Origin of the sequence: Bacillus basilensis, assembly GCF_050630465.1 — a bacterium.
Taxonomy (GTDB): domain Bacteria; phylum Bacillota; class Bacilli; order Bacillales; family Bacillaceae_G; genus Bacillus_A; species Bacillus_A basilensis.
This window is the reverse complement of sequence record NZ_JBNTQO010000023.1, coordinates 1-57671: the sequence shown is the minus strand read 5'-3', so window position 1 is coordinate 57671 and position 57671 is coordinate 1. Positions and strand designations below refer to the sequence as shown.

Genomic DNA, 57671 nt, shown 5'->3' with positions numbered 1-57671 from the left:
GTATCCACTAAATAGATTTTCAGAGATTCGTGCTCCTTTTTGTTCCTGTTTTTCTTCCGTTTTTGTATCTTCCGCTAGGGCCACCTGGGACCCTAACGGTAGTAAAAAGAATACAAGAATCATACAAATAGAGAAAAGTTTTTTCATTCCTTTTGCCCCCATTTATGAACATGAACTGGTTTTATACTTCCCACAATAGAATCTAAACTATTATGTCCATCCCAGTTCCATTCGTAATTTTTCCATTTTCCGTCCTTTTTGTCTTTTATCATTTTTAACTTTATTCCCATTTGGGCGTTTTCTACAGGATCAAAATACTTTACACGATAGTAATACTCACTTTCACTTTCTTTCAAATCATATCGATATAAGTCGTATCGTTCTTTCATTCCTTTGCTAGCATCAGGATGCATAACTTCATCTTTACCTAAATCATATTTCTTATATGACAAATCATTAATCTTATTTGAATCCATTTCAATATAAGCTCTTACATAATCCATCGCGGCTTTATCCGCTTCTTTTATATCACGTTGTTTCTGACTTTCTTGTTGATTCGCATTACTTTTTGTTTCATTTGAGCAACCCGCAACACCCGTTACCATTAACATTCCTGCTACACATAATCCAGATAACATACGTAATTTTTTCATCGTTCCACCCCTATATACAGATAATTCATAATACCCTTATCTGTATTGTAATAAGAATTACGCCAATTGTTGCGCTCGTTCTTCGTCAGTTTTTGTAGAGGAATCAAATGCAGTCTTTAATTCTTGGAAAACAGGATCGATTTCTACAACCGCTGTTCGGCCGAAAATATCCTGGAATAAGGCTTCGCCGCGTCGTAATTGACGTAGCATCAAGATATTTTCTTCTGTGACCGGTAGGTTATAGTAACGTAACATTTCTTCCGCTTCCTTATCGTATTTCAGCGCAAAACAGAACTTCATACCCACATTTGCAACCTCTTTATTTTCAGATTGATAATCGGATGCGTTTTGTGTTCCTAAATACAATCCGATATTGTGATAACGTCCTTCTCGAATGATTTTGTCAGAAGACGCCGCACCCTCTTTATTTTTCAAAATACTGGATGCCTCATCTTGTAGGTATACTTTGAAAATACTACGATCGGAATGCATTAAGGATTTACCAAATGCCGCTAATGCAATTAAGATACTACGAGATAATTTATCTGTAACACTTTCATTCTTTTCCTCTGATTTCGGAATGCGTAAATGTTGAATTTGTAATACCTGTAATGGACGTTCTAGGCTTAATACGCGATAATCTTGACCAGGTCTACCAAACAATAAGTTTCCTAGCTGGATGCCTTCTAAGGTTGCTAAACGATTTGTAAGAGCGTTTAATCGTTCTAATTCAGTTGGTAATAAGTTAGGTTCTTTCTTCATTTCCTCTAGTTCTTTACGAACCAAAGTTAAACATGCGTCTTCTTTTTTTGCTACTCGTTCAATCGCTTTATATAAATAGTCATATCGGATATCCTCTAATCCTACATCCGATAGAAACGTTAAAATTTCAAGTGCTAAACTCTTTGCATCTTCTATTGTTGCACTTATTCGGAATGGGTCTAAACAGCCCGCATCCTTTTTATCCTTCCCAAGCGTCCATACTTGCAAGGTATCCTCATTGAACCCTGGCAATAATTCGGGCCATCTTGTGCGGTCCCCCTTAGGATCGATGATAAATGCCCTTCCGCCACTCATAACAATCCAGAAAGCGAGTAAGTTCATTAGGAACGATTTCCCTTTCCCTGTTTGCCCCGCGAACATAACCGATAAACTTTCAAATGCTGTCACAATGTTATCTAATGCTTTCGCCGCTAGTTCGGGACGAACAAAAACAGGACGATTTAATTTCTTTGTCTTTCCAATGTAAAATCCTTGATTGTCACCAATTTGTGTTGTGGCCCCGAACATGCCCATTGCAAGTACACCTGGCTCCACAAACAATTTGAAATCCGTATTATAACGTTTAGAACCTGGTAAGAACTCATAGAAGTATGCTAACTGTTCTCCAAATGGATTGACCAATTCAATTTTCATTTTGCGATATTCTGTAATGAGCGTATTGACGCGTGATTTTAATGTTTTTTCATCTTCGGCATATACACAAAACAGTACACTTAGTTCATATCCAGGTGCTCCTGTTGTTTCAAATCGATCTTTTACAATTTTGACGCCTCTTGCTTTACGATCAATTGTTAAATCTGTTGTGCGACCACCTACCATTGCTTGTTGACGTTGATCGTTTAATTCCAATTCACTATTTGAGAGCTTTTGTGTGACCATCTGGTTTTCTAAGTGATACGCTCGAATACTCATTTCAACAGGAAACTTTAACGAATGCGATTGAATGCGATAAATCCACTCTCCACCAGGAAACGCCGATATTTCGGGCATATCTTTCACCGCAAGAAAAGCAACATGAGAGGTTTCAATTTCCCCTTCTTCATTTTGTCTTTCGAGTATAAGAGAACGTCCTGGGCTTTCATCAATCACCGTATCCGTTAATTGGATCATTTCTTGTAAATCTGGGCGGCGTACTTTTACCGCCTTTCCTTCTTCATTTTGCAACGTAACTGTAGAACCTACCTTCCAGTTTTGGTCCCGATTCAGTTCTTTCATGCCACGTTTAAAGTTATGATGGAATAAAAAGCGTGTTGTAGATGGTTTCGCACGTCTTGTATTATGAAAGGCCCCTCTAACCTGGCTAAATAACACGTCTTCTACTTCTAAATAATTTTCAATTTCCTCTTCTAAAATATCCGTCACATTCATACCCGATATATTTTGAGCTGTCTCTGCAAAGCCTTCTCTTATCTTCTTCATAAACTTCCATGTTTCTACGACAGGGTTACGAATTTGTCTTTCCTTCTGTTCCATGTTCAGTTGTACTAAAACGAAAAAGCGATATTCCATGTTCTCTTTCGCAATGGCCGCATTTCGTAAATATTCTTTTACTTTTTTGAAAAGAAAGCGTCCTGTAGGTGCCATTGGCCCTTTTAAAGTGGAAATATGTTCATCCAGAATTTCATCTGAATTTGTTGTACGAGGAATCACAAGTAAGTGGACATCATATTCTTGATGGGTAAAAAGAGCGAGTTGATTGCGATAATATATTTTTTTCGTGCTTTCGTCTTGATGATCGTATTCGAATCCGTCTACTTCATATACTGCGGATACTTTTCCATCTGTACTAAACGCTAAATTCTTTTCAACGTGCTTTAATGGTGATCTGTTCATCGTTTTCAACATCTTTCATTTCCTCCTTTTGGGGTAAAAATGTTAGGTTATAAGCGTGTATGTCTTTCTCTTCTTCACTAGATGAATGTACGATTGGTATATCTTTAACGTCATATTGCACACACACATGACCACGAATCACATGTTTTTTTAGTTTAGGCAAGGTCACTAATCGGCTAATTTGATGTTTACGTAAACGAAATGTAACCCAGGACCGAACAAAAGAGAAAAGTGATTTTCCATCTGTTTTATATTTATCCGCGCCCCATACGAGGAAAAGAGGAATCACACCATAATACATGAGCCAAACTTGATCGATCATATCTCCAAATATCCATTTAAAGGGAGGAAGGAAGCGGAAGGCTACAAGCCCCGCTTCTACCGCCGCAAAATAACCAAGTGCCCTCCATGTAACCGCACGCGGAAGACGGTACCCCATAATTTCGTACTGTCTTCGCATATAGTTCATATAGCTTCCGAAACAATAGACAATGATAGATTTTGATTCTTTTTCCTTCATGTAGCCCTCTTCCTTTCCATCCCTTACTTAGACGCCAAACAATCCGCCTAACCACGTTCCGATTGTTTTTAATGCATCTGGTTTGTTAATGAAGAATACAACTATCCCGCCGCCAACAATTAACGTGATCGCTTTTCCCCATGCGCGCTTTGCCGCTACAATCAAGATAACAATGATAAACGCACAATATAACGCGTATGTTCCTTGTGTCTTCATCATTTCGAAAAATCCTTCCAACCCAATTCCTAACACAAAGTGATTTATATTGAACATATACACATGCCCCTCTCTTATTTTGTTTTTAAGTCTGTTACGATCCATTGCCTTCCATCTTGTTTGACAAACAACGTATAACCTGTTTTCATTTTCGATTCAGAATGTGGATCAATCATAGAAACCTCTGTTTGTACCTCATATGTGCCTTTTGTTTTTCCTGGATAAATCTTCGAGGAAAGTACATTTTCAAATTTCATGGCTCCTTCTAATCCTTTAATATCTGTATTGGCCAAAACATACGCGAGCTCTTTTTGTGTTGCGGTAGTATAGGATTTAAAAAAGGTTGGCAAAAATTCTCGAATGTCTTCTTTTACAGTCATTTCATGAATTTCCTCTCGTTCTTTTCCTTCTTTTCCTTCTTTTTCTTCTGGTACTTCTGCTTTTTCATTCACCTTGACAATTTGAGGGAATCCACTAATCACAAAAGCCTTTCCATCTGATTGAACAGGAACCGACACTTGCTGGATCACTTCCTTATCCTCTGGTCCGCTATTATCTGCTTTCATGCGGCTTAATTTGTATCTCACTTTAAAAATTACATTTGCTTCTTTATCTGTGACCTCATCTACTTTTAATACAGTTGCGTATAGAAAATGGGAATCCCATTGTATACTTGCAAAATCCAAACCAACTTGTGGATCAAGTGTTTTCGGTACATAGAGCTGTAAGTGCTCTGAACGCTTCTTCTTGCCTTCATCCCCTCTTTGCCAAGTAAAGTATTCTTTTGCGAATCCGCGCGCAAACTCAATCGCTTCTGGACGTGTGGCAAGGTTTTGTTTTTGTGTGACTTCTTTTGGAATGGTGCTAGCCTTTGCTTGTGTATCTCCCTTTCCTTTTACTACGGTTGTGATGGATACAATCAGCATCCAACAAAACAGGAGCCAAAAGGCCCATTTTCCAATTAAGCGGCCTTTATAGGAAGGAATCTTTGTGGCTGTCCTTGCCTTCCCCTGTTTACTTTCAAATGTTTTTGCAAACCACTGTTTCACCTTTTGAACCATATTCATCCCCCTTTCAATTTCGGTACTGGCGTAAAGATCGTTCGTAGCAATCACAAGCGAATGAAGCCATGCCAACCGCGGTTGATTCATCTTTTATTTCATTTCTTGCATAATTGATAAAATTGTTGAATTTCGTTTGACTACCTGTGATATATGGGAATCTAGCATGAACCACATACCGTTTTCCTGTATCCTTTCCTACTTCAAAGGACGCCCCATCTGTAGCCCGAAACGCCCTTACAAACTCTAAACCTTCTAATTCATCCATCATGCACTCTCCCTTTCTCTTAAAACTGTGAGAAACTTTTGTGCTTTTTCTTTGAACATCCACCCTTTGTCTATCCTTGCTTGTTGGAACATGTCATAACAGCTGATTTCACGCTCAATTTCTAACCTGGCTTTGTCTTTTGTAAGTTCTACTCCATCACACTTCCATTCCAGTTCATCTGTATCTAATCCGATTTCTATTTCGATAATTTTTCCGTTTTCCATCAGATAAAATTTCTGCATATATACATCTGTTTGAGATAAACAAATCTCATGTACTTCCTCACAACCTATTCCCTCATAGATTTCCACTAGAAATTGAGCTTCAACTTCTCCCACATTTCCTCTTTCATAAGTGTTTTTATGTGTAAACATCGTTTATCTCCCCCTCATGATCGACTATCGGCCATCTTCCATATTCCCACTACCACCAGGAAGAGAAGTAACACGCCTTCCCATCCTTGCGTATAGTAAATTTCCACCACTTTACTTTTCACCGCTTCCCAGGCTTCTCGTGATTCTGGTACTCTTTCAAATAACCAATCTGAAAAGACAACTAACAGAAAAATACTGGCGCTTATCGATAAAATAAACCGAAACACATTCTTAGAACCTCACTTTCTCATTTTGATTTTGAATATTCAGATAAATATTCCCGAATGGGTCTTGCAATATATCTTGAAACAGTGTGATATAAACTGGAATTTCTGGACTGCTTACGCCTTTTAAGTAGCGAATCAATTCTTTTTCCCTACTTTCACTACCTGCAACAAATACCAGGCGCCATATCGGTATTTCATATCCCATACCAGCATGTGTCCGATAGTCTGCCTTTTTTCCTTCTTGCGTCATGAAATCGTTATAACGGATAATCTTTTTTTCTAATACTTCTTTTGATCCGTAAGAACGTTCCATTTCCATGAATACACCAATGTTTTTATCAATCGCTTCTTTTAATCCAATTACCGCAACCCCGTCTGGGCGTATGACGCGATTTTTTCCTTTTGCATATTGAAATGTAGCCCGCGGTTCGTTAATCCATTCCTTTAGTTCCAATCTTTCTTCTCTCTTCGATATTAATGTCATGGCACATTCAATCTTTGCTAACATTAAACTGTGATACACAAAGGATGCCGAACGTTGGGACCAACTACTTTTCCAATGTACACTCCCTCTTAATCCACAAACTGTTTCTACTCCCTTTGCCGCAAGCGTATATACGTTTTGCGGTCTTCCAGATTTACGAACCTGGTTTCTTGAAACAGGTATGGGTAGTAATTCATTTTTTAAATATTTTTCTTGTACCAAACGATTCAAACGGTAGTATACTGATTTTTTCTTATGGTTCGGATATACTTTTTCTGTTATATACTCCATATCAACATAGATGTGATTGTGTATATCCATGAGTAAGTTTTGGTCTTCTTCCAATAACAACATACTGCACATAGTCTCTACTCCTTTTCCCACATATCGAAAATGCTTTTTTCTCCTTTCATAACTGCTTCCATTTCATCCTCACTTTTTAATGGTTCAATGATCGGCGTTTCTTCTGGAAGTTCTATTTCTGATTCTTTTGTTTGTGTTTCTGGCGGTTTCACTTCTTGTTTTTCTTCTTTCACCTTTACCGCTTCGGTAGCTTGTTTTCGAAATGGGATAATTTGCGCTTGATGTGTGGGTTCAACTGGCTTTGTTTCGGAAACAGGTTCTTTCACTTCTTCATTGGAAGGTACTTTTTCTTCTAATTCATCTAGCCCCGATGTCACAACAGGTTCTTCTTTCGTTAAATTGACTTTTTCGGCTTGTTGATACTTGCCTTTTCCGTATAGGAACTCATCAATTTCCTTGTCGATTTCTAATCCTGCTTTCCCATTTTGTTGCTCTAAAGAATGAATCTTTGCTCTGGTCCATTCATTTGATGCATGAATTTCTTTTTCGTTTTTGTAATTGGCCGCTTTCCCATTTGGTAGATAGCGGTCTAATGGTGGAACACGTATGGTACACCACACATTTTTTGCTTCACCTCTGATATAATCTTGCGTTTGAATCGCTACAACTAAGTTAGGAAGGTTTTGTAAATACTCTGTACGGAATTGCTTTTGCATAATGCCCTCTAGCGTTTTCGCGGAATTATGACCTTGCCTACATACAAAGTAATTTCCGCCCGCCTCTGTTAACATGTCTGTTAACTCTCTGTCTAGCTGTCCCGAAACTTGCTGGGTAATCACCCATAATCCAAATCCATGCTTCCGATCCTTCGCAATGATTTTCGGAAGAACGGGTACTGGCACGTCATGTGCTTCATCTATAACTCCTAAATGTAGTTTGGAACCATGCGGCCGCTGTTGGGCGATGCGGTGATATTGATTACAAATGTAACCGACTGTAAGCAATGTATCTTCTTTTCCCATTCCCGCTAAATCGTAAAAGATAAGGTGTCCTTCATTCATCCACTTTCGAATTTCTAAGGAAAAGCCTGTTTGCCCGTACATACGCTTTAAATACAACGTATTACGGAAGATATCTAATCGGTTTAAAATCGCTTGTGTGCTGTCTTCTAACGCGCTTCCCACTTCATATTTCCAAAAGTGAGAGTAATATTTTTGTTCTGGCCCTTGTAAATTGGCTATTACGTTTGCTCGAAATAGTTCATCACTTATGAAGAGTGGGATACTTAAAATCGTATGAATTTGACTCTTATCACAAAGTAACGTCCCAATAATCGCTCTTAGTAATCGTTCTGTTTGTTGTGCTTGCCCTTGAATCATTAACTTAATCATTTCCATAATGGATTCAACCACTGTTTGGATATCTTCATTTGGAAAACGATGAAACAAATTCAAAGCTGGCGGGTGATCTGTATTTCGAAAACGGATAAAATGAACCTTACTCCAATCAACCTGTTTCCCATCCTTTTCCGCTTTTAAGAGTCGATTCATTGCTACATATGCCAAATCTTCCGTCGGATCAAATAGAGACAATCCGCCCGCTTCATTCGGATTTTCTAGCCACTTATCAATAACACTTTGCATCAATCTCATGGCAATGGTACTTTTACCAGACCCAACTTTCCCTGTAATGTAGCCATGATTTTTGAAGAAATCTTCTTGAATTTTTACTAATCGGTCCCTAATATAGGGATGCATTACATGACCAATTGAAATGCCTTCGGACAATAAATCATCTGGTATCATGTTTTCACCTTTATCTAGATACAAGATGTTTCGCTCTGTCTTGCTGTTTTTATCACCCGTTACATTCGGAAGATGGAACAAGTTTAACAGCTCTGATCCCGTCCAGATCATTTTTCCGTATACGGGATGTGGTACAGCTGGCATACTGCGTCTAAACCGTCTATATCTCAGCTCATTCACATCAGCCATAATACTTGCCACCATATGTCCTAAGTTCTTGATAACAGGTACACCAGGATAATAGTCACTTGCGAATGAAACAGATACTTGAAATGCGACTTCATTTTTGGCAAACCGCTTATTTAATGCGCGAATTTCTTCTTTTTCAAAGGCATCTAGCCCATGCTTTTTCTTCTTTCGAATGGCCTTTTCTGCTTTTCGAATCCCTTTTGTCAGCTGAGACCCGTTATCTGGTGTAAAAGCAACATCAACCCATGTCTTTTCTTCGATTGCACTTCCTAACATCGGTAATACATCACGTGTATAGCGTGCTAGTGATAACGTGGCATCTAGCCGCTTTCTCTTTAATACCATCCGTCCTCCTACCGCTTTCCTTGTTGGAAATGGCATTTCTTCCTTTGGGACGGTATAAATTTCACTGTGGGTATAGGCGCTTTGTATGGCTTGCACAACCTGTTTGATTTTATCTTCTGGACCACCTACATAAAAGCGAACACGCTCGTTTTCTCCCTCTGGACGATACATCGTCATGCGGTACCAATCGCGCCCTTTTAACAGGCGTTCTAAAGGTTTTCGGCCCGAACCATGTACATGCCGAATCATTTGCCCTAGTTTATCTGGTGTGACTTCATCATCTATGTGCGGAATGAATAATATGTATCGATACCGCTTCTTTTCTAGGTATAAATAGATGCCATGTAAGACAATTCGTATGACAATTCCTAACAGGATCAATAAGGCAAACCCACGAAACACACCGACTACAGTTGGCACCAGCTTCATCAATTCTGTGAGGATTTTTTCTTTAGAAAACCAGACAAATGCGACAGCCCCTATACCTAAAAGCATTTTCCAGTTCTTTTCTATAAAGTTTTCAATTTCTTTGTCGAGCTTGCTGTGCGCCACTTCTTCACTTCCTTTCTATCCTTGAAATGGCCTTATGCAAGGGCTACTAGTTTTTCACGATGCTTTTGTGTTCGTTCTTCAGCGGCTAGTTGAATCAAGATTTGAGGTTGCATGATCCCGTTTTGAGGTTTGTTAATTTGATCTAAGAGTGTTTTATAGTTGAAGAGTTCTTGTTTTACTTGTTCTTTCCAGAACGTTTCCCAGCATTCTTGACGATTTTGATACGCTTGTTTTCCCATCTTGCTTCCTCCTTTTAAGTGGGGAGGATATTCAGTGAAAGAATGTCCTCCTATGAATATTATGATTTGCGCGCTTTTTTGTAAGGGTCTAGCGTGACCAAGAGAGAAGAGAAAATCATGCTTTTTCCCATTCTTCCCGCCCATTCTTCTGTACGCTTATTTGTTGAAGGTGTATGTGTTATATGAGGAACTCAACCGATATAAAAACCGCGTTTACTTCGCATATGCTTAATTGGTTTCATAAGAAATCCTCCTGTATTGTTTTATCTTTATATATCGCTAAATAGAAATATTTTGTACATCTAAGAGGTTTCATTCATTATGAAGCTACTAAATCTAATTCTTCTAAATCTGTAGAAAGGATCGTAATTTCTTGTTGGTGCTCTTTGATCAGAACATGTTGGATATTTTTTCGCAACTGAAACCCATCTTCCACCAATGCAAGTAAATATGATTTCGTATATTTCCTATCATTGATTTGATAATGTACATCAAATATGCACATTTGATCCCGCCCTCCCTTATCAGTTGAGAGTTTTTTAAACTTCTTGATTCTTACGTTTTCTAAATGCGTAAACAGCTAGGATGCTACCAAGAACGACAAATGTAGCACCAATCCATTTCCAATATGGATTTTCAGCCTTGCCGCCTGTTGTTGGTAAATGACTTTCTACTTTCTTAGGTTGTTCTTTCATCGGTTGTGGTTGTTTTACAATATTTTGTGGTTTCTCTGGTGTTGGTACAGGTTTTTCAATGACCTGTGGTGGTTGTGGTTTCTCTGGTTGTGGTTTTGGTTGTTCTGGCTGTGGTTGTTCCGGTTTCTCTGGTTGTGGCGTTTCTGGTGTTGGTGGAACTTCTTTTTTCTGATCTGCTACAACATGTTTGATAATCTCACCATCTGTTTTAATTTCAAAAGAGAATGTTTCTTCATTGATTAAATATCCCTCTGGTGCGAATGTCTCTTTATATGTGTATTTACCAGCTGGTAATTTCTCAAACTTTGCAATGCCTTGTTCGTTTGTTTTTCCTTTCACGACTTCCTGGCCTTGCTCATTATAGATTGTAAACTCTGCACCTGGTAACTTATTGTTTCCATCGGCTACATCTACTTTTGTAATTTCTAAGCTACCTTCAATCTTTTTGTTTTTTACGGTGTGTTTAATAACTTCACCATCTGTTTTAATTTCAAAGGAGAATGTTTCTTCATGTGACACATAACCTTGTGGTGCAAGTGTTTCTTTGTATGTGTACTTTCCTGCTGGAAGTTTCTCAAACTTTGCAATGCCTTGTTCGTTTGTTTTTCCCTTCACGGCTTCCTGGCCTTGCTCGTTATAGATTGTAAACTCTGCGCCTGGTAGCTTGTTATTTCCATCGGCTATGTCTACTTTTGTAATTTCAATTGAGCCTTTAATCTTTGTATTCTTTACAACTAGCTCAATTGTTTTTCCGTTTTCAGTGATGCTAAACGGAATCGGGTCTTTTACCAGCACATAGCCCGCTGGTGATGTTTTTTCAATGAATTGGTACTTTCCAAATGGGATATTATCAATTTTGATTAACCCGTTTTTGTCTGTCTTATGCTCACTGATTTTCTTGCCTTTTTCATCAGCTAGGATAAAAACTGCACCTTCTAATTTTGTTTTTCCATCTTCATCTACTTTTACAAGCTGTACATTTCCTTTTACTTGATCGTTTTTCACTTCGAATGTAAGTGTTTGATTATGCTCTTTTACTTCAAATGGATACTTTGTTTGATTTAATAAGTAACCTTCTAATCCTTTCGTTTCCTGGAAGTAATACTTTCCAAACGGAAGAGAATTTACTTTCGCAATCCCTTCTTGATTTGTAGTTACTTTTGTAATTTCCTTTCCTTCTGGCGTAAATACTGTAAATTCAACACCTGGGAGAATCTTGCCTGTATCACTTACTTTTTTAATTTCAATATTGCCTTTGATTTGTACATTTTTCATTTCAACAACAGCAACTTCACCTGTTTTCACTTCAAAAGGCTTTGGCGTAGCATCTAGCACATATCCAATAGGCGCTTTCACTTCTTTTACAGTGTATGTGCCAAGTTCTAAATTACCCATTTCAGCGATACCGTTTTTGTCAGCTGTAATCGTTCCCATAACTTGTTGATTGCTGTTTGCGATTTCAAATACTGCGCCTGGTAGTGGCTTTTTGCTTTCATCCACTTTCATCACTTTTAAGGCGCCATTTGCTTTCCAGAATACTTGTAAGTCTGTGCTTACTTGTTCTGTACTGCGCTCTAATAATACAGTTGCATCTTGAATCGTACTTGTTCCTTTATATACGATTGCATGAACATTCGTTAGATTTGAAACGACTTTTAGAGATAGTTCACTACTCTTAGAGGATTTTGGTACTTGAATACGGAACTTTTCTCCTAGTTGGAATGTTTCTTTCACTTCACCTTGTTCTGTGACAATACGTGTGCCTTGTGGCGCATTGTTCATTTGTACTTGAAATGTACCTTTTTTCGCATTTGTTTGAATGTTATATGTTGTTGTTTCGAAATATTCACCGTTTAATTGTGCTTCTTGTTTATCTGTTGGAATAACATTCATCCAGACATCTTGTGTATCCTGGCTTTGATTTGCCGCATGAATGATGTTCTTTGCCGCTTTTTGAACAGCCGCATTTTTGAACTGTAATTCATCAACAGAAATCTGGCCAAGTGCATTCCAAAGAGCTAATTGGGTTGCGTAATGGGCTTCTTTCCAATTGGAAACTCCTAAATTTTCTGGTGTTTTCTGTGGGTACCCATTCATTAAGACACGATAGGATACATCATCTGTTTTGCCCGCTTCGGGTAAATCCTCTCCATTTGGGGATTTTAAACCGTATACCAGACAATACGCAATTTGACCACTAGCGTTCTTTAGAAGCTCTGTACGAACATCTTTCCCATACTGCGGACTATAGGTCCAATCCATCTGATACATTTCTCGATTGATTACCTCCGCACTGGCTGGATTCAGTGGAATCAAGAAGCTCATAATGAATAAAAGTACACTCGTAAAGAGTAGTAGTGTTTGATACGATCGTTTCAAAACCATTTTTTACAGCTCCTTTAGGATTATTCAGTTTTCAAAGGACAGAATATTTAGAATTTTATCTTTCTAAATATAGAACAATATACTTTAGTCATAATTATTTCGTCTTTTAGCCGAATTTCATTTACAATACACTTAGTAGGAATATGAACAAAATAGATGTAATTAATAACATGAGGTTAATTCAATCTGTGATGGGTATTGCACGATAATATGTTGGTCTGAAAAGTTTCTCGATCGGAACTTCAAGGAAATCTGCTATTTTTTTAGCTTTATTATCTTTGAGACTCCTTCTCCCAATTTCAACATCATATAATGTGCCGATTGGAATTTTAGCGCCTTTAGAAACTTCCTTAATACTTAAACCTTTGGATTCCCTATATTCTCGTACAATGGTTTTGTGTTCTGACGCTAGCATTTTTTCACCCTCCCTTCCCTTAATTACATTGTATTTGGCATTAAGCCGAAAGTCAACACTTAAAGTTCATATTTTTATCACTTTAAGTGATATTTTTTCTTATTTTGTTAAACATCTAAAAATGGAGTGATATAAAATGGAAATTACAGAGAATGTTTTAGGGAAAAACATAAAGAAATTAATAGCTATAAAAGGTGTAGATCGCAAACAAATGGCGAAAGATTTAGGAACAACTTACAGAACCGTTTCTAGTTGGATAACTGGTGAAAAGAAGCCTCGCCTCAATAAATTAGAAGAAATCGCAAGCTATCTAGGAGTAAACACTGCATCACTGTTACAAAGTGAAATTCCAGATGCCGAAATATTAAAAACAGTAAAAGGTGAAGATCCTGTTGAGCGTTTAGCACGACTTCTTCACGAAAAATACATGAGTGTACCAGATGAATATAAGCCCCAAATCGAGAGAGAATTATTGAAATACGCGACTAAATTAAAAATGGAAGTTGAACAAAAAGAATAAGAGAGCCTCAATAATGAGACTCTCTTATTCTTCATTTTCATAGCTTGCGCATAATTCTATAATTTCACTAAAAGTTTGTAAGTCTATTTCTTTTACAATTTCAATCAACTCATTTACACCTAATCCTTTTGTCCCCATAACTAACCCTCCGCTTTTAGTATTACATTGTGAAAAAACATACAATAGTTTCACAAAATCCTATCCAGGAATTTGTAAAACTGTTTATAAAATCACAAAAGACACCGCTTAAACGATGTCTTTTGAAAAATATAAATTAAATTTTAAATTAAGAATCAGCCTCCACCACCTGGATCGACCATCATTCTATAAAATTGTTTTTGATTTTCTAAGTTTTCTACTTTAGCGTAATATTGTTTCGCATCCACTTTACTTGGTGAACTATTTGCTATGGGTAATAACAGGAAAGTAACTACCATCAACGCATATAACTTTTTCACTTGGTTCTCTCCTCCCCTTAATCTCATATTATACTTTCTGCATATTCATTGTATATTCCTTCTGCAAATTTTACATATAAAAAATCGTTATTCGCTTTGAACATATCAATAGACTTTTTTATTAACTGTACATCTTTTTTAGCCATACCCATATAACATGTTTGAAGTGGTGTTAGTTCACCATTTTTCAGCCTTATTTGCTCCAATATGTATATTGCTTGTTGGAATTCCCCTAATTTAATCAAGTATAATGCATATTCTGCAAGATGAAGTTTTTCAAAATCAATTTTGTCTAAATCTTTCCACCAAACTATCCTAATGAAATTAATATCATTTAATGCAATGTTGTATTTCAAACTACTTTTCGCACCATTTAATACATACAATGCTTCTTGGAAGAAATATAAAGCTTTTTTGTAATCGGAAAACATAACATTTTCCCCACTTCTAATATTCAACAAAGCCTCCATAACAGGGAAAAAGTTCAAATCCTTAGATGTTCTTAGTTGTCTATTTTCTCTCTCAAACTCTAAATTTTTATCTTTCCTTAATACTGCATAACTCCAAAGTTCTTTTACCCAAAATCCATATAATTGTTTCAAGTAAACATTAGTCACAAACCTAATATTATCCTCAATCCTAATTTTATAACCTTCCATTAATCCAAAATCGCCCAAATCACATAAAATCAACATACTAAGTATGTCACAAAAAATTTCTATATCGTAATTCTTCTTATTATTTTTAGCTCGTGCCTTTTCAATATTTAAATACACTTCTCTAACATTCTTTCCATTTAAACGCTCAATATATAAATTAAAAACATTTGCTAATCGTTTCATTTCAAGATCATTGTTTTCTTTACACATCTCATAAATCTGTTCCATTAGTGTAGAATGATCGTTTAAATGAGCCAATGCAAACGCTACTTTTAAATTAATATTTAACCTATCATCTAAAGTCTTTAAATACTCTATAATTTTCTGTTCCTGTTTATCTTTATCGTTTGTAAAAACCACATTTGTAATTTTAGAAAAAGTATATACAGATAACTCTTTATCTTTATTAATCCAGTTTGAAACTGTAGATTTGGCAACTCCAATTTCTTTTGCTAAATCTGTATACGTCTTATTTTTAGATGATAAATAATTGTCGATTTCCTTAGATAACTTCTTCATATATTGTCACCTCTTCTCGCTTTAAGAATATTCAGAAATTTACATGTAAGTAAGAAAATTATACCATATTGGGCGAACCTCTGTTTTTCTCAATTGATTTCGTAATATTCCAAAAATTTTAGATATAGACATGTTTAGACATTTAAATTCATATTTTATAGTCAAATATGAACTTATAGTGTTGATATTATTCAAATAGAATTGTAAAATAAAAATAACTTACTCGTATCATTAATTTTCCAGAAAGTAAGCTGGATATAAATAAAAAAAATAAAACCCCACCGCATTGTTTTTAATTGGTTCCCGGTCGCCAAACTAGAATCCAATTAAAAACTCCAAGAGATAGGGGCTTTAATTCACACTATAGGTATATGTGTTTTTCTTTAGTATCAAACTTGATACTAAAATTATACCATAACGTATATCTATTGTGAATATAAAACCTCTGTTTTTCCTGTTTATTTGTGGTGGAAAAATAGGAGGTTTTTTTGTGCTACTAAATAACTTTTTGCTAAGTACAGCAAAACGTGAATTAAGCCCACACCTGGTTCATGTTCCTCAAGGTGCTATCAATAAAACAGTACAAAAAGTAATTAAGGCTATCGATACAATTCTTTTAGATACAGAAGGTAAAACCACTAAAAATTTCTTCATACAAACACCACGCCGCTATAAGGCATTAGAGGTTGTTTTATCTTACCTAGTACAAGAAGGCTACTCTCAAATGAGACAAAATCAAATCAGTGAAAAATCGGGTATTTCTGTGCCGATCATCAACTTTATTCTGAATTGGTTAGAGGACCTTGAAGTATGCCATCAAATCAAAACAAGACGTCATGGTAAGATTGCACCATCTATTTACATATTAAGCCTCAATACCAATTATTTGAAAATCATTGAATATTTTAAGCAAAAATGGGCGTTTTCAATTGATATTTTTTCTACATTTACAAAGTTTCTATCTAAAAGACTTAGTAAAAAACAGGAGAAATCTACAGAACAAGCCGAAAAACCAACTGTGCCTACATGCAAGGGAATAGATATATTGGATTCTGTTGCTCCTACAATTGAAGAAGTAGAAGAAAAACAGCCAATGAATGCCCCTGATTCGGGTGAAAAGTTAGAACTACGCTTCCGCGAAATGGATGAGTTTATGAGCGAAGATCAAAAGAAACTGTATATGTATATCATAAGTAAAGATACAAATATTACTGAAAAAGATGCTTATACAATCGCATTACGTATGCCGCCATGCGTAGATTGGGAAGCAAGAAAAACTTTTGAGGACTGTGTACAGCTGTTTGAAGTAAACAAATCGCAAGTAAGTACACCTGCACATTTCATAACAACATATACAAAACAATTAACTGCAAACAGAAAGCGTAGAGAGCAACAAGCAAAAGAACGCACAACAAATATGGCATTTGGAAAACCAATGAAGAGTCTCATACCATCAATGGATTTATTCAAAAAAATAATTGATCCGAACGCCTAAATCTCTTTTTTCAAAAAAATAATTGTTTTATAGCCTTGTTCAAAAAAATCTCCCCTAACAAGGCTTTTTGTCATGCCATTCTTTATTTTAATAGATTAAACATATTATCAACCTATTATATTTTCGTAAATTAAGGACGTTCTTCACAACAAATCCACTATGAATTTATACTCGAATTGAACCTGCTCTTAAATCAGTAATTAAATAAGAAGAATTTTCTAATCCCTTGTGAGAGTAGGGCTTATTGAGCAAAAATAAATCCTAATATATTTAATCATTTTAATTTTTTTTTAAACAAGATTTATTATAAAAAGTATCCCATATTGGGAACTATATTTTTCTAGATTTTTAAACATAAACCCCCAGATTAAACTAAATACCAAAATAGAACTCTTCTTGTCATTTAATATACAAATCTACGGAACACCGAATATCTGTAGACAGTATAAATACTAATATTCGTGATTTTCACCATAAATATATAGTACAGTGCTTTAAAAACAAACAATCATTTCTGTTCATTAGGAGCATTTCTGTAAAGAGAATAACCTCAGAATTAATTCAGAATAATATGAGATAAATCTACAGAATTAGTTGCGACAACATACTTAAGTTATTCTGAACTTATTCTTATCTTAAACTCATTGATAGAGCTAGGTTCCGCGGAATATTTGGAAACTTAGATTTACCTTGAAGCTCTCCTGGTAAAGGTATCTTGATTCAGCTATGAATCTGATTCCGTTGCCAGGCAGATTTTAAAAAAACTACGTAGGCGGGGCGGCGGCCATTCCCATTCCTCGCATATCGTCCTCATTCAACATCGGCCTATCATTCGCCTTCCACTCATTCCTGCACATCTATATATCCACCTATATCGCAATTCCACGCCCTGTCTAGCCACGTCCATATGTCTCCGCATAGCCCCGCAATGTCCTGGCCCTGGAATCCCACAAGCCCCAAAGAAAACACATCGAACTAGAATCCCCTATTGCTTGTTTGTATGATTTTCGTATATAATTGCGGTACACAATTTTTAGGACAAAGGAGTATATAAACATGACTTGGGAACTTTCTGTTGATGTTTTCCTTTCTGATCTGTTAAAACATGGCCGTAAATCTTCCACCGTTAAACAATACCGCTACGATCTCACACTTTTTACATCATGGATTCAGAAACGCGTCAAATCGCCCCCAGAATCGTTTTTTCGTTCTTTCGATACAAATGTATTAGACGAATACTTAAAAGCTCTTAAAAAGGAACGTGGAGCGTCAATTTCTAACATCAAGCGTGTGCGAGGCATTCTGATTAACTTTTTACAATTTCATGGTGTGGCCCAGGATTTAAAAAGTGATGTCTCCCCACCTGGACTAACTTCTAAACACTTTGCATCGGATCAAGAAATAAAAAAACTATTCCGCGTCATGCTTAGTTATAAAAGATTAACCGACTACCAAGCAACAGGAAGAAAATTTATTCTAGAACGTAATCTTTTATTGATTCATTTCATGTTAGATTACGGACTATCCATCCAGGACATATTCACGCTTTCTATGCATGATGTACACTTTGGGACAAATACGATTACCCCAGGAGGGCTACACGCCCACAAACGATCTATTACCCTTTCAAAAGAGCATGTAAAACTTGCCTTATCTTATTACAACAAGATTCCTAATCTTCTAAGACCACGCCCACAAACGGGCGATCCCTTTTTTGTGGCGTTTGATTTTGCCCCGCAAACATTCCGATGGGACTATGAAAAAGATCAACCCGCCGCTTTAACTCGAATCGCTGTACAACGCATGTTACAAAAAGAAGCAAAACGCGCTGAAATCCATATAACACCTACAATACTACGTAACCGTTTTATATTAAATGCACTACAGAGTGGCATGAAGCCCATTGAAATCAAAGTATTTTTAGGTTTAAAAAGCGTTGAGGCCCTACATAGATATGTTGAATTTTGGAATAAAAATCAACAAAATAACAAATAAAAAAGTACAAAACCTCTTAACAGATTTTGATGCTAAAAACTCAAAACTACCTGCATCAAACATATAAATTACACAATAAATAAAAGAGTCCTAATTTTTAGGACTCTTTTATTTATGAACATTACTATGTGGTGTTTTTCCATCTTCAACGGTAGGTAAATTATCAGTTTCGGCTTTTCGAACATTTTTCCTTATCATTTCCACTTTTTCAAAATAAGAATTTAGCTGTTCCTCTTCTGATGGACCAAAAGTATAAGGTCTATCTAGCATTCTTCTATAAACATCATAGAATTCAGATTCTCCACTTCTAAAAGCATTAAAATTTTTATCAACTTTAAATCCCCTGTGAAAAGCTAATAATATTGCCGTATGACTAGAAATGACTGTTAATAATATTTTTGCATACATATCATCTGATATATATTGCGTCAATATTGGTATAACAATTGATGATGGTATTGTCCAACATAAACAATAATAATGAAAATGCCTATATTTTTCAGCCTGATTTTTCCAAAATATCAAAGTTCCATTTATCCTAGAATAATGTTGAGTCAATAAATTTTTCGCTTCGTCTGAAAAATGAATTGATGTATCAAAAGAATCTCCCCCAGGATGCAGTTGAACTTTCTTTAATATTGCTATAAGAGTTGGAAAAAACGTAATTAAAGCAAACAACAAATAAATAATAAGAGCAATTAACCAAGCATTCACTTTCTCACCTACAATCCTACTAATGAAATATAATTTAAAATAAATTCTTTCTTTTTATATATTATTAATCCGATATTCTTCTTCATACTCCTTTAAAATTTCTTCTAAATACGTGATAAGTTCCCTTAAATCTTTATCTAAGTTGAACAAATAAGCAAACTCTTCCTCTGTTAATAGTTCTTCTTCACCTTCAGGAGAACTTGGTATAGAAATAAAATGAAAATAATTATTTCTTATTGCCCCATCTAAAAATTCTATTACTTTACTATCAACATCTTTATTTACTTGAATACCGATACTTCGAATGGAATCAGATAAGTTTATTAAACTATTTGCAATACTTTCTCCACTACGTTTATTTACCTTATACGCCAGTGAAGACCTCACATAAATATCAAATTGCAACAAAACTACATTAAGTTTGACTAAGATAGATCTCATTTTATCTATCTTATCGGGAATTTTTTCTGCTTTATCAATTTTAGCAGTATTTATAACAGTATCAAGGGCTATAAGATATGCAACCACGCCACCCACAAGGCTACCTACAACACCACTTAATAAACTTTTTAAATCTGCATTCCCAAAGAACACAGATATTATTATTCCTACAACAACCAAAGCAATTAGCAAACAAATATTCTTCCATACACGTTCTTTTTTCTTTATTAATCCATTTATTTGTTTCCCCATAACTACCACTACTTTCGTTTAATTTTTCGCCAACTCCTCAAATTTTCGAATTAATACTATAAAAATAACTTATCTTTCTAAGCTAGTCTTCAGCATACCTATTACTAGATTCTCCATTTCATATAAATTAATTATTCATTTTTCATTCGGCTTTTCAACTCGTATTTATCAAGAATCTCAATTATAAGTTTATCTATATCCTCATTTACAAATGGTTCTAAATACTTATTGTTATTCAAAGAAAACTTAATACCATATAACATTTCAATAACATTAATAATCTTTTGTTCATCTAAATGAAAGAAAGTAAAGTAATAGCGAATAAGGACCCAAAATAAAAAGAAAAAAACTAAAATAATAAATACAGACACAAAATAAGCTGTAGCTTGACCTAAATGAAAACCATTCTGTTGATACATCCAATTATTAAATGCTGTCCAAAGAGGAACTGAAAAAGCTATAAGTATAGTACTAGAGGATTTAAAAATAGTTGATAACTTTTTCTCTTTTTTTCTCTCAAGATACTTTTCAAATCTCTCAATATAGAAATCTAATGCTTGTACATTTTTAGTCTTATTTTTATTAGATTTACTTAAAATCTTTTTATTATATAAAAATTTCTTTAAAAGTAAATATTTAAAGTTATACCATTTATTACCTTCAAATTTAATTTTATACTCCTTTAAAATATATCTTTTAACATACATATGGATAAAAAACAAAGATGTAATACTTAACTCCATTAAAAAAACATAAATCATAAAAATAAAATCAAAAACTTCTTTAAATATCATACATAATATTAAAAAAGTTAGAAACAAACAAATCTGCACTATAGCAAAGCTATATATTCTTTTCCTAACAGCTTCAAACATAAAAAAAACACTCATACCATTCTTACAAAACTCAAGTAATTCTTTTTCAAACAATCCAAAAACCCCTTTTAAATTTAATATATAAATAAAATAATAATTAAACTAAAATATATTTAATCATCTCCCTATTTTAAACACTATTTTAACAAAATTCCTTAGTACCATCTTAAACAGTAAGAAACTAAAACATAATAAAAAGGTCTGCAACACATCGTTGCATGCCTTTTTTATAACGCTACGATGCGTTTCTTACTATTTAACATTAGAATAATTAAAGTAATTAAAGGAGGTACATATATGGACATTGGAAAAAAAATAAAGCATTTAAGATTAATAAATAACATGACACAAGAAGATGTAGCCAGCCAATTATTTATTTCAAGACAAGTTATATCGAAATGGGAACTAGGAAAAAGCCTTCCCGATCTAACCAATTTATTAGCCTTAAGCAACCTATTTAATGTTTCAATTGATTCTTTATTAAAGGAGGATTCAAATTTGCAAAATCAGATAATAAAGCAAAGCAATTATAAAAGATATTTATTAATAGTTTCTCTCTACATGTATTCTTTAATCACTATTGTTGTTATATTTTATTGTCTCATTGCCTTTTTACTTATACCAAAGGACATAAAAACAACAGATCTAAAGGTTATTAATTCCCACTTTTATCAAAAAAGCGATAAAAGAGAAATTCTATATATTTATAGTAAATTAACACCTTTCTTCTCCAATTATTCGGGAGATTATAGCATTGAAACAAAGGATCATGAATTAAACATTCATGCTCATCGAAATTCAATTCCTTTTAGAAATAAAGACGTTTTATTTTCAATCGAAAAAGATATAGCTCACGGGATAGATTGGCAAGAAAAAGATGTTTACATTGTAGACGAAAACAATAACAAAATACTTATATATAACCATAAAAATAAACAACTATATTATCAAACAAAAAATTAAAGTAGGTGATCAAAATTAAAAACATCTATAAATATACTTTTATAATAACTACATTTATTCTTAACATAATTAGTACTTTACTTATTGCAAATACCGGATTTGCACCAAACGTTATAGTATTTTCTATTAGCTTTTTACTTTTCACCATTTTATTTCAATCAATCACAATTCTATTCATTATCTATATGATTAAAAATGATGCATCTAAAAAAATCAAAATAATTTTATACGTTTTTTTAACACTAGATATATTTATCTTTTTATTTTTACTATACATAGCCTATATCGTAATAACTTAAACTCTATAAAAAAAATAACATACTAATAACAAGGGAATGCTTGTAGACTGATCTATACTGCATTCCCTTGTTGTATATATGCTATATTTCTGCTCTTTTTTCCTGATTAGAATCTTACAAAGAATAACAGCTACATTTAATTTTTAAACAAACCGAAAAAACCTTTCCGTTTTTGCTTCTGATTTTGCTTCTGCATATCTCTAATATTTTCAAGCAATAATTGATCTCTTTTTTCTAGCTTCTTCTCTATAAAAATTTCTAGTTCATTATTTTTACTTTCTACTTCCATTAATTTTTTCTCTGTATTAACTAAATGTTCTTTTGTCGTCACTAATTCATTTGTAATTTCCTCTAGTTTTTGAACAAGCGCTTGATTGAATTGATTTTGTAATTTTTGATTTTCTAATACTTCATCCAATTTCTTTTCTAATTCCGATTTTTCTTCTTTTGAAACAAACGAATCAAGTTCCCCATTCCGCCATGCTCTAACCTGATCATAAGACCATTTTTGCATCTGTATTTTTTCTTTAATTGCTATTAATTCTTCTATATTTCCCTTAGAATACCTACGATGCCCTCCCTGGCTTCGCTCCGTTTGTATATTAAATTCGTTAGACCATACTTTTAATAAATCGGGAGTCACCCCTAAACGATCCGCAACAATTTTCGGTGTATGCATTTCCGATTTTAGTTCCAATTTTCATTCCTCCCCCAAAAACGGAATACGTTTTTCATTCATAAAACACTATCAAATCAACATTCCAATCAAAATCGGAATGCACTTATAACTGATATAACGACCGATTTTAAAAACGATTTATTTTCGAAATACATTCCAATTTTAACACTGATAAGTATTACTTCTCGATAATAACATCAAAATCTTTTTTATTTATACAAGATTTTATGCAAAAAAAGAATAGCGGGGATCCTTCGGATCCCCGCTATATCAACCATGTATAAAATCATGCATATCAATTTTACTAGAAAAAAAGAAAGAACCCCATAAAAATAACGGTTCCTTCTTTATACTTGCTACCGATAATGATGCGTTATGTTAACCGAGCATGAATAGAACATTCATCATTTTTTCTCTTGTATTCACTTGTACTAGAATTAAACTAATCTTCAAACCAAAATAACACTTCAATAGGTGCTTTTAAAACTTTTGCAATATCGTAAGCCAATTTTAATGAAGGGTTATATTTTCCGTTTTCGAGATTACCAATTGTTTCTCTTCTAACCCCAACCTTATTAGCTAAATCTTCTTGAGACATATTTAGCTTTATCCTATATTCTTTCATCCGAGTGATCAATGTCATCCTGCATCCCTTTCTTTTCTCTACGTTCAAATATTTCTAAATTAATTACAAAAGTAACTAATGGTATTCCAACTGCAAGTACAACGAATAATCGAATTACATGTATATCTGCAAAAATAACAATACTTAAGATTAATAAAACACCTGATACTAATGCTACGAAAAATGCCTTTGTGGCTGCAATGCGAACATGTAAAATAAAAAGTTCATCTGGTATAACTTTTGCATATAAAAAGAAGGAAAAGAAAGCGAAAAAGTAATATGTAAATGAAGTTTCAGTTTCACCTAAAAATGAAAGAGGACCCAAAAACCCCAAAAATCCAATAAACCCCAAGTAAGCTAGTTTATTTTTCATATAAATTCTCCTTTGTGATATATTTCGCACTTTATGTTATAAATATATCACATAAAGTGCGAAATAAAAAGGAATTGAAACGGTATATCTTTGTTTCAAACCAATACTTTTAACTTCCGCTTTCGATAATTATGTAAACACAAAAGTCCTCCAGTTAAAAAATCCAGAGGACTTTTAATAGTTTTCTAAGTTATCTTCCAAATACACTCAATCCTAAATAAATCAAACTATAACTAATTAAAGCACTTGCAAGCATCAAACCTATTTTTAATAATTTGTCTTTTATATTAGGCTTTACTTCACTTACAGGTTTTCCCTCTATAAAATCAACTATTTGACGATAAGTTTTTAAATTATGCTCTTTTTTTATGTTTTCAACTTGCTGTGATGAAAACATAAGCAAAATGATAAGTACCAAAGGTATTATAAGACCATAATAACCAAAAAAGTAAAATACAGGTGCAATAGAAATAGGAAGTAGAATCATTGATGCTAACATGATGTAACTCCACTTAAAGAAAGTTGATTTTTGAAGTTCTTCTTTCATGATCTTTACATCTCCTTTAACTAAATCATCCAGGGAGACATTAAAGAGAATACTCATCATTAGTAAATTATGAATATCTGGATAGTTCCTTTCATTTTCCCAGTTAGAAATAGATTGTCTGGAAACATGAATTTTTTCTGCTAATTTCTCTTGGGACATATTATCCCGTTTACGAAAATATTGTATTTGTCTACCAATGTTCATCTATACATCTCCCTTAAGTTTGAGGTTAAGTTAAAGGCTAATTAAAGACTACCCAATTTCTTTATAATAACGTGATTCTAAGGTGTAAAAATGTTTTATCATGCTATTTTCCCTTTATTTTTAGGTATAGGTGCTGGATCAACTAATGCAATTGCTAATCAAAATTAAGCAACTGTTTAAAGAATAAACCTCTTTTGGATGGGAAAGGTTTACTTTTACTTCCTACAGGTACAAACATATACCTTGTGAAGAATACATATAAATTAAAACAAAAGTTAACAATATTTTTATAGTTAACATAAATACAATATAAAAAAATAAATCATGATAAAACCTTTAAAATATAAGATTAATAACGATTTTTTATTGTTAACTAATATTAAAAATACCTTCCAATAAAGATAAAAAAATGCTATATTGTTAACAATATAACTAAAGGAGTGAATAGTTAATGAAAATTACTATGATGAATAAGGATTCTGGAAACTCACTTGATATGAACTTAATTGATGGTTTCTATATTGAAACTCCTACAAACGCTGTAGAAATCAGCAAAGATGAAGCTGACTCTCATTTTGTAGCAACCATTACTAATCCTAAAGAATTACTATCTCGCCTACTTATTTCAACAACAATCCCAGGAGAAGACACTGAACGCTTCTTCTTAGTTGGCGACGAAGCTGCAAAACATGCATTAGCTAACAATCATGTCAACAAGCTTCATGATAAAATTACAAGCCCAATCCCTTATGTAATGTTTTTATCAGCTGTTTCTTTCTATCATGCTATTAATGAAACTCGCGAATCGGATGACAATACAGTTGAAATTGAATATTTCCAAACAATGTTACCTATATGGTTACTGAAACGAACAGCTAAATTTAGTGAAGCCCAAAATGCAATGGCGGAACGATTTGCTGGAGAGCATGAAGTTACAATACATACACCAGGAATGGAAAAAACATTAAAAATAACTGTAGAAAAGGCAACTTGTCGTATCGAAGGAGAAATTGCACGTTTAGCTATTAAAAAGAATTTCGAATTAGAAGATCGTGAAGAAGCAAGACAATTCGATAACAACGATACAGTACTTGTTGATATTGGTGGCGGAACGATTGATCTAGTATTATCACCAGCTGGTTTAAAATCACCTAAGAACCGTGATTCAATGCAACCGATAGACAAATTATCTTATCTATCTCATATTGAAAAATTAAGAAAAGAAAAGTTCCTAGAAAAATTCTCTGATTTACGTTCATTTGAAACATTTATAGTAAACAATTTCCAAAAACCAAAAATGGAATTAGTTGATGGAAACACTGGCCAACGTGTAGATTTAACGGATAAAATTCGCTCTTCCTTAAAAGAGTTTGCTAAGTTTCTAATTTTAAAAATACAAGATGTAATGCCTGCACCAGCTGATAAAGTTTATAAATATGTTTATTTCGGTGGTGTTGCCCCAATACTAGAAACTAGCATTCATGAAGTCATAGAAGAAATGTATGGAGCTGAAATCGCTCAAGCAAATCATATTTTCTTACCAGATTCGCGCAAATTAAATTTATATGGTCTTGAAGTAAAAAGTCGCGGCGAAATGCTGCAAAATACAGAGAAATAAGTATAGCCAGAAAGGAGGAGCCGCATTATGGGACGTACTAAAAAGACCGAGAAACAAACAGTCTTTGGGCTTCGAACAGATCACATGAGTGAAGAAGTTTATAATCACCTTGAGCAAAAAGCCCGCTCAAAAAAGCTTGCAACTTATCTTATTGAATTGGTTGAACAAGATTTAGCACAGAAAGAGCCCTTTGATGCAAAAAAAGAACTTCTAAAAGTCTCAAAAAATCAAGAACAAATGATGAACGCCATAAAACAAATTACACAAACAATTTCAGATCTCCAGGTGGCTCCTGTATCTGCTGTCCTTATGCAAAACGAAGAGAATACCCATAGTTCTCTGGCAGACGATTTATTAAAAGACGTAGGTCAAATGGGACAATTAATAACTAATACCAACATTACAGGATCATTAGATGAAGACGATTTAGAAGATCCCGACTTTTAAGAGAAAAACTCTCGCTTTTACTTATTTTATTTAAAGCGAGAGTTTTTTTACTAAAATGAGCGGCTGTTAACAAAAGAAAACGAAGCAAAGGGCCCTTACCGCGCTATAAAATCAAATCATCTAAATAAAAAAGCAAATTTACAAACCCGAACTAGTTCGAACGAGAAATGAGCGATTATATACAACCAAAAAATACAAATAAAAATCGCTCACTTGTCGCTCTTAAAGATATTAATTTTAAAAATACAACGCTCTAATTAATATCAACATGAACCAAGCAATAACGGTTATTGCAAAAGATTTTAGTAAGAAAATGATTGTTTGGGCGACACCCGCCCAAGAGAAAATTTCATTTAAAACCGCTCATCAGTAGCTCATATCCTTTAGGATTTTATAAAACAAATTCAAATACAAAAAAGAATTAAACGCACAAGTTCTTCGAAAGCATAATTTAAAAATGCTTTACCTTTCTTTAAGTCTGAGGGCCTCCTTCACTGCTTCCAAAGCATCTACTCTTCCATGTCCAAACCATGGACTCCATGTCCCATCAGAATCTCCAATATCTTTAAAATCTCCTTTGTTAAAAGGAGCAATAGGTGATACATCCCATGATGTATCAGGATCAAAGTTTGCTGGTGGAGTCCGAGGATATCCTTCAAAATTCAAATCCTTTGAAGCTGTACTTTTTAAAATTGAAATAACTTCAAAGGCTGTTAAATCCGGATTAGCTGAAATCGTTAGCGCTGCAATACCAGCTACAAGTGGTGTCGCACTTGAAGTACCACCAAATATATTAGTTACACCTTCTGAAGAACCTGTTGTTGTCGTAACACCCAATCTTTCCCCTTTTAAAGGCATGATGCGCCAGTATGTATGGCTGTTGCTACTAGGAGCACATATAGAAACTCCTGTACCATAATTTGAATAGTGACTTCGTTGTGCTGTACTGGATAAAGCTGCTACATACATTACTCCTGGAATCCCTACAAGGTTATGCTCAAACTTGTCAGTCCTTTCTACCCCTTCCCAGATTGGAGGTAGGGGACGCCTTCTAACTTTCCATCCATCAGTATAAGGAACTTCTATTGAAGCATTGTGCTGAATAGGACAATTCTCATTCCCAGCGGCCCATAAAAATACAATTCCTTTACCACGCCGGCCACCATTTTGAGCTAATTCGGTAATTTTATTTATTATGTGAAATGGCCAATTTCTTATAGGGCTACGTCCCCAAGAATTGGACAAAACGTCTATCTTATCTGCCACATAGTCCAGAGCATCCCACAAAGCATCATCATCAATCATTAAAAACTGACCATCCGCCGGCCACTTAATTGGTAGCAATCGACACCCTGGCGCGCCACCAACCGTTAACTTTGCGTCTACTTCGGCTGCACTAACTCCTGCACATGATGTTCCATGATTATTCCCCTGTTCATACATGTTGCTTTGATTAGCTCCTATATCTTGATTGGTAATTAAATCTGATCCTTCAAAATAGCCCCAACCAGCAAATTTATCTTGCGAGTCAAAATCCGGATGATTTAGCATACACCCATCATCTGTTATACCTATAACCACATCTGAACTTCCGAAATTATCTAACAGTTCCCAAGCCTCTTCACATCGCGTGGATGCTCTTGAATCAAATTCAGGATCTCGACTCCGAGTATGCAAATGCCATTGCAATAAATAGGAAGAATCATGTAGTGGTGGTTCTATCTGATATTTACTCATACGATTGCTAAGGGAGTGTTCAGCTATTTCTACGAGAGGTTCCTGTTCTGTCAGCTTTATAACTAATTTAACTGGATTCATACCTGTATGATCAGTAAGTTGAAAAAGATAATCTCGTTGACTATAAGCTTTCAATAAAAATAGCCCATAACGTCCAGCAAAAGCACCAACTTCTTCATTAGAAATTGGTTCTCTAAACGTGACAAATATACGATCAGTAATAAGAAATTCTTGATTTGTATCACCAATATAATAGGCATGATGAGTTGGCGCAATATTTCTAGCTCTACTCATTAATGTTTCTAAATCTTTTTGGCGAGTGGTTACGCGAGATGAAAAAGCTGAAACTTGCTTAGCATCTGTAATTCCCATAGTTTTCTCTAATTCATCTGGTAGCGCACGAACTACAAATTGATCTGGATTTTTTCTAAGAATAATTTTCTCACCGGCTCGGTAAGTATAAACTTCTTGGTTTTCTGACATGTTTTTTTACCTCCTACTATTTCCTACTTAACTTTCTTAAAAACTGGTTAAAGCACTCTTTGAAGGCTGATTACACCTACGATATTATTATTTGAAATAACTTTTGTTATTATGTGATTATATTCAATAATGAAATCAAACCTTTACCAATCAAACATAATGAAGATCCAAAATCTGTTCATACACCTGTTTTGGGGCAAATGCATATCGAAACAAATCAAGAAATAACGAATCCTGGCGAATCTCATGATTAAGAAGAAAATGAACTATGTATTTTTTTATATAAATTAAACGATAATAAATATGCATAATACAATCAGAAAGAGTTATCTTCTTGAAATCCATAAAGAGTATAAAAAATACTTATAAAGACTTGATTAAACAAGAAATACAATTCAAAATTGAAATTGAACGACCTTTGAGCGAGGGGAGATAAATATATGAATGACGCCAGACCACAAGAGCGCGCTTATTGGACACATGAAGTGTCTGAAAAACTACACATATCTGATAGTACATTAAAGCGTTGGGCAAATGAACTAGAAATGAGTGGTTATAAATTTGCAAAAGGCGCGAATGATAGTCGCGCATTTACCGCCCATGATATCCAGGCGCTAGAAAAATACAGATATATGACTAAAAAACAAAAAGTAAAAAAAGAAGAGGCCGCAACAGCTGTTGTAGAAGAGTTTAAAGAAAATTCGAGCGGCTGGGCGACCCCCGATCATCAAGAGAATGAATTAAATTTAACCACATCACAAGTCGCTCAAACACTAGAAATTTTCATGAGACAACTTCAAGAGCAAGAAAAAACGAATCAACAAATCCTTCAAGAGTTACAATCTGCAAATGAGTTAAATAAAACGCTATTATTGCAATATGAGCAATTAAAACGAGATTTTGATGAAATGCGTGAATCACAAAAACTTATAGCATCCACTCAAGAACAAAAACAAGGATTCTGGTCTAGGCTCTTTTCAAAAAATAAAGACGTATGATGTAATTTTCATCATACGTCTTTATTCTTGTTCTACTGATTCTTTAGAAGGTTCTATCCCTAATCTATTTAATGTTGCCACCAACAAAAGTATTTGTTTTTCAAATCCATTATTTAATGTAATGTCAGTAATACGAATAACTCTCCACCCATTTGTTTTCATGTATTTATCTCGTTTGCGGTCTCGTTTAATTCCTTCTGGTGTTCGATGAAAAGGCCCATCAATTTCTACGTCTATTTTCAAACCATTTAGAGAAAAAAACGCAAAATCTAACTTAAAACGTTTATTGGGCACCTTATATTGTACAGTAGGATAATAACCTTTAAAGCGTAATGCATCATATACTCGCTTTTCTAATTTGTTAGAGCATTTCACCCGTTGTGAATCATTATTAGGATTATAAGTAGATGATGGAGTGAGAATTTGTGCTAAAAGAAAAAATATAATTGTGCAACCCAATACAACGAATAAACCTGTCATCTTTTTACACTCCAATAAAAAGTTTTGAGTTAATGCTCAAAACGTAATATACCCAAACCCTTTCTATATATCCTTTTCCAATCACATATCTTATACAAATAAAATAAAACAGTCTTTTTTTGTGTTCTTTAGATACAGATTAAGTTGAATTTTTTGGGAAAGTGCTTTGCAAAGATTTGTTGTATGATGCGTAAGTCAAATCTTTGCATTGTATGTATACCTCATTCCAAGTGAAATTATTAATAAATCGTTCGTGTAAATACTCTATGAATCTCGTTCTCTTGTATTTTACTTAAATCTAAGTTGAATTGAATTGTATATGAATTTAACTTCCTGTCCATAATTGTAAATAAAAAATTAAGGACAGGAGAGTGAGCTAAATGTTTTTCCGCAAAAATAGGACTAAATTAAAAAAATGGTTAGATCGGCAAGGAATTGAACAACAGGAACTAGCCAAAAAGTCAAAAATTTCTGTTCAAACCATCAGTAAAGCCTGTAGAGATACAGATTATATCCCCAAACCTGAAATCATGAAAAAACTATTAAATACTATTAGAAAAATTGACCCTCAGGCCAAAATCAATGACTTTTGGGACATGTAAAAAGCACAAGAAACAGTATCTTGTGCTTTCATAAGTGTACTTTAACTGAACCTATTTGAACCGAAATGTCTTTAGGTTGCTGTACTTGTGTAAGAAAATGCTGAATAGAGGACGCTTGAAAAATACGGAAATTAGAACTAGAAATTGAATATTTGAGGTCAGTAAGGATTAAAAGTGAGGGAAATACCATATTATGTTTCAGTTGCCAGGATTCTTTTTTCCATTCCATGCTACGAAAATACGATTCATAACGTTTTATTTTCGTTTGGATCGTAGCCTTATTATAAATGGAGTTCTGGACTTCTATAAAAAATGGACTTTTACGCCAAATGGTAAATATGTCGGGTTCCATATAACCTTTCTTATACTTAGGTTCTACTTGAAATATCCTTGGTCTTTCGGTTCGTAATAACTGCTTATATACATCTACAATTGCTAAAAAATGACGTATCTTTTGACTTCCTTTACGAATGGTATTTGGATAAGGAAAATACACGTATGGACGTTGTGATGTATCTACATCAATGTATCCTTCGCGGCTTAACCGCTTTGTAACAGTATTACAGCATGTTACCGCATTTTTTACATTTCTAAAATGGAGATCAATAATATCATCACGTGACATACATCTAAATTGCTGTAAATGGCCTATAATTTGCTTATCTCTATTGGTTAGCATCATCTAACACCCCAAAGATTTTATCTTCTTGATGATCTGATTCTTCCTTCTTTATACTTTGCTCTTTAGATAAACGATACGGTTCTATTATTTCTTTTGCCTGGTCCAATGCCAAATAAGGAGCCTGCACCTTTTTTAAACCATCTAATTTTAAAATCATTTGACCCGATTGACCTAAATTTTCTGATCCAGGTGTCCCCACAATGTTACTGTTAATTAAATCCGCACATTTAAAGCCCATTCTTACCGTCAAATTAAGCTTTAACTTACCATCAAGTATTTTTGCATCTGGACGTTGCATACTTAGCATGAGAAAGATACCAAGTGATCTGCCGACAGCTGATATTTTTTCTATTGTAGTGACACATTCCTTTTCGTCCTGTAGCATTGCTACTTCATCAATGGCAATAAAAATATATGGTAAAGGTTTATCTTTTATTATTTGATTGTATTCATCAATATGACCTAGCTCATATTCTTCCATTAACTTTCTTCTATGCAATACCTCTTTCCATAATTTTGATAACATGTTCGTCATTTCGTGTTCTTCCATACAAACATACTTCACGTGCTTCACTCTTCTTAAAAAATGAAACTCTGAATTTTTTAAGTCCCCCAGGTACAAATGTAAATGCTCTGGTGACATATGTTGGATTAATGTGGCTAAAATTACGCGCACCATACTACTTTTTCCACTTCCTGTTTCTCCCGCAATCAGTAAATGAGGTGTATTTGAATCAACCATATCATACACAATTGTATTTCCGAATTGGTCCCGCCCTACTACCACAGGAAGACGGTATTGTTTCAATACTGGTTGCCATTGTTTATAACTGTAATCGTAAGGCTGTAAACTTGCATTAGAATGAAATACATAGAGTACGAACTTTTTAATATTACCTTCCATCATAAGATTTTCACCTAGTATTTGCTGAAAACAAAACCATTTCTTATGAATTTGAGCTGGATCAACACCGTTTGGCAATGTGAAAGTGTACCGTACACTTGCATTCCCTTCGAAAACATCGTGAATCTTAGGATAAATGGGGACCTTTCCACTTCGTGTAATGTGCTCATCGTATAGCTTTGCTTTCTTAAATACTTCTTCTAACTGGTATTTATATTTTTTCTTTTTTAACCATCCCTTCATTGGTCACCCTCCTTACAACATGAGTAAAATGCGAATAAATACATAACCAATGAACCCAATTCCTCCAATTCTTACACCGTAATACAGACCATTAGAAAGGAAATTGGATGCAAAAACATAATCATTTCGCACTAAGTATTTCTCTAACAAAACAGCTCCAATTGTAAGTCCGCCTACTATTCCCAGAGCTACATACGTATGAACAAGCGGTGAAGACATATGAAAAAATGCGAACGGACTTATAGGGCCAATACTATATATTTTTGTTTGCTTTTTCTTCTTATAAGATTGGTCCATAAAGGCTTGAAAAGAAATTGTTTCTGTTCGATTCAGCATGTTTTTCCTCCTAAAAAAAGAATATCGTTAACAAATTTGGTATCCAGTACACTACAAAGCATATACAATCTAACACTATACGAGAGGTATTCTTAATGAGTTCAAATGTCTCAACAGGTACATTTGTTATGAAAGTCGCAAGTTCATCTGGTAACTTTCGTATTTCTTGTGCTGTACTGTCTAATGGCTCTGTCAAATACTAATTAATCCACCTATATAAGAAATCTGTTGTATCCGTTGTACTCATTGCATTTTGATTAAGCGCATCCCACACATACTTTCGTTTGTTAAACGACCACATCATTCTGTAATTTCTTTCACACTTTGAAATTGCGGACCAGGTATGTTGTTCCACCCTCTTGCCGGATCATCCCTCAAATAATATTTGATTATCAATAATCTCATAAGAATTATTCATTGTTCTCCCTCCTTTTTCTTATTCCGTTCCGCCTACTATAAACAAAACTCAAAATCCCCTAAAAACATGTGCTAATTGAGGAATTCTTTTGATAGTGATACCATGATAGTTTCTTTGGTTATAAGGTTGATATCTACTTTGGTAATTGCTTTGGTAAAGAATATGTATCACTGATTGTCTGATATGCAATTTCAAACCTTGTCTTGCAAATAAACCTTGCTATCGTCCCAAATTCATAAACTTTAATGATACAATAAAAGAGGAATTTTAAATTAATTCAGAAAATAGAGGAGGAAACAACTATGTCACTTTTACAGCAACATTTTGAAGAAAGAAGAGAATACATTTTCAATCGTCTTAAACAACCAGAATACATGGAAAGCAGCATAGAAAAAGTTCGCCAAGCTCAAAAAGAGATCAAAAATACAGTGCGAACGATCAAAGATTTGTTACTCTTGGATAAAACAACTGACCCTTGTTTACCAGAAGTCGCTCAATTTTCTCTTCAACACATTATAAATTCCGAGTCGTTTGAGAATGTCAAAAACCTTGTTCCATCCTCTATGAGAAAGTTAAGTGAAGAAGAACGCGCAAAAGTGTTAGATGAAACATTAAGCGTAGCAAACCAAGTCATGAATTTAGAGCGTACTGTTTTTATCATGATGTTTAATGCAAAAGAGAAAATCCTTATGGATTCTTATAAGAAAAAGCGTAGATCACAAACAGAACTTCATTATGATGTTGCTGACAAAGAAGGGTTCGACAAAGCGTTCTATGAAGGACGTATTGAGTCATTACGAAATGACATTCGTGTAGTATCTTTCAAAAAGCTATGTGAAAATGAACCCGCACCAGAGGATTTAGAACTATTCAAACAACGTTATGAAACAATTATTTTACCAAAGGTACAAGAGATTGTTTCCCTAATTGAACCAAGTTTAATAGATGTAGAAGTATTTTTAAATCCAGTAATCGAGTATGGTGTAGGAGAAATCACTTTAGATGAAATGATTCAAAAACTACACAAAAACCTTTCTTTATTTCACGAATTATCAAAGATTGAATATTGCCCAACGGTTGAATTAACAGTAAAAGAATATGTATTCTTAGAAGCTATGAACCGTTCCAAAAAAGGAGAGGAGTTGCAACCATCTAAATGATGCATACACAAGAAAAATTTTATGAGAAGTTAATAGAAGAGAAGAAAGAAGTAACGATTTTTCTAATAAATGGTGTTAGAGTACCTGGAAAAATTATCGCTGTTGATAAATTTTCGGTACTAGTTCTAAGCAATGGAAAGCAACAGTTCCTTTATAAACAAGCAATTTCAACTGTTTCTTTATAAAACATTAAAATCTTATATTTATAACATTTTTATCCTTTTTAAGGTATCTCACTTCAAAAATTCCCATACATAATGAAATCTTAGATATAAGAGTTATTTTTTCCTTTAGGGCAAGGCTGGTTTCAGCCTTGTTTTTTGTTTGCAATTTTTTCGAGATTCTATGTATAAAGGAGTTTAAAGAAAAAGGTGGATATGAGATTACTACATGACATGATTGAAGATCAAAAAAAAGAATTGAGCTATCTTGTAAAAAAATATGGATTTAGCCATAAAAAAGTAATTGATTTTAGTCAAAAATTAGACCTTTTAATTTATGAAGCAATGGGAAAATATCGATTAGATCAAAAAATGAGGGTAAAAAAAGAATCCTTAATTCAATAAAGGCTTCCTAACAGGAAGATAAGAGACAGATATAGAAATAAAAAGAATTAATTATATTGTAATTCAAAAATATGAAAAGACATATTGAGAAAAAACATAAGATTGAATTTTCTAACTTAACAACTTCTGTTGCTGTTTATTGTATTAAGTGACCATCTAGTTTAAAAAGCAATTTTCTTAATTAACCTCGTATTATGTATAAGAGTATATTCCCAATTTAAATTTAAAATAGCAATACTAATTTTGTCACACAAGATGCCAAAGATTATGAATTACTTAATTACATCAAATAAAGAAAAACAGCTACTCCAATTATCGGAATAACTGTTATTCTTTATTCATTTTCCCAAAATAAATCTGTGATTTCTACAAGGGTTGATCCACCATAGCTATAATCACCAATTGAATATGGATCATAGTAAAAGTGTGGCGTTCTGCTGTACTGAACAAGTTCATCAGGAGAATCTATCAAACCTATTTTTAATACTTGGTTTAATACTTCCTCATTATTATTTGAAGGAGAGTCCGGTAAATAATAAATTGCAGTTCCCAAATTCCTGTAACTGTAATAAGTCGAGAGCCCCCAAATACGGGTTAGTAATACTGAAGTTCCTTCATCCATACTTCTGCCGAGTAAATAATCAATACTAATCTTCTCCCTGGGTACTTCCAACCACTCCTTTTCAATAATTTCTCGGGCTTCTTTCGTAAGTATGTCTGCAATGGAAATCAAATTCTCAAGTCTTGGATTTTTTACACCCAATTCCCAATTTTTCACCATTTGATTAGAAACACCAAGTGCTTCCCCAAGGGATTTTTGGGTGAATCCTAATAGTTTTCTTGATAATTTTAAATTTTTCATACACCTATTATAATAGGAATTTTCATAAAAGTAACCCTATGGTTACTTTTATGTTGGAACCCTTCAATAAATATGATACGATAAAAAAGTAACCTCAAGGGTTACCTTAACTGTTGTTAGTAACAGAAAAAATTTTATTATCATTATATAACCCTTTAAGAATGAGAGGAGATTTACCCTTATGATATTTACTAAAGTATTTCAGCATTTAGATGAATTTTGTAAAAATGATACTTCCCAAAGTGCTCTTTTCAATTTCGAATATAATAGTGGTCTTTTCACAGGTATCTATTTACCTATTCCAAGAAGTATCTTAATTACTTGTAAGAATACAAATGCTAGCTGGGTTCTTGAAAGTAACGAAAATGATAACGTAAACATTTATATTCCTAAAGATATTTTTCAACAAGTAAAAGATTACGTTTGTACAATTGATAAAAAAGGTGATTCCAAAACATACCCATTTTTTGAAGAATTACAAAAACATCTTTTAAACTTATCTTTAAATATTTTCAAAGAAGCCCCTACTGATTTATTACTCAAAAACGCAAGAACCGCAAAAACAAATGATACAAAATACGACGAAAAAGGAAAAGGTGATAGAGTATACTTCGATCACTGGCGAAGAAATAAAGTACGTAATGTTAGTAATTTGAACCTCCAGAAAACCCGTAGATGGTTCGGTAAAGAAATATATGATTACTGTAAAAAATTTAATATCACTTCCGTATGGCAACCCGAACCTTCTAAAAATATTAAACAACATTTGTTATTCTTTGATACTACAGAGGCGAAAGTCCAACTTAAAGATAAACGAATGACTTGCCCCAAGTGTTCTAAAGTTTTAATTATTAAAACAAACAGCCTTTCTAAAGGGCAGTTCATAGGTTGCACAGGTTATCCCTCTTGTAGGCATACCGAAAATGCTGATTAAAATACAAAAAGACATACTAAAAGTATGTTTTTTGTATTTAGTATAATATTATCCAGTTTTTATTAATAGTTTTGTAATTCCTCATCTATAGACCTATCAAATGCTCCATACACCTTTAAACATAGAGCGATAACCATATCAAAAGGTGTACCTTTTGAAACAAAAAGATCACTTCTAATATTCAGGTTATAAAAAACAGAAATTTTAAAATAAAATCATTAGAAACCTAAGTTGCTTTATCTTCATATTTTTATAAATTTTTAATACAATAGATATATTGTACATTTTATTCAATTTCTTGAAAGGAGAGATAGTCATGTAAGCGGGTTCACTCACTTAATATTAACAAAATGAAATTACGCTTAGAAAGAAGGGAATATATGTCTGGTAAAGATGTGTGGCGATGGTTGTTACCTAAATTTAGTAATGAAATATTAGTTCAAATCTACACAAAACAAAAAATTACATTTAATGGTATCCGAACTAATAAAATTAAGGATATCCTTAATAAAACAAATAGAAATATGCTTATTTCAAACTTGTTTGAACCAAAGAATTATTCAAAATTAATATCCTGGTCCAAAGGAATCCAGCCAAATCTACTAGAGGGATTATCGTTGGTAGATAAAGAGCTAAACGAACTAGTAAATGTTGCAGAGCACAGTAATGCGGCTACGGTATTTGCGAAACTATTTTTTGAAGGCCAAGAAAAAAAGGCAGTTCAATTGTATGCATTTTTACAAGACGAACAGAGCGAATTATTAAATCTTCCGAATGAATCCATTACACTTAAATCAGGGAACACTGAATCGGACGATAAAAAAACGATGACAAAACAAAAATCAGTTTCTAACGAAAAAACAAAAGAGGAAATCACAACCTCTAAAAAAGATCAAAAGAAGATACAACAACTTGAACAAAAAGTAGAAAATTTGAAGAAGGAGTTGGAAAAACGCCATGAAAATCACAAGAAGAAAGTAGAAGAGTTGATAGAAAACAATAAGAAAACCACTGAAAAACTAAATGAAAAAACCAGATTGTATAGTGAGTTATTAAAAGAAAAAGAAATAATGACTAACGAGTACACGGAGGGATCAGGTAAATGGAATAAAGAAAAAGACGAGTACGAAGAAAAAATAAAAACTTTGCAAGGTGAATTAAATCATTTACATGCAAAACAAATGAACGAAAAACAACTAAAAGAAGTAACAAAAGAAGGTTCTGTTAACAAAACAATGACTCAAATTAAAGCAACTTTGAATCCAACAAATAAAACTCGAATTCTTGTAATTGGAAAACCTCCATTTACACAACTATTTCAAAATGAAAGAATCGAATTTGATTTTGTAGAATCAGATGATGTCCATAAGTATCCATTTACAATAGACTATAAAGATTATTGGATTTTATCATACGAACTCAATCATCAAAACCAGTTGCTATTGAATACAAACGATTCGTATTCACAGCTAGACAAGAAAAAAATCAAAATTTGTAAAGATTTCAGCGAAGTAAGAGAGTTATTGAGCCAATATAATGGAAAAAGAGAGAGGGTTATGTAGCATGTATGGAGCAAAAAAATGGGATATTGATATTGCAGGGATTTTAGCAAATGACGGAGAGGTTTCAACAGGAAGAAATTCTATTATTATAAATCGAAACAATAATTTACAATTTTATATACGAATCATTTCTACGCCACCTGAAAATTTTCCTCGACAAATAAAAGATGTATGTTGTTATGTGGAAGAGTTAAATAATTGGGGTTTTTATGATGATATTACTAGAAACGACTTCGACAGAAAAGAAGTACTTCGTGACTTTCTAAATCGCTATATTCTCTTTTTTAAAGTGGAGTTAAAAAAACCAGTGGGAGGAATGGAGTTCCATGTAGCGAAGGATGTAACTATTGTTAAAAAGTCTGATTCTTTCCTTCCTGATACAATTTTGGAGACAATTCCTATGTTTTCAGAAGAAACGACTGAACGCACAAAAGAGGTGTTTGAACAACAATTACAGGGTCGAAAATATATAGGGGACAATAAACAAATCTCTAAAGACGATGACGATACTCCATCTATGATTTTATGGAAACATCGAACAGACAAACAGGAATATACACTATACGGTGCATTTGAAAAACATGATTACGCTCATGGTGGTTTTCGATTCCATACAGCATCAAATCAAGTGAATTCCATCAATTTACAAACGGAATATGTTATGAATAGTTATGTGCATGATCAGGTTCTTTTTATGGATTCAAAACAATACAATGAATTGCAAGTTTTGCTTGAAGAACATGGAGAATCTATTGGCGGATTAGAAATACAAGACGCTCCAAAGGAGCAATTATTAGATGACGAACCTGTAGAAACTGTGACAACTGAAGAGCACTATAGTGCTTACAGAGAAGATGAGTTTATGGAAGTATTTCAAAATGAATGCAAACGTTTAGGACTCTATTATGATACTAAAGATTTATATAATTTCCATACTGCAATGAAAACGGGAAGTCTTGTAATTCTAGCTGGTATGAGCGGTACTGGAAAATCTAAGCTGGTCCAATGTTATGCAAATGCTTTGAAATTAAATAAAGACCAAATGTTATTTGTACCGGTTCGCCCGTTCTGGCAAGATGATGCAGATGTAATTGGGTATTTAGATACATTACATAACGTATATCGCCCTGGAGATTCCGGTGTGATGAATATCTTAGCTCGTTCTAAAGATTATAGTGAAGACTTACATATCGTTTGCTTTGACGAAATGAATCTTGCGCGCGTTGAACATTATTTCTCACAATTCTTATCGGTACTTGAGTTGGAAGAAAATAAACGAATCTTGCATTTGTATAATGAAGAGTTTAGTGCAAGAATCTACAACCAAAATGTATTTCCACCTACTTTACGTATAGGAAGTAACGTAATTTTTGTTGGAACTGTAAATCTTGATGAATCTACATTCCAGTTTTCTGATAAAGTATTAGATCGAGCAAATGTAATTACTTTAAAGATGCAACCATATTCCAATGTACTACAAATGGAAGAACAACGTAAACAAGAATCATTTATACCGAAGTCAGAGCCTTTTACATTTGATGAGTACGAAACATTCAAAAGAAAAGAACGTGAAATTTTATTACATAAAAATGAATCTAAGTTCCTCTGGGATTTGCACATTGAATTACAAAATTGCAGTCGAAATTTGGGGATCGGATGGCGTATTATTCGTCAAATCAGCAATTTTCTAAATAACATTCCACTAAATGCTCCTCTTAGTAGAGAGGAAGCTTTTGATATTCAGTTAGTACAACGTGTTCTAACAAAAGTTCGTGGATCGGATGAACAATTTACAGAATTGCTTGGTCAATATAATCCCGACACAAGAAAAGTAGAGAACAGTAAATTGTTAGAATTATTATCTACCATGCCAACTTCGTATGAATTTAAACAAACACAAAAATTGATAGTGGAAAAAGCGAAGGAGTTGCGTTTGTATGGTCATACCGTTTAAAGTTATTTTTCAGCAAAATGAAAAAGTGATACCTATTACTAGCTTTGTGCTGGATGAAGAACTTTTGTATAGAATTGAAAACGAACAGGTACCGGAAGTTGTAGAGAACAAAAATTTATCGTTAGATTTTATTTGTGAGGATGAAACAGCCCGTCTTTATATGGATGGGTTGGATACTCTTCCTTCTTGGGAATTAATAATTGGGGATGATGATGTTGCCTATGTATCTCCTAAAATAAGTCCCATAGATTTATTCAAGTATTCAAAAGACCCGAAAAAATCTAATGAGTATTATCCGCTCATTCCTGGATATTATCGAATTAAGGTAGTTGTGCAAGATGTAGTGTACTATTCTTGGCTCAAGGTACAGCCAAAACAAATTACAGAAGAACAATGGGTTTCGATGCGTGAAGATGTTGAAGAAACGCTGAATGGATTAGCGCAGGATTTGATACGAAAAAATGCGAGTCTTGGAATTAATAGTCAACTTCCAATTCCCATTCATATTCTTCGAAAATTATATATTGTTAAAAAGGATTACTTGAAATGGATTAACTCTTTAAAATCTATTCAGTCCGAACCCCGTATGCGGATTCGTAAAGAATATGATTTGGTTCCAGAAGGAAAAGCTGGAATTGTTGATGCTACTAGTATTCGTTATCGTTCTAGACATCCGGAAAGTCGAGATTATGTTTATACACCTAAACATACTAGAAATCATAACTTATTAGAAAATCAATGGATTAAAAAAATTATACGTTTTATCTCACGAGAGATGAACGATTTATTGGTATATCTCCATAACTATAAAGAAAAAGTACAGCAAGAAATTAAAAAAGAACAACGTTATCAGCACTTTCGTCATGAGGAGAGCATCCAAATTCGTTTGAAATCTAAAGTATTAGATGAGTTGTTAGAATATGAACGATTCGTTCGACAAGTGAGAAGTGAATGCTTGATTGTATTAAAAGCAGATTGGATGGAAGAAGTAGAAGAAGCACAAATGTTGAACATCCCTCATGCGTTGTATTTAGATCTGAGATATCGACAATTATATCAATTGTATCGTTTATTAAAAAATGAAAAATTGTCCATAGCACTGGATACCAATTATGATTACTATTGGAAACGAACAGATTTATTGTATGAAATTTGGGGATTTTTACAATTGATAGATGGGTTACAAAACGAAATTATTGGTTTTGAAGTGGTAAAAGGTTGGATTTTCGATACAAATCCTAATTCTAAAGCAATTACGGTTCCTTTTTTAGAACCAGGAACTGCAATTGAGTTTAAAAAGGAGAATATCCGATTACGTTTGGTTTATGATGAAACTTTACCATTCCAAAAAGAAAAGACAATTCTTGATAAACCAATCTATGCAAATGGACCACATACTCGTCCGGATGTTCGAATGGACATATATGAAATTGATGAATACATTGGAACAATTATGGTCGATTTCAAATACAGACCTTTGTATTTTATATGGGATAGTAATTCATTATCAGCGAGAAAACAAACAGAGGTTATGCGTCAATTAATTTCTTATCAAGCCAATATGAATTCTCCTTTCCTATATAAAAATACATCCCCAGGGCAATGGAAAAGGTTTAGAACGGTACACGAAGTTTGGGCAGTCTATCCAAAACATGAAGCTAATACGCAACCTAAAGATCCTATGGAGAATTATCAGGTTCGTTTAATGGAATTAACACCATTGGAAAAAAAGAATGATTTCTATCATGGAATTGCAGATGCAATTCATAGAGTAGTAGAGGCTTACCATGATATTTTCCAAAGAGCTTAATGTGTAAGGATCTATTTCCTATTCAATTTTTTTGACAAAAATCAAGCCTATTAAAATTCAAACATACCAAACGTTAGTTTGCGAACTAGATATAAATGCTTCATTATTTTTTCTGCTATATTTAAAAATTTCCACTCTAAATATAATAAGAAAAACAAAAAGAACTTGTAGGAATTCCTACAAGTTCTTTTTTAGATAATATAAAAAAGTTAAAACAAACTATCTCATAATCTGAATCGGAGCAAACACTATAACCACGGGTTGATCTTATTATACACCAAATCTTAACATATGATCTTTATGTATTTGAAAATTATGTGAATTTAGAAAAGGAGAACAAACAACCGCCTTGATTTCCTAAAAACTCCAATTATACATTTTTAACAAAACGTTTTAAATTAATATACATTTTATAATAAATTATAAAAAATATAAGTATAGATAAACAGGTAAGAATGGTGCATTCTTACAGAAAAACATATAATTATATTCAGGATTAATTTACTATAAGAAAATGAGTTTTATGTTATAACTAACTATAATTCTTGAATATATGTAAATGAGGGTTTCTTATCTTTTTTATTTATGAGATGAAGAAATTAGGTATAGGAAAATTAAACAAACATTTGTTTAAAATATTTTAGTTATGAATCAATATGTGAGGTATGATTGAGTTCAGTGTTCAATTGTCCGCTTAGTTAATTTCTCATTTATTATATAAATTTTATATAACAAAGAAAAAAAGCATCCGCTATGAAGGATGTACAGCGGTAGGAAGCTATTTTGTTTAAATCAAAAGAAGTATCTCCTCAAGAAGGAGATACTTCTTTTTTATAGCTTTTATAAAGCTACCTATTACAAGTTTTCAACAAAATTAAAATAATTTTGAGCACTTTTTTCCAATTCGCTTGTGCCAGGCTCATTTTCTTCTTCTTCGTTTCCACCTGGCTTATTTTCTTTACCATAAAACGCAAAGTACGAACGATAATCTGCATTGCAATAAAGGAATGTCGTTTTAAATGGAACTAATATTTGTTCAAGTGTATACTGATATCTTCCATTTTCACTATAATCTTCTTTTTTGATTCCTGCAGTTACACCTAAAGAAACTTTACGATTCTTTAATTTATCTCCTCCATTTGAACCATAAGCCCATCCATAAGTTAAAACATCGTCAAGCCATTTTTTAAGAAGAGGCGGACAATTAAACCAATGTATAGGGAACTGCAAAATCAGATTACCATGTGATTCAACCATTTTTTGTTCTTTTTGCACATCTATGTTTCCATCAGGGTAAACCTTAGAGGGGTACGGAAACGATTCGAGGTATGGAGGGGCCATTATGAAAGAAAATCTAATTGATACAATAAAAACCGTAGAAATTAATATTTCCACGGTTTTTATGTTTACCTAAGGCTCTTTAAATTATTTTACAAAAATATAGAACTTACCGGGCATTTCATTTTGTGCATCTTGAAATGTTTTTAAAACTCATTTATTGTAATTGTAAAATATGGTTTGAATTTTACTTTGATCTTTTTCTTTTCTTCTGTACCTAGAATGTATAGTGAATCATTACGAGTATATATCTCTTTCACCGATTCCATCTTGGTTTCTATGATACGTTTGTCTTCGTATAGCATTATCAATTCAACTGTTGCATCATAATAGAACATATTCATAACCAGTTCAAATCCAAGTGTATCAATTTTACTATATCGATACGCACCCGCACCTGGAATATAGTAATCTTCCGGATCACTTTCAAATATTTCTAATAACTCATACTTATCATGTTTAATATCCAATATTCCTCAACCTTTTTGTCATAGATTACTTACTATGCTATTCATTCTATTCTTTTTTCTTTGCGGGAACAACTGTGATAACATCACCTTTATCATTTATAACTACATAGCCTTCGTCTCTAACGTATTTCCAAGTACCAGGATAGTCTCCTGGTTTGCGAGTGCCCGTTTTTATAATATCTTCAACTACATTTGGAGTCATTCCCCGAGGATCAACTTTTTTTAATTCTTCCATGTATTTATCTGACCCGAATGTATACCCTTTTCTTTCTGCTCGCTCACGTGCTCGTTTTGTAAGCTCCGCTCGAACTTGAACTGTATCAGGTGCCATTCTTTCAAGTGCATGTTCAGAGTACTTACGCCCATCAATGACGCCGCCACCTCTTGGCATACTCCATCCAATCTCTTCCGTTACCTTTGATACTTTTCCTAAATCCTTCGCTTTTTGTTCTAACTCTCCATATTTACCAAATACTCGACCAATAACTTTAGGAGTGCCACCTACAACTGTAGAAACAGTTCCCCATACATAATCATTCGGATCATATTTTCTCTCTGTGAAAAATTCCCTTCCATTATAAATTTGTAAACCTTGTTTAATTTGTCCAACAACTGGAATAAAATCAAGCGCCATAGATCCTAATTCATTCGTACGCTTTTGTTCTTCCAGATATTCTTTCATTTTTTCAGGTGGTACACCAAAATCTTTAAGGCGGGTTGTTAACCCATCCATGTTACCAACATTTTTAACAACATTAGACGTATCTATTTTGTAGCCTGAAATCTTATTAGCAGAATCCATCATATTATTAGCAGCATCTAAACCAGACATAATATCTGTATGTATTGTTGGAAATGCTTGTTGGGCTTCTGCAACATGCGTTGAGACACTATTAATTAGTCCATCAGCCATTACGGCTTGTTTATGAAGTGATGCCCCAGCTTTTTGTATAGAATCACCAAATTTTATAAAACTTTGATTTACCACGCGTAAATCATTAGCCATTTGTTTATATTCAGGTAGTCTACTTTTAAATCCTTCCTGCATAGCAGTAAGTTGTTGTCCGTAGTCCCGGACACCATCTGCAAATTTTTCTATTTCACCTTTTGGTAATGTACCAACCCATTTTTCTGTTGGAGTTATAATTTGATCATTTATAGTAAAAAAGTAAAGATAGCCTACGTCGAGCCACATGGAATAGCCATCTACAAGTGCCTCTGTAGTATCAACAGACCACTCAATTAATTGCTTTTTATACGAATTCATACTATCCTTATAACCCACCATACTATTAACATAGTTTTGAAGGCTAACTTTATCCTGCTGTACCAAATATTTCCCTTCTTGAATTTGTTGAATAATATTACCTGAATCCTGATTTGCCTTATCTAAAACCATAATGCTATCTTTTAGTAACATTAATTTATGGATTTTCCCAAAATCCTCATTCATCATCTCTAAAGTTGCGATAGTAGAATTGTATTTTTCTCTTACAGCTGGATCAGCTTCTTTTTCATAAATCTTATCTACAGTATTCTGCAATTTAGATTTTTTTAGTGTCGTTAGAAATTGAGAGACACTTTGTGCAAGTTCACTTGATTCAACTATAACTGCATCATCATTTTTAGTTTCTTTTGCTTTTTTAAAGCGTTCCGAATATTTCTTTATCAACTCAGCAGAAGTTTTTAAATCGTCAATATCTTGACGAATTGCATCTATTTTATTGGATAAAGATTGATCAAATACAACTGCAAATAATTTTTGCACAACGTATGTTTGTCCATTGTAGTTCACCTTAAACCATAGAGGACCGTCTTCCCCTACTACTTCAAGAATTTCATCGTCTCTAACTTTTATAGGGTCAAATCCTCTTGCAACTGTTCTTGATTTGTAGATATTTTGATCGAGGGATTTGATCGTTATCCACCCTTTTACCATTTTACCTGTTCTATCAAATTGGAATTGTTTTCCCTTATAGGTTACGTCGCCTTTTTGAATAACACCGTTATCGTCTGCGTAATACCAATGGGTAGTTTGAGAGAACCACCCTTTTTGCGCGGCCCCACTTCCCTTATCAAAATAGTAGTCTTTTCCGTCTACAGTATTCCATCCCGAGGCTAGATTACCATTTTTATCGAAGAGATATGTATCATCCCCTGAACGCAACAATCCAGTATGTTTCACGCCTGGTTTGTCATAATAGTATTTCTTTTCTCCATCTACAACCCAGCCAACCGCGTTATTATTTTTTATACTTGATGTTGCCATAATTGTCCTATATAAAAACATAGAAAATTGCTCTCTAGTAACAATGCCATTTGGATTAAAATAGCCGTCACCTGTACCACTTGTTATGTTGTTACCAGCTAATATTTTGACATATTCGTTGGCCCAGTGACCTTTCATATCCGTAAATTCAACATTCCCTTGTGGTTTTAAGTCAAATGTTTTGACAAGCACAGTTGCCATTTCAGCACGTGTCATATTATTTTTCGGATTAAATTTTTTCTCAGCGTTTACACTGAAAATACCGCGTGCTGTTAGTGCCAAAATTTCCTTTTTGAAATTGCTGTCACCAATATCAACAAATGGATTATTTGTACTATCTTGCGGTTTTAAATATCGATACAAGAAAGCAGCGAGATGTTCGCGAGTAATAGGATCCGCTGCACCGAAATACCCATTTCCGTATCCTGTTATAATCTTATTCTCCGCCATATACATCATTTCTTTATACGCCCAGTGGGTTTTAGGAACGTCAATAAATGATGATGAATTTCCTTGATTATTTTGTTCTGCATACACTGTTCCTACTGTACTGAATAATAAAATACATATCACAGAACTTAAAAATAATTTCTTAATTGTATTCATAATAGATCTCCTATTCAATTTTTAAAAATATAATTGCAAAATCAGCACTTATTTTATCCTTCATTTACGGCGTTTTATATAATTATTAAATTTCTATTCATACTGATATTTCGTATAAGGACAACCTAAGTCATTCTGTCTAAACAATAATTAATTCATAAGATGTTTCATTTTTTAAATGTAGTATCCCGTTTATGGAACCTTCTTAATATACAGTAAAACCAAGTTTTTTAACTTGAAAATCCCTTAATGTAAAATTCGCATTATGTTGACGAGATCCATAATAATGCCAATCTCCTTTCTCTTTGACGAGGCCTATTTGATTTAAAACTTCGACTTACTCTGTAAACGTTGGTGCATAGGTAGAAAATAATTAAAATAATGATAATATAAGTCCTATGATTTTCTTCATACTCGCATCTCCTTATCAATTCATAAAAACCTTTTAATTATATATTAGGTTTCATTTGTATTTAAATAAAAAAATATAAATATGCATAATTGCATATTTACCTTTTCAATAGAGTGTACTCTATTGAGACAAGTGTAGGAGACTGATAAAATCATAGTTAAAAGCGTCTCATAAGACTTGTATCAAAAACGAGGTGATATTTTGCGAAAAATCAGTTATATACGTGTCAGTTCAACTAGCCAGAATCCTTCAAGGCAATTTCAGCAACTGAACGAAATCGGAATGGATATTATTTTTGAAGAAAAAGTTTCCGGAGCAACAAAAGATCGTAAGCAACTTCAAAAAATGTTAGAGGATATACAAGAAGGTGACATCATTTATGTTACGGATTTAACTCGGATTACTCGTAGTACACAAGATTTATTTGAATTAATCGATAACATACGGAGTAAAAAGGCAAATTTAAAATCCTTAAAAGATACATGGCTAGATTTATCAGAAGATAATCCCTACAGCCAATTCTTAATTACGGTTATGGCGGGTGTAAACCAATTAGAACGTGATCTTATCCGTATGCGGCAACGTGAAGGGATTGAATTGGCTAAGAAAGAAGGAAAGTTTAAAGGTCGGTTAAAGAAGTACCATAAAAATCATGCAGGAATGAATTATGCAGTAAAGCTTTATAAAGAGGGAGATATGACTGTAAATCAAATTTGTGAAATTACAAATGTGTCTAGAGCCTCATTATATAGAAAGCTATCGGAAAGGAACAGTTGATGAGTTATACCCAGAATCAGAAATATGTAATAGAAAGTAAGTTTCATATAGAGGTGGAATTATATGCCTAAAATTGACAATATGTTAGCAATTCTATGGATGCTTCGTTCAGGTGAAAAAATTACTGCAAAACAAATTTCAGAAAAGTTAGAGATGAATATAAGGACTGTATATCGTTATATTGATACACTTTCAACAAGTGGCGTACCTATAATTTCAGAACCAGGACATAACGGTGGATACTCTTTATTAAACAATTTTATTGAAGCTCCTCTTTTTTTTGATTTTGAGGAGCAAACTTCACTATTTCACGCTGCTGTTTTTGCAGAAGAAGCCGGATATTATGGAGGTGAAGCACTAAATAGGGCCATTTCAAAACTAAGTAAATACTCAAATCAAGAGCAGGAAACAAAGATAAACCAACATTTAACTAGTCTTGAAGTAATAAGTCGATTAAATTCACTCTCTATGGAACCTTTTTTGAATGAGTTGGAGCAGGCCGTAGCTGACGGGTACTCAGTAAAAATTCTTTACCATAAAAGTGGCGAAAATCAATTAAATTATAGATTGGTCGATCCGTACAGAATTATCTATTGGAATAATAAGTGGTATGTGATTGGATTTTGTCATCTTAGGAATGATATCCGTAGTTTTAGAGTAGATAGAATTGAAAGTCTAATGCTAACCGAAAATAAGTTTAACCGGCCAGAAAATTTTTCAGCAAGTGACTTTTTTATAAAAAGTCTTCTTCCAACTATAGAAGATAAGGAAAGTATTATTTCTTTGGTTATTAATGGGGATAAAAGTGTATTGGCTGATATTTGCCAACATTGGTTTTTAGGACATTATTTACAAGAACGAACTTCAAATCAAGCAGTTTTTCTTCTTGAACAAGATATGATACATAAATATGTACCTTATTTACTTTTACCGTACAATAAATCTATTAAAGTTATTGAGCCAATAAGTCTTAAGAATAGAATTATTGAAGTTCTGTCTGAATTAATAAAATTTCATCAAGTATGATAACTTCCCTGACGTTAACTGTCAGGGAAGTTATATTATAATATCCATATCAATTGTGATTGGAGTGTTATTGGATGCAAACAAAAAAAGCTTTTCTATATGTATTTAATACAATGTCAGACTGGGAATATGGATATTTAATTGCTGAACTAAACTCAGGAAGATATTTCAAAAAAGATTTAGCACCTTTAAAAGTAATTACAGTAGGAGCTAATAAAGAAATGATTACTACTATGGGAGGACTGAGCATAAAACCAGATATTTCCCTTGATGAATGTACTCTTGAGAGTAAAGATCTTTTAATTTTACCAGGAGGGACTACTTGGAGTGAAGAAATGCATCAACCTATCTTGGAAAGAATTGGCCAAGCTTTAAAGCTTGGCACTATTGTTGCTGCAATTTGTGGTGCAACTGATGCCCTAGCGAATATGGGATACTTGGATACTAGAAAGCATACAAGTAATAACTTAGAATATACTAAAATGGTATGTCCTAACTATAAAGGAGAAAAGTTTTATGAGTTGGGATCTGCGGTATCTGATGCGAATTTAGTTACTGCATCAGGAATAGCTCCTCTGGAATTTGCAATGGAGGTACTGAAAAAAATAGATGTATTTACACCAGATGCATTACATTCATGGTATAACCTAAATAAGACTCATAAACCTGAATACTTCTTCCAGTTAATGAATTCAATAAATAAATGAAGTAACTGAAAAGCTCAATTTCTCTATTTTGATTTGTAGAGAAGTTGGGCTTTTTAATTTGGAATTTCCTTATCGTTGTAAATCCGCATTTTCCTGACGCTACCCCAATAAAGTTCTATTTTATATTTGTAATTAAATCCCAGAGTTGCCCCTCATCTCCCGAATCGTTTCCGTACCCCCATAAAAGTATTCCCTTTGTTCTGTAGTAAGAAGCTCTCTTGTCTTCAATTTATCATTCTCCTTCTTGGTTTTATAGAAACTAATCATAAAAATTATATAATTAGTAGATAGACGAAACACTTTTAATATACGCAGAGCATCTGCGCAAGAACAACATTACATAAAAGCTGTAATTGCTTATAACAGCTTGTTAGCTATATAAAGTCCGGATTTATACTTCTTTTATTTTAAAAATAAAAAGAGAGCATTTGATTCTGCTCTCTTTTTTAGCTCTTTAATAAAAAATTTTTTTTCGTTTCTTTGTGTGAGTAACAAGTTGTGATTTAATCTGTTTTTAATATAATTGGTGAATTGCTTCCCAATAAGAGTATACAGCTGCTTTAGCTTGCTCTTCTGACGTAAACTGTTCAATGTTTGGAAAAAAACTTCTTCGTTTATATTGAAATAACTTTTCTTTTCTAAATGCTTCTTTTTCATATTCTGCAATTTCTCTATGCAATAGATATTGGTTGTTTCCGATATGCTCAATTAAATAGTTGGACGGCTTAATAATTTTATCTTTAAAGAGTTTTAGATTCGCTTGCATCAATTTCATAAGCTATTCCTTTCATCTATTTCTCCTTGTGTTAAACCACTTCCCCTTACAAAACTGTCAACTCCTTGTATTAAGATAAACTGCTTTTGATAATAGAATAAACGTTAACATGATGTCAAAGTCAAATTAGTATTGGTGTTACTTTTTAATAACTGAAAAACAAATTTGCGTCACATAATCCTCCACTGGGCAATCGCATTCAGGCCCCTTTAAATAGACTTCACATGGCGGGGCATCTATTAAATATCCATTGTTTTCAATCCATTCTTCTAGTGCCATATAACCGTAACCTATATCGTCATAACCCCCATGATGCAAAGTAGTAACAATTTGATGCTGAGCTAGCTCTTTTATCTCCCACTCCTGTGATACATTTCCAGTGTTCTCATAAATAATTGGAATTCTTAATTCAATATCACTGTTGTTCGGAATATACTCTTCATCATAGAAGATGACGGATGGAGAACCTACTATTTGAAAATTATTCACTTGTACTTTTTCATATAAGGAATCAAAATGTTCATCCATATCATTAATATCGATTTGTAATCTTTGCGTTATGGCAGTCATTTCACTTCTCATTCCAATTAATATATCGTAGTATCTACGTTGGATTGAAATAAGATCTATGTTCGTATTTATCATCTCACTCATTTCGGAAATAACCTGTAAATATTGTCTCACTTCATGAGATAACTCTATAATTTGCGATTTCATATGTTTGATAAGTGAGTGTTGATCTGATGACTGAAGAATTATTTTGATTTTCGAGAGAGGAAATTTGTACTCTCTTAGTTTTTTGATTTGTAATGCCACTTCCAATTGACTCTGTTCATAATATCTATATCCATTTATGGGATTAACATATGCTGGTTTCAGTATTCCCTCTTTGTCGTAATGTCTCAACATCCGAGTACTCATTTTACAAATCCGAGAAAATTTAGTAATTGTATACATTTAAAAACTCCTTGAGTAACATTATTTACTACGTCTTTTATAATCCCATATAATATCTTTCACCCTCATAATAAGCATGAACGTGAAAGGTATTATATTTTTTACAGGGAGTTTGCAAACAGACATCATTTTCAATTAAAAAAATCCGAAATGGAGAATTCATCCTCCCGACTTTTCATTCTTTTAAATTTTTGAGGTAACAAATGAATGGGACAATACCATGTTAAGCAATTAATTGCGCCTCCCATTGTCGATATATCTCCTACATGAACTGGAATCGCATGTTTATCAGTATGTTTTTTGATGTATTGTAAAACTTCCTGATCTTTAGATAATCCAAACCTAGGAACATATAGAGCATCTCTTGTTTCTAACATATTTATATATAAACCTTTGGCTGATGCTATCTCTTGATCATATTGCCCTTCTTCTGTGTATGAAGAAGGAACAACTACAAACTCCGCTTCAGGCATTTGCTCTCGAATAATCTCTTGAATACTATACCGAAATCCTCGATCTCCTAGAAAGTCACTGATAAACATTGTATGTTCATCAATAAACTTAATCATACCGTCTGCATGCGCAAGCACATCTCCTGGTTCAGAAGGAATGATAATAACTCGACTTACATCTAAATCCCATTCCAGTTGCTCTATAATTTCTTTTTCTGTCCAATCATAATTATCGTCAAGTATACGATCCGTTAGTATAATTGTATCTTTTTTATTCCAAATGAGATTACCGCCATCTAATATCAATGGGGAAGTAATATATTCAAAGTCATTTTTCTTCAGCCATTTATTGAATTGTTGATTTAAATATCGACTTTGGCTTTCAGGTAAGTAATCTGGTTGATATTTAAATTTAACGAGGTGATTTGTTACAACTGGTGCAACGTCTCTCAACCAAATGTCATCATACTCGAAAAAGTTTGTATCAAAGTCTTGTTCTTCCACAGTTAAAGATATAAGTTGATCGGTAAATGCTTTATTTTTATTTAGGTTCTCATTAAAATAAATAAGATCTTCATAAAATGGTCGATAATATTGATTCGATTTATTTGGTATTGCAGTAAAAATAATTCCATTGTGTATTTGATTCATATTGTTTACCTCACTATTTTAAGAGTTATTGAGTAACTGATTGAAACAAATCATTATCAAGATAAAGTGAAACTTTAATCAGTGAGAGGCTTCATCCCTCACTGATTATTAGCCCTCACCAATCGGACTTTTACGAGTAGCCCGACCCCCACCTAATTTCTTTGCTTTTGTTGAATTTTGAGATGGGGTTCTTACCACCTGCAAATAGCTGGCTACTTACAACTATTCCTCAAATCAATTCTCTTATGATTATATATTTTAGAAACGTGCACATTTCATGAGTGGATTATAGCACGGAGAAATATTATATATTTATATAAAAAATATAAAGCCGTGGTTAAGCGGTAAATTTACTCTTGACAATATTTTTATAATAAACCTTTTAGTTATTTCATTTACTTTATTACCTAATTAAAGTAAATGAAATAATTTTGTACATACAATATCATTAGAAAGAAATTCAGTTTCTCTTTAAGAGAATTTTCGTTTATAAAATTATACCGGTAAGAATAAAATAAAACCTTGATTTCCTACTTAACGTGAGGAAACCCAGGTTTTATTTTCTACAAAATGCATTACCATATACACGCATTTTAATGTCAGGAACCTCTTCATAGGACCTAAAGAAACTCTTCATCCACATAATCAATGTGGTTGAAAATAAATAGAATATATTCGCAAAATAAAATGTAAATTTATTATTTCAAATTGATCGGTTGTTGTTGAGTAACGCAATGTATCATACCGCCATTTTTATAAAGTTCCCTTACATCAATACCCACCACTTTACGGTCAGGATATAGTTCTTGGATGATATCATTTGCTATTTTGTCATTAGGATCATTATAGTTAGGAACCAATATAACTTTGTTCGCTATGTAATAATTCACATATGAACCTTTATAATCAAGTTGCTTCCCATTTTCTAATGTAACCTTATCTTTACTTAGCGGTAGATATACATACTTATACTTCTCACCTGAAGCATTTTTTGCATGCATCAATGTATTAATATCTTTGTCTGACAACCCCCATTCAGCCAAGTCGTCTTCTGCCATCGTTAGAATGGTAGATTTATCGTGAAATTTAGCAAATCCATCAATATGAAAATCAGTAATTTCTAAGTTCGGTACTCCGTCTAACCAAATAAAATTTGTTACCCCAAGATCACTAATATATTTTTCAATTTCAGATTCTGATAAATCAGGATTTCTGTTTTTATTTGTAACAGCACTTCTGGTTAATAAAGAAGTACCATTACCATCTAATTCAATTGCCCCGCCTTCAAGTACAAATTTATGCCAATCAATTCTTTCAACTCCTAACTGTTTACTGAGATTCACACGAAGAAGAGCATCCTTCTTAAAAGGAGTCTTCTTCCCCCATCCGTTAAATCCTGGATCTAATATCTTTAGATTCTTATCATGATCGTAAACAAAAATAGGTCCGCTATCTCTAGCCCATACATCATCAGTAGGTGAGATAAAGAAATCTATTTTTTCCATATTTACCCCTTGATCAGTTAGAAGCTTATTAATTCTTTCTTTTTCTTCTTGATCATATGCAACAATGTGAACTTTTTCGCCTTCGCTTAAATCATTTGCCATTTCGATCCAAATCGGCTCTACTTCTCTCTGATAATCTTGTCCATATGTGTATTCATGTGGCCATTGCAGCCATGTACCTTCATGTTTGCTTTTTTCATCCGGCATTGTATATTTTCCTACTTTTTCTTGTGTCTCTGCCTTCTTAATATCTTTACCCTGAACTTTCTCATTATCTTGATCTTGACTACAACCACTGATAATTGATGTGGATAGTACAGCCATCAAACAAAAATTTACTATTTTATTCATTTCTAAACCTCCTGTTCTTTTCTATAATAATGTAAAGCTTCACATAGTGTTAAACTCAAGCTTTTTTTATCAATACTAAATTTCAGCGATAATTTATGTTCACCCAATATAATTTGCTCATTTACATGATTTAACTTCTTAAGTAAATCTATTCTAAAATTATTTAATTTCATTTCTATATAATATTGATGTTTGTAAAGGTATACCTTTATAAACATCAGGACCATACCTATGAAACATTGAAATATCAAGTTTATAAAGGTGATTGGAATTAATTTATAAACGTTTATTTTTAATAAACACCTTTATAAACAAAAGTGGTATAATTGTGGTAACAAATGTAAGGAGAATATCAAACGTGGCAAATATTTATGGATATATACGTGTAAGTACAAAAGATCAAAATGAACAACGTCAATTACATAAGATGATGGAACGAGGAGTGGAAGCTCGGCGTATTTTTGTCGATAAAGCAAGTGGACGACATTTTGATCGTCCTCAGTATCAATTATTACGAAAAATATTGAGTGCAGATGATATTGTTTACATTGATGCCTTAGATCGTATGGGGCGTAATTATGATGAAGTAATTTCGGAATGGAAATACATAACAAGAGAATTACAAGCTAATATTGTTGTTTTAGAAAACGAAACTCTGTTTGATAGCCGAAAATTCCGTGAGATGGGTGATATGGGAAAGTTAATGGAAGATCAATTTTTATCTTTACTTTCCTATGTTGCAGACCAAGAGCGTAAAAAGATTCATCAGCGACAAGCGGAAGGTATTGCTGTAGCCAAATCTCAAGGAAAACACTTAGGACGTCCTCGGGTAAACCTTTCGACGCTAAGCAAACAACAAATATATATAATAGAAGAAACTTATTCAAAATGGAAAAGTGGAGAAGTAACAGCTGTTATGTTTATGGAAATGTTAGAGCTACGGAAAAACACGTTTTATAAAATAATGAAGGAATATGAAGAAGCAAAGTAGCATCTCTGCTATAAGAAATGCTACTTTGCCACTAGTTGCAAGAGCGATGGTACTACCTCATACCTATCAAGCTAATATTTTAAATACTTCTCATGTCATTATATTTTATTTGTTTACAAGCATGTCCTTTGTTTAAATCATTTAGAAATAGCCAATGTCACACGTCGTGTTCGTCATGTCCCCGATGTATTATTTTTCTTATCTACTCTACTTTTATTAGATAATTTCTATACCACAAAGAAAAAAGCATCCTGTTTGAATGCTCCTTTTGTTTATTAACAACTATGCATATAAGAATAGATACACACTATAACTTTTAATATCTTTAGTTGAAATTTATAATTGATCCTTCATCAACTTACTGTTCACCATAGCTACTAAACATTTCGTAGTTTTGCCCATTATAAAATCGTTTATATGAAATTTTATTTTTGAATCAATACTTCATTGTTTCTATTATTATTTATTCTAGGTAACATACACTATGGAACTTAGAAAAATGTTTAACTTACTTTTAAAACTTTTCCCAAAACAAGTATGTCATCTTCTTTTTTTTCTATTCTTTTTTATGTATCCATAAATACTATCCATAACAAATTCTTCTTTTTCCTTCCAATACTCTTCCGCTTCCTCTAATGTACAAAATTTTGTTAATTCATGAATAGCGGTATCTTTGACTAAGAATGTAGCTATAGCACCTGTAGATCTTGAGTATTTCGCTATTACTGAATCTATAATATTATCTACTTCCAATAACAAACTGCTTTGAGTATTTTTTTTTAACATTTCATTATCGGATATTTCTTTTAACCGAGAACTTAGCATATACTCTACATAACCCATTGGCGAATCTATATCTACACGGAAGCGGATATCATCAATAATTTCTAAAACCAATTCCTCATATTTTTTCCATTTTTCTAATACTGCTGGATACACTTTCTCTTTGCATTGCTCTTCAAATCGTTTGATCTTCTGTTCAAATGTATTTGGCTGCTGAAATTCATCTAATTTTTTTTCAAAATGAGCTAAATCTGTATCTTTTCTTTTTTGGCTATGTATAAAAAATCTAATTTTTTGTACTTTCCTACCAGACTTTATCTCTTCAAATTCAAAAGATATATCAGTTTTTTGATTTAATTCTTTTTGAGAAGGTTTCAATACACGCTGTTTAAAATTCGCATAATTAGGATATACATCAATTGCATCTAAGTAATATCTTAAATTTTCAAGACTAATCGTTCGCTCTTTTATATGTTCGTATTGTTTTAATAACTCATAAATACGGATGGCATATGTACTATTTAATTTAATAACATTGGCCAGTCTATAACTTGTAAATTTACTACTTAATTCTAATAAGAATGGCTTTAACAATGGATCAAAACGCAAATCAATTGTACCTTTATTCCTATTATAAATTGCTGAAGAAATCCAAGAGACTTGGATTAATTCTTCTCCTATCCTAATTTCCATTACTTTAGAAACTAATTCCTTTGTAATTTTACTTAACTCAGTATATTTCGTTGACCCACTTAGGCCAAGCAAATCATGAAATTGTTTAATTGGAAATGTATATGTTTTAAAATCCCGATCACTTGGTTCAATATTACTTGCCAAGCA

The 57671-nt window shown here is 33.2% G+C and carries 57 protein-coding genes and 1 pseudogene (1 of these 58 running past the window's edge); 19 read left to right on the top strand and 39 right to left on the bottom strand.

Annotation, left to right across the window (positions count from 1 at the left end):
- The 15 genes and pseudogenes from ACQVV1_RS26730 to ACQVV1_RS26660 all read right to left on the bottom strand — a co-directional run.
- Nucleotides 1–147, bottom strand: partial view of a CD3337/EF1877 family mobilome membrane protein gene (locus ACQVV1_RS26730; protein WP_431169776.1) — the 5' end (the start) only. It extends 2487 nt beyond the left edge of the window; 147 of the gene's 2634 nt are visible here — the first part of the coding sequence; the start codon lies at nucleotides 145–147; the stop codon falls past the left edge of the window.
- On the bottom strand, nucleotides 144–653 hold the full coding sequence (locus ACQVV1_RS26725; RefSeq protein ID WP_431169775.1) for a hypothetical protein: 510 nt from the start codon (nucleotides 651–653) through the stop codon (nucleotides 144–146). Before ACQVV1_RS26725 ends, ACQVV1_RS26730 begins: the two co-directional genes overlap by 4 nt.
- A 57-nt stretch (nucleotides 654–710) precedes the next feature.
- Entirely contained in the window at nucleotides 711–3281 is a 2571-nt protein-coding gene (locus tag ACQVV1_RS26720; protein WP_431169774.1) for an ATP-binding protein, read from the bottom strand.
- Nucleotides 3241–3789 (bottom strand): TcpE family conjugal transfer membrane protein, encoded by a 549-nt coding sequence (locus tag ACQVV1_RS26715; RefSeq protein WP_431169772.1) that lies wholly within the window; start codon nucleotides 3787–3789, stop codon nucleotides 3241–3243. The genes ACQVV1_RS26720 and ACQVV1_RS26715 overlap by 41 nt, the downstream gene beginning before the upstream one ends.
- Nucleotides 3790–3816: 27 nt before the next feature.
- Entirely contained in the window at nucleotides 3817–4062 is a 246-nt protein-coding gene (locus ACQVV1_RS26710; protein WP_000481966.1) for a TcpD family membrane protein, read from the bottom strand.
- Nucleotides 4063–4079: 17 nt separating this feature from the next.
- The gene (locus ACQVV1_RS26705; protein WP_431169771.1) at nucleotides 4080–5066 is read right to left on the bottom strand and encodes a conjugal transfer protein; all 987 of its coding nucleotides are present in this window, start codon (nucleotides 5064–5066) and stop codon (nucleotides 4080–4082) included.
- Between the two features lie 13 nt (nucleotides 5067–5079).
- Nucleotides 5080–5337 (bottom strand): hypothetical protein, encoded by a 258-nt coding sequence (locus ACQVV1_RS26700; protein WP_341069576.1) that lies wholly within the window; start codon nucleotides 5335–5337, stop codon nucleotides 5080–5082.
- A complete protein-coding gene (locus ACQVV1_RS26695; RefSeq protein ID WP_431169770.1) occupies nucleotides 5334–5708 on the bottom strand; it encodes a hypothetical protein in 375 nt (124 codons plus the stop codon). The genes ACQVV1_RS26700 and ACQVV1_RS26695 overlap by 4 nt, the downstream gene beginning before the upstream one ends.
- A gap of 231 nt (nucleotides 5709–5939) precedes the next feature.
- Nucleotides 5940–6782, bottom strand: coding sequence for a replication-relaxation family protein (locus ACQVV1_RS26690; protein WP_431169769.1), 843 nt, complete (start codon nucleotides 6780–6782; stop codon nucleotides 5940–5942).
- 5 nt (nucleotides 6783–6787) lie between these two features.
- Complete coding sequence (locus ACQVV1_RS26685) at nucleotides 6788–9613, bottom strand: ATP-binding protein (RefSeq protein WP_431169768.1); 2826 nt, start codon at nucleotides 9611–9613, stop codon at nucleotides 6788–6790.
- 32 nt (nucleotides 9614–9645) lie between these two features.
- Complete coding sequence (locus tag ACQVV1_RS26680; RefSeq protein WP_431169767.1) at nucleotides 9646–9852, bottom strand: hypothetical protein; 207 nt, start codon at nucleotides 9850–9852, stop codon at nucleotides 9646–9648.
- Nucleotides 9853–9911: 59 nt separating this feature from the next.
- Nucleotides 9912–10094: pseudogene (locus tag ACQVV1_RS26675) on the bottom strand (hypothetical protein).
- Between the two features lie 77 nt (nucleotides 10095–10171).
- The gene (locus tag ACQVV1_RS26670) at nucleotides 10172–10357 is read right to left on the bottom strand and encodes a hypothetical protein (protein ID WP_097825708.1); all 186 of its coding nucleotides are present in this window, start codon (nucleotides 10355–10357) and stop codon (nucleotides 10172–10174) included.
- A gap of 34 nt (nucleotides 10358–10391) precedes the next feature.
- Nucleotides 10392–12932: a SpaA isopeptide-forming pilin-related protein gene (locus ACQVV1_RS26665; protein WP_431169766.1), complete on the bottom strand. Its 2541-nt coding sequence runs from the start codon at nucleotides 12930–12932 to the stop codon at nucleotides 10392–10394.
- A gap of 181 nt (nucleotides 12933–13113) precedes the next feature.
- Entirely contained in the window at nucleotides 13114–13347 is a 234-nt protein-coding gene (locus ACQVV1_RS26660) for a helix-turn-helix domain-containing protein (RefSeq protein ID WP_016126096.1), read from the bottom strand.
- Between the two features lie 136 nt (nucleotides 13348–13483).
- On the opposite strand from ACQVV1_RS26660, the gene ACQVV1_RS26655 reads away from it, so the two are divergent.
- Nucleotides 13484–13867: a helix-turn-helix domain-containing protein gene (locus tag ACQVV1_RS26655; protein WP_023523901.1), complete on the top strand. Its 384-nt coding sequence runs from the start codon at nucleotides 13484–13486 to the stop codon at nucleotides 13865–13867.
- A 293-nt stretch (nucleotides 13868–14160) separates the two neighbouring features.
- Here the strand turns inward: ACQVV1_RS26655 and ACQVV1_RS26650 are convergent, their stop codons facing one another.
- Both ACQVV1_RS26650 and ACQVV1_RS26645 read right to left on the bottom strand, forming a co-directional pair.
- On the bottom strand, nucleotides 14161–14325 hold the full coding sequence (locus ACQVV1_RS26650; protein ID WP_180231943.1) for a hypothetical protein: 165 nt from the start codon (nucleotides 14323–14325) through the stop codon (nucleotides 14161–14163).
- Between the two features lie 23 nt (nucleotides 14326–14348).
- Entirely contained in the window at nucleotides 14349–15503 is a 1155-nt protein-coding gene (locus tag ACQVV1_RS26645; protein WP_431169765.1) for an AimR family lysis-lysogeny pheromone receptor, read from the bottom strand.
- Between the two features lie 490 nt (nucleotides 15504–15993).
- On the opposite strand from ACQVV1_RS26645, the gene ACQVV1_RS26640 reads away from it, so the two are divergent.
- Both ACQVV1_RS26640 and ACQVV1_RS26635 read left to right on the top strand, forming a co-directional pair.
- Nucleotides 15994–16998, top strand: coding sequence for a Replicase RepFR55 (locus ACQVV1_RS26640; RefSeq protein ID WP_431169764.1), 1005 nt, complete (start codon nucleotides 15994–15996; stop codon nucleotides 16996–16998).
- A gap of 1056 nt (nucleotides 16999–18054) precedes the next feature.
- Entirely contained in the window at nucleotides 18055–18993 is a 939-nt protein-coding gene (locus ACQVV1_RS26635; RefSeq protein ID WP_431169763.1) for a tyrosine-type recombinase/integrase, read from the top strand.
- Nucleotides 18994–19101: 108 nt separating this feature from the next.
- On the opposite strand, the gene ACQVV1_RS26630 is transcribed toward ACQVV1_RS26635, so the two are convergent.
- The 3 genes from ACQVV1_RS26630 to ACQVV1_RS26620 form a co-directional block, all read right to left on the bottom strand.
- The gene (locus ACQVV1_RS26630) at nucleotides 19102–19707 is read right to left on the bottom strand and encodes a hypothetical protein (RefSeq protein ID WP_431169762.1); all 606 of its coding nucleotides are present in this window, start codon (nucleotides 19705–19707) and stop codon (nucleotides 19102–19104) included.
- 54 nt (nucleotides 19708–19761) lie between these two features.
- On the bottom strand, nucleotides 19762–20400 hold the full coding sequence (locus ACQVV1_RS26625) for a hypothetical protein (protein ID WP_431169761.1): 639 nt from the start codon (nucleotides 20398–20400) through the stop codon (nucleotides 19762–19764).
- A gap of 131 nt (nucleotides 20401–20531) precedes the next feature.
- Nucleotides 20532–21329, bottom strand: coding sequence for a hypothetical protein (locus ACQVV1_RS26620; RefSeq protein ID WP_431169760.1), 798 nt, complete (start codon nucleotides 21327–21329; stop codon nucleotides 20532–20534).
- A gap of 243 nt (nucleotides 21330–21572) precedes the next feature.
- Here ACQVV1_RS26620 and ACQVV1_RS26615 point away from each other — a divergent pair, with 243 nt between their 5' ends.
- On the top strand, nucleotides 21573–22238 hold the full coding sequence (locus tag ACQVV1_RS26615; RefSeq protein WP_431169758.1) for a helix-turn-helix domain-containing protein: 666 nt from the start codon (nucleotides 21573–21575) through the stop codon (nucleotides 22236–22238).
- A gap of 435 nt (nucleotides 22239–22673) precedes the next feature.
- Here the strand turns inward: ACQVV1_RS26615 and ACQVV1_RS26610 are convergent, their stop codons facing one another.
- The 4 genes from ACQVV1_RS26610 to ACQVV1_RS26595 form a co-directional block, all read right to left on the bottom strand.
- Nucleotides 22674–23234, bottom strand: coding sequence for a MerR family transcriptional regulator (locus ACQVV1_RS26610; protein WP_431169757.1), 561 nt, complete (start codon nucleotides 23232–23234; stop codon nucleotides 22674–22676).
- 424 nt (nucleotides 23235–23658) lie between these two features.
- Nucleotides 23659–23859 (bottom strand): helix-turn-helix transcriptional regulator, encoded by a 201-nt coding sequence (locus ACQVV1_RS26605; protein WP_431169755.1) that lies wholly within the window; start codon nucleotides 23857–23859, stop codon nucleotides 23659–23661.
- A complete protein-coding gene (locus tag ACQVV1_RS26600; RefSeq protein WP_431169754.1) occupies nucleotides 23828–24214 on the bottom strand; it encodes a DUF3796 domain-containing protein in 387 nt (128 codons plus the stop codon). Before ACQVV1_RS26600 ends, ACQVV1_RS26605 begins: the two co-directional genes overlap by 32 nt.
- Nucleotides 24215–24404: 190 nt before the next feature.
- Complete coding sequence (locus tag ACQVV1_RS26595; protein ID WP_431169752.1) at nucleotides 24405–24965, bottom strand: helix-turn-helix domain-containing protein; 561 nt, start codon at nucleotides 24963–24965, stop codon at nucleotides 24405–24407.
- A 451-nt stretch (nucleotides 24966–25416) separates the two neighbouring features.
- On the opposite strand from ACQVV1_RS26595, the gene ACQVV1_RS26590 reads away from it, so the two are divergent.
- Complete coding sequence (locus ACQVV1_RS26590; protein ID WP_431169751.1) at nucleotides 25417–26583, top strand: Alp7A family actin-like protein; 1167 nt, start codon at nucleotides 25417–25419, stop codon at nucleotides 26581–26583.
- Nucleotides 26584–26610: 27 nt separating this feature from the next.
- On the top strand, nucleotides 26611–27030 hold the full coding sequence (locus tag ACQVV1_RS26585; protein ID WP_431169750.1) for a hypothetical protein: 420 nt from the start codon (nucleotides 26611–26613) through the stop codon (nucleotides 27028–27030).
- Nucleotides 27031–27492: 462 nt separating this feature from the next.
- On the opposite strand, the gene ACQVV1_RS26580 is transcribed toward ACQVV1_RS26585, so the two are convergent.
- Nucleotides 27493–29250 carry a S8 family serine peptidase gene (locus tag ACQVV1_RS26580; RefSeq protein WP_431169749.1) on the bottom strand — a complete coding sequence of 586 codons (1758 nt, stop codon included), beginning with the start codon at nucleotides 29248–29250 and terminating at the stop codon, nucleotides 27493–27495.
- Between the two features lie 440 nt (nucleotides 29251–29690).
- On the opposite strand from ACQVV1_RS26580, the gene ACQVV1_RS26575 reads away from it, so the two are divergent.
- Nucleotides 29691–30248 (top strand): MerR family transcriptional regulator, encoded by a 558-nt coding sequence (locus tag ACQVV1_RS26575; RefSeq protein ID WP_431169748.1) that lies wholly within the window; start codon nucleotides 29691–29693, stop codon nucleotides 30246–30248.
- Nucleotides 30249–30269: 21 nt separating this feature from the next.
- On the opposite strand, the gene ACQVV1_RS26570 is transcribed toward ACQVV1_RS26575, so the two are convergent.
- Nucleotides 30270–30728 (bottom strand): endonuclease domain-containing protein, encoded by a 459-nt coding sequence (locus ACQVV1_RS26570; RefSeq protein WP_431169747.1) that lies wholly within the window; start codon nucleotides 30726–30728, stop codon nucleotides 30270–30272.
- A 380-nt stretch (nucleotides 30729–31108) separates the two neighbouring features.
- On the opposite strand from ACQVV1_RS26570, the gene ACQVV1_RS26565 reads away from it, so the two are divergent.
- Nucleotides 31109–31330, top strand: coding sequence for a helix-turn-helix domain-containing protein (locus tag ACQVV1_RS26565; protein WP_431169746.1), 222 nt, complete (start codon nucleotides 31109–31111; stop codon nucleotides 31328–31330).
- A 28-nt stretch (nucleotides 31331–31358) separates the two neighbouring features.
- On the opposite strand, the gene ACQVV1_RS26560 is transcribed toward ACQVV1_RS26565, so the two are convergent.
- Genes ACQVV1_RS26560 through ACQVV1_RS26545 form a run of 4 tightly spaced genes read right to left on the bottom strand, consistent with a single transcriptional unit; the run spans nucleotide 31359 to nucleotide 33691 of the window.
- A complete protein-coding gene (locus ACQVV1_RS26560) occupies nucleotides 31359–32012 on the bottom strand; it encodes a replication-relaxation family protein (RefSeq protein WP_431169745.1) in 654 nt (217 codons plus the stop codon).
- Complete coding sequence (locus tag ACQVV1_RS26555) at nucleotides 31996–33159, bottom strand: FtsK/SpoIIIE domain-containing protein (protein ID WP_431169744.1); 1164 nt, start codon at nucleotides 33157–33159, stop codon at nucleotides 31996–31998. The genes ACQVV1_RS26560 and ACQVV1_RS26555 overlap by 17 nt, the downstream gene beginning before the upstream one ends.
- 12 nt (nucleotides 33160–33171) lie before the next feature.
- The gene (locus tag ACQVV1_RS26550) at nucleotides 33172–33495 is read right to left on the bottom strand and encodes a hypothetical protein (RefSeq protein ID WP_064474364.1); all 324 of its coding nucleotides are present in this window, start codon (nucleotides 33493–33495) and stop codon (nucleotides 33172–33174) included.
- A 10-nt stretch (nucleotides 33496–33505) separates the two neighbouring features.
- The gene (locus tag ACQVV1_RS26545) at nucleotides 33506–33691 is read right to left on the bottom strand and encodes a hypothetical protein (RefSeq protein ID WP_431169743.1); all 186 of its coding nucleotides are present in this window, start codon (nucleotides 33689–33691) and stop codon (nucleotides 33506–33508) included.
- A 524-nt stretch (nucleotides 33692–34215) separates the two neighbouring features.
- Between ACQVV1_RS26545 and ACQVV1_RS26540 the strand changes: the two genes are divergently transcribed.
- From ACQVV1_RS26540 to ACQVV1_RS26530, 3 genes are all read left to right on the top strand, one after another.
- Nucleotides 34216–35073, top strand: a complete 858-nt coding sequence (locus ACQVV1_RS26540) for a hypothetical protein (protein ID WP_431169742.1) — start codon at nucleotides 34216–34218, stop codon at nucleotides 35071–35073.
- Nucleotides 35073–35258, top strand: coding sequence for an RNA chaperone Hfq (hfq, locus tag ACQVV1_RS26535; RefSeq protein ID WP_086404307.1), 186 nt, complete (start codon nucleotides 35073–35075; stop codon nucleotides 35256–35258). The genes ACQVV1_RS26540 and hfq overlap by 1 nt, the downstream gene beginning before the upstream one ends.
- A 186-nt stretch (nucleotides 35259–35444) precedes the next feature.
- Nucleotides 35445–35639, top strand: coding sequence for an aspartyl-phosphate phosphatase Spo0E family protein (locus ACQVV1_RS26530; RefSeq protein WP_431169741.1), 195 nt, complete (start codon nucleotides 35445–35447; stop codon nucleotides 35637–35639).
- A gap of 334 nt (nucleotides 35640–35973) precedes the next feature.
- Here the strand turns inward: ACQVV1_RS26530 and ACQVV1_RS26525 are convergent, their stop codons facing one another.
- Nucleotides 35974–36501 carry a helix-turn-helix domain-containing protein gene (locus ACQVV1_RS26525; protein ID WP_252196064.1) on the bottom strand — a complete coding sequence of 176 codons (528 nt, stop codon included), beginning with the start codon at nucleotides 36499–36501 and terminating at the stop codon, nucleotides 35974–35976.
- 181 nt (nucleotides 36502–36682) lie between these two features.
- On the opposite strand from ACQVV1_RS26525, the gene ACQVV1_RS26520 reads away from it, so the two are divergent.
- The 4 genes from ACQVV1_RS26520 to ACQVV1_RS26505 all read left to right on the top strand — a co-directional run bounded on the left by ACQVV1_RS26520 (nucleotide 36683) and on the right by ACQVV1_RS26505 (nucleotide 42761).
- On the top strand, nucleotides 36683–37435 hold the full coding sequence (locus ACQVV1_RS26520; protein ID WP_367762939.1) for a DUF6037 family protein: 753 nt from the start codon (nucleotides 36683–36685) through the stop codon (nucleotides 37433–37435).
- Nucleotides 37436–37815: 380 nt separating this feature from the next.
- On the top strand, nucleotides 37816–38997 hold the full coding sequence (locus ACQVV1_RS26515; RefSeq protein WP_431169740.1) for a hypothetical protein: 1182 nt from the start codon (nucleotides 37816–37818) through the stop codon (nucleotides 38995–38997).
- Between the two features lies 1 nt (nucleotide 38998).
- A complete protein-coding gene (locus tag ACQVV1_RS26510) occupies nucleotides 38999–40951 on the top strand; it encodes an McrB family protein (RefSeq protein WP_431169739.1) in 1953 nt (650 codons plus the stop codon).
- The gene (locus tag ACQVV1_RS26505; protein ID WP_431169737.1) at nucleotides 40935–42761 is read left to right on the top strand and encodes a DUF2357 domain-containing protein; all 1827 of its coding nucleotides are present in this window, start codon (nucleotides 40935–40937) and stop codon (nucleotides 42759–42761) included. The genes ACQVV1_RS26510 and ACQVV1_RS26505 overlap by 17 nt, the downstream gene beginning before the upstream one ends.
- A gap of 855 nt (nucleotides 42762–43616) precedes the next feature.
- Here ACQVV1_RS26505 and ACQVV1_RS26500 read toward each other — a convergent pair.
- The 3 genes from ACQVV1_RS26500 to ACQVV1_RS26490 all read right to left on the bottom strand — a co-directional run bounded on the left by ACQVV1_RS26500 (nucleotide 43617) and on the right by ACQVV1_RS26490 (nucleotide 47444).
- Nucleotides 43617–44102, bottom strand: a complete 486-nt coding sequence (locus ACQVV1_RS26500) for an NAD(P)H-dependent oxidoreductase (RefSeq protein WP_431169794.1) — start codon at nucleotides 44100–44102, stop codon at nucleotides 43617–43619.
- A 143-nt stretch (nucleotides 44103–44245) separates the two neighbouring features.
- Nucleotides 44246–44569, bottom strand: a complete 324-nt coding sequence (locus tag ACQVV1_RS26495) for a hypothetical protein (RefSeq protein WP_431169736.1) — start codon at nucleotides 44567–44569, stop codon at nucleotides 44246–44248.
- Between the two features lie 46 nt (nucleotides 44570–44615).
- A complete protein-coding gene (locus ACQVV1_RS26490; protein ID WP_431169734.1) occupies nucleotides 44616–47444 on the bottom strand; it encodes an S-layer homology domain-containing protein in 2829 nt (942 codons plus the stop codon).
- A 613-nt stretch (nucleotides 47445–48057) separates the two neighbouring features.
- Here ACQVV1_RS26490 and ACQVV1_RS26485 point away from each other — a divergent pair.
- The 3 genes from ACQVV1_RS26485 (at nucleotide 48058) to ACQVV1_RS26475 (ending at nucleotide 50366) form a co-directional block, all read left to right on the top strand.
- A complete protein-coding gene (locus tag ACQVV1_RS26485; RefSeq protein WP_431169733.1) occupies nucleotides 48058–48633 on the top strand; it encodes a recombinase family protein in 576 nt (191 codons plus the stop codon).
- Between the two features lie 63 nt (nucleotides 48634–48696).
- On the top strand, nucleotides 48697–49659 hold the full coding sequence (locus ACQVV1_RS26480; protein WP_431169731.1) for a helix-turn-helix transcriptional regulator: 963 nt from the start codon (nucleotides 48697–48699) through the stop codon (nucleotides 49657–49659).
- Nucleotides 49660–49733: 74 nt separating this feature from the next.
- The gene (locus tag ACQVV1_RS26475) at nucleotides 49734–50366 is read left to right on the top strand and encodes a type 1 glutamine amidotransferase family protein (protein WP_048563256.1); all 633 of its coding nucleotides are present in this window, start codon (nucleotides 49734–49736) and stop codon (nucleotides 50364–50366) included.
- Between the two features lie 514 nt (nucleotides 50367–50880).
- Here ACQVV1_RS26475 and ACQVV1_RS26470 read toward each other — a convergent pair.
- The 4 genes from ACQVV1_RS26470 to ACQVV1_RS26455 form a co-directional block, all read right to left on the bottom strand.
- The gene (locus ACQVV1_RS26470) at nucleotides 50881–51141 is read right to left on the bottom strand and encodes a hypothetical protein (RefSeq protein WP_431169730.1); all 261 of its coding nucleotides are present in this window, start codon (nucleotides 51139–51141) and stop codon (nucleotides 50881–50883) included.
- Between the two features lie 138 nt (nucleotides 51142–51279).
- Entirely contained in the window at nucleotides 51280–52098 is an 819-nt protein-coding gene (locus ACQVV1_RS26465; RefSeq protein ID WP_431169729.1) for a MerR family transcriptional regulator, read from the bottom strand.
- Between the two features lie 131 nt (nucleotides 52099–52229).
- Nucleotides 52230–53201: an agmatine deiminase family protein gene (locus ACQVV1_RS26460; RefSeq protein ID WP_431169728.1), complete on the bottom strand. Its 972-nt coding sequence runs from the start codon at nucleotides 53199–53201 to the stop codon at nucleotides 52230–52232.
- Nucleotides 53202–53899: 698 nt separating this feature from the next.
- A complete protein-coding gene (locus ACQVV1_RS26455; protein ID WP_431169727.1) occupies nucleotides 53900–55057 on the bottom strand; it encodes an agmatine deiminase family protein in 1158 nt (385 codons plus the stop codon).
- A 358-nt stretch (nucleotides 55058–55415) separates the two neighbouring features.
- Between ACQVV1_RS26455 and ACQVV1_RS26450 the strand changes: the two genes are divergently transcribed.
- On the top strand, nucleotides 55416–56048 hold the full coding sequence (locus tag ACQVV1_RS26450; RefSeq protein WP_075312793.1) for a recombinase family protein: 633 nt from the start codon (nucleotides 55416–55418) through the stop codon (nucleotides 56046–56048).
- Between the two features lie 540 nt (nucleotides 56049–56588).
- Here ACQVV1_RS26450 and ACQVV1_RS26445 read toward each other — a convergent pair.
- Nucleotides 56589–57671 (bottom strand): replication initiation protein (locus ACQVV1_RS26445; protein WP_431169726.1); only part of this gene is annotated, 1083 nt, incomplete at its 5' end.

Excerpts from the sequence above, each read along its gene's own strand:
- ACQVV1_RS26725 (WP_431169775.1), bottom strand. The coding sequence starts at position 653 with ATGAAAAAATTACGTATGTTATCTGGATTATGTGTAGCAGGAATGTTA.
- ACQVV1_RS26720 (WP_431169774.1), bottom strand. The coding sequence starts at position 3,281 with ATGTTGAAAACGATGAACAGATCACCATTAAAGCACGTTGAAAAGAAT.
- ACQVV1_RS26715 (WP_431169772.1), bottom strand. The coding sequence starts at position 3,789 with ATGAAGGAAAAAGAATCAAAATCTATCATTGTCTATTGTTTCGGAAGC.
- ACQVV1_RS26710 (WP_000481966.1), bottom strand. The coding sequence starts at position 4,062 with ATGTTCAATATAAATCACTTTGTGTTAGGAATTGGGTTGGAAGGATTT.
- ACQVV1_RS26705 (WP_431169771.1), bottom strand. The coding sequence starts at position 5,066 with ATGGTTCAAAAGGTGAAACAGTGGTTTGCAAAAACATTTGAAAGTAAA.
- ACQVV1_RS26700 (WP_341069576.1), bottom strand. The coding sequence starts at position 5,337 with ATGATGGATGAATTAGAAGGTTTAGAGTTTGTAAGGGCGTTTCGGGCT.
- ACQVV1_RS26695 (WP_431169770.1), bottom strand. The coding sequence starts at position 5,708 with ATGTTTACACATAAAAACACTTATGAAAGAGGAAATGTGGGAGAAGTT.
- ACQVV1_RS26690 (WP_431169769.1), bottom strand. The coding sequence starts at position 6,782 with ATGTGCAGTATGTTGTTATTGGAAGAAGACCAAAACTTACTCATGGAT.
- ACQVV1_RS26680 (WP_431169767.1), bottom strand. The coding sequence starts at position 9,852 with ATGGGAAAACAAGCGTATCAAAATCGTCAAGAATGCTGGGAAACGTTC.
- ACQVV1_RS26670 (WP_097825708.1), bottom strand. The coding sequence starts at position 10,357 with ATGTGCATATTTGATGTACATTATCAAATCAATGATAGGAAATATACG.
- ACQVV1_RS26665 (WP_431169766.1), bottom strand. The coding sequence starts at position 12,932 with ATGGTTTTGAAACGATCGTATCAAACACTACTACTCTTTACGAGTGTA.
- ACQVV1_RS26660 (WP_016126096.1), bottom strand. The coding sequence starts at position 13,347 with ATGCTAGCGTCAGAACACAAAACCATTGTACGAGAATATAGGGAATCC.
- ACQVV1_RS26655 (WP_023523901.1), top strand. The coding sequence starts at position 13,484 with ATGGAAATTACAGAGAATGTTTTAGGGAAAAACATAAAGAAATTAATA.
- ACQVV1_RS26645 (WP_431169765.1), bottom strand. The coding sequence starts at position 15,503 with ATGAAGAAGTTATCTAAGGAAATCGACAATTATTTATCATCTAAAAAT.
- ACQVV1_RS26635 (WP_431169763.1), top strand. The coding sequence starts at position 18,055 with ATGACTTGGGAACTTTCTGTTGATGTTTTCCTTTCTGATCTGTTAAAA.
- ACQVV1_RS26625 (WP_431169761.1), bottom strand. The coding sequence starts at position 20,400 with ATGGGGAAACAAATAAATGGATTAATAAAGAAAAAAGAACGTGTATGG.
- ACQVV1_RS26615 (WP_431169758.1), top strand. The coding sequence starts at position 21,573 with ATGGACATTGGAAAAAAAATAAAGCATTTAAGATTAATAAATAACATG.
- ACQVV1_RS26605 (WP_431169755.1), bottom strand. The coding sequence starts at position 23,859 with ATGACATTGATCACTCGGATGAAAGAATATAGGATAAAGCTAAATATG.
- ACQVV1_RS26600 (WP_431169754.1), bottom strand. The coding sequence starts at position 24,214 with ATGAAAAATAAACTAGCTTACTTGGGGTTTATTGGATTTTTGGGGTTT.
- ACQVV1_RS26595 (WP_431169752.1), bottom strand. The coding sequence starts at position 24,965 with ATGAACATTGGTAGACAAATACAATATTTTCGTAAACGGGATAATATG.
- ACQVV1_RS26590 (WP_431169751.1), top strand. The coding sequence starts at position 25,417 with ATGAAAATTACTATGATGAATAAGGATTCTGGAAACTCACTTGATATG.
- ACQVV1_RS26585 (WP_431169750.1), top strand. The coding sequence starts at position 26,611 with ATGGGACGTACTAAAAAGACCGAGAAACAAACAGTCTTTGGGCTTCGA.
- ACQVV1_RS26580 (WP_431169749.1), bottom strand. The coding sequence starts at position 29,250 with ATGTCAGAAAACCAAGAAGTTTATACTTACCGAGCCGGTGAGAAAATT.
- ACQVV1_RS26575 (WP_431169748.1), top strand. The coding sequence starts at position 29,691 with ATGAATGACGCCAGACCACAAGAGCGCGCTTATTGGACACATGAAGTG.
- ACQVV1_RS26570 (WP_431169747.1), bottom strand. The coding sequence starts at position 30,728 with ATGACAGGTTTATTCGTTGTATTGGGTTGCACAATTATATTTTTTCTT.
- ACQVV1_RS26565 (WP_431169746.1), top strand. The coding sequence starts at position 31,109 with ATGTTTTTCCGCAAAAATAGGACTAAATTAAAAAAATGGTTAGATCGG.
- ACQVV1_RS26560 (WP_431169745.1), bottom strand. The coding sequence starts at position 32,012 with ATGATGCTAACCAATAGAGATAAGCAAATTATAGGCCATTTACAGCAA.
- ACQVV1_RS26555 (WP_431169744.1), bottom strand. The coding sequence starts at position 33,159 with ATGAAGGGATGGTTAAAAAAGAAAAAATATAAATACCAGTTAGAAGAA.
- ACQVV1_RS26550 (WP_064474364.1), bottom strand. The coding sequence starts at position 33,495 with ATGCTGAATCGAACAGAAACAATTTCTTTTCAAGCCTTTATGGACCAA.
- ACQVV1_RS26540 (WP_431169742.1), top strand. The coding sequence starts at position 34,216 with ATGTCACTTTTACAGCAACATTTTGAAGAAAGAAGAGAATACATTTTC.
- hfq (WP_086404307.1), top strand. The coding sequence starts at position 35,073 with ATGCATACACAAGAAAAATTTTATGAGAAGTTAATAGAAGAGAAGAAA.
- ACQVV1_RS26525 (WP_252196064.1), bottom strand. The coding sequence starts at position 36,501 with ATGAAAAATTTAAAATTATCAAGAAAACTATTAGGATTCACCCAAAAA.
- ACQVV1_RS26520 (WP_367762939.1), top strand. The coding sequence starts at position 36,683 with ATGATATTTACTAAAGTATTTCAGCATTTAGATGAATTTTGTAAAAAT.
- ACQVV1_RS26515 (WP_431169740.1), top strand. The coding sequence starts at position 37,816 with ATGTCTGGTAAAGATGTGTGGCGATGGTTGTTACCTAAATTTAGTAAT.
- ACQVV1_RS26510 (WP_431169739.1), top strand. The coding sequence starts at position 38,999 with ATGTATGGAGCAAAAAAATGGGATATTGATATTGCAGGGATTTTAGCA.
- ACQVV1_RS26505 (WP_431169737.1), top strand. The coding sequence starts at position 40,935 with ATGGTCATACCGTTTAAAGTTATTTTTCAGCAAAATGAAAAAGTGATA.
- ACQVV1_RS26500 (WP_431169794.1), bottom strand. The coding sequence starts at position 44,102 with ATGGCCCCTCCATACCTCGAATCGTTTCCGTACCCCTCTAAGGTTTAC.
- ACQVV1_RS26490 (WP_431169734.1), bottom strand. The coding sequence starts at position 47,444 with ATGAATACAATTAAGAAATTATTTTTAAGTTCTGTGATATGTATTTTA.
- ACQVV1_RS26480 (WP_431169731.1), top strand. The coding sequence starts at position 48,697 with ATGCCTAAAATTGACAATATGTTAGCAATTCTATGGATGCTTCGTTCA.
- ACQVV1_RS26475 (WP_048563256.1), top strand. The coding sequence starts at position 49,734 with ATGCAAACAAAAAAAGCTTTTCTATATGTATTTAATACAATGTCAGAC.
- ACQVV1_RS26470 (WP_431169730.1), bottom strand. The coding sequence starts at position 51,141 with ATGAAATTGATGCAAGCGAATCTAAAACTCTTTAAAGATAAAATTATT.
- ACQVV1_RS26465 (WP_431169729.1), bottom strand. The coding sequence starts at position 52,098 with ATGTATACAATTACTAAATTTTCTCGGATTTGTAAAATGAGTACTCGG.
- ACQVV1_RS26460 (WP_431169728.1), bottom strand. The coding sequence starts at position 53,201 with ATGAATCAAATACACAATGGAATTATTTTTACTGCAATACCAAATAAA.
- ACQVV1_RS26455 (WP_431169727.1), bottom strand. The coding sequence starts at position 55,057 with ATGAATAAAATAGTAAATTTTTGTTTGATGGCTGTACTATCCACATCA.